The 57,320-nt window shown below is 60.0% G+C and carries 51 protein-coding genes and 3 pseudogenes (2 of these 54 only partly in view); 34 read left to right on the top strand and 20 right to left on the bottom strand.

What is annotated here, in order from left to right:
* Together AB4N92_RS24765 and AB4N92_RS24760 are read left to right on the top strand one after the other, a co-directional pair.
* Positions 1-125: pseudogene (locus AB4N92_RS24765) on the top strand (hypothetical protein); its annotated part reaches 112 nt to the left of the window's first position; the annotation flags it as partial.
* 169 nt (positions 126-294) lie between these two features.
* On the top strand, positions 295-564 hold the full coding sequence (locus tag AB4N92_RS24760) for a DUF2790 domain-containing protein (RefSeq protein WP_010210772.1): 270 nt from the start codon (positions 295-297) through the stop codon (positions 562-564).
* Between the two features lie 107 nt (positions 565-671).
* Here AB4N92_RS24760 and AB4N92_RS24755 read toward each other — a convergent pair whose 3' ends face one another.
* Together AB4N92_RS24755 and ilvA are read right to left on the bottom strand one after the other, a co-directional pair.
* On the bottom strand, positions 672-941 hold the full coding sequence (locus AB4N92_RS24755) for a DUF1652 domain-containing protein (protein WP_010210773.1): 270 nt from the start codon (positions 939-941) through the stop codon (positions 672-674).
* A 234-nt stretch (positions 942-1,175) separates the two neighbouring features.
* Complete coding sequence (gene ilvA / locus AB4N92_RS24750) at positions 1,176-2,198, bottom strand: threonine ammonia-lyase, biosynthetic (protein ID WP_236267216.1); 1,023 nt, start codon at positions 2,196-2,198, stop codon at positions 1,176-1,178.
* A 273-nt stretch (positions 2,199-2,471) separates the two neighbouring features.
* Here ilvA and AB4N92_RS24745 point away from each other — a divergent pair, with 273 nt between their 5' ends.
* Positions 2,472-2,672, top strand: a complete 201-nt coding sequence (locus AB4N92_RS24745; protein WP_010210776.1) for a ParD-like family protein — start codon at positions 2,472-2,474, stop codon at positions 2,670-2,672.
* Positions 2,672-3,421 carry a type I methionyl aminopeptidase gene (gene map / locus AB4N92_RS24740; RefSeq protein ID WP_021491774.1) on the top strand — a complete coding sequence of 250 codons (750 nt, stop codon included), beginning with the start codon at positions 2,672-2,674 and terminating at the stop codon, positions 3,419-3,421. Before AB4N92_RS24745 ends, map begins: the two co-directional genes overlap by 1 nt.
* Before the next feature lie 548 nt (positions 3,422-3,969).
* Here map and AB4N92_RS24735 read toward each other — a convergent pair.
* Together AB4N92_RS24735 and AB4N92_RS24730 are read right to left on the bottom strand one after the other, a co-directional pair.
* Complete coding sequence (locus AB4N92_RS24735; protein WP_010210779.1) at positions 3,970-4,908, bottom strand: magnesium transporter CorA family protein; 939 nt, start codon at positions 4,906-4,908, stop codon at positions 3,970-3,972.
* Positions 4,909-4,915: 7 nt separating this feature from the next.
* Positions 4,916-6,502: a RimK family protein gene (locus AB4N92_RS24730; RefSeq protein WP_042571568.1), complete on the bottom strand. Its 1,587-nt coding sequence runs from the start codon at positions 6,500-6,502 to the stop codon at positions 4,916-4,918.
* Between the two features lie 94 nt (positions 6,503-6,596).
* Between AB4N92_RS24730 and AB4N92_RS24725 the strand changes: the two genes are divergently transcribed.
* Positions 6,597-7,697 carry a GNAT family N-acetyltransferase/peptidase C39 family protein gene (locus tag AB4N92_RS24725; protein ID WP_044287057.1) on the top strand — a complete coding sequence of 367 codons (1,101 nt, stop codon included), beginning with the start codon at positions 6,597-6,599 and terminating at the stop codon, positions 7,695-7,697.
* On the opposite strand, the gene sfnG is transcribed toward AB4N92_RS24725, so the two are convergent.
* A complete protein-coding gene (gene sfnG, locus AB4N92_RS24720) occupies positions 7,681-8,766 on the bottom strand; it encodes a dimethylsulfone monooxygenase SfnG (protein WP_021491776.1) in 1,086 nt (361 codons plus the stop codon). The two genes, AB4N92_RS24725 and sfnG, sit on opposite strands and share 17 nt — an antisense overlap.
* 253 nt (positions 8,767-9,019) lie before the next feature.
* Between sfnG and AB4N92_RS24715 the strand changes: the two genes are divergently transcribed.
* The gene (locus AB4N92_RS24715) at positions 9,020-10,258 is read left to right on the top strand and encodes an acyl-CoA dehydrogenase family protein (protein WP_010210787.1); all 1,239 of its coding nucleotides are present in this window, start codon (positions 9,020-9,022) and stop codon (positions 10,256-10,258) included.
* Between the two features lie 189 nt (positions 10,259-10,447).
* Here AB4N92_RS24715 and AB4N92_RS24710 read toward each other — a convergent pair whose 3' ends face one another.
* Together AB4N92_RS24710 and AB4N92_RS24705 are read right to left on the bottom strand one after the other, a co-directional pair.
* Positions 10,448-11,233, bottom strand: a complete 786-nt coding sequence (locus AB4N92_RS24710; RefSeq protein ID WP_010210788.1) for a sulfite exporter TauE/SafE family protein — start codon at positions 11,231-11,233, stop codon at positions 10,448-10,450.
* 91 nt (positions 11,234-11,324) lie between these two features.
* On the bottom strand, positions 11,325-12,095 hold the full coding sequence (locus AB4N92_RS24705) for a class I SAM-dependent methyltransferase (protein ID WP_044287055.1): 771 nt from the start codon (positions 12,093-12,095) through the stop codon (positions 11,325-11,327).
* A gap of 139 nt (positions 12,096-12,234) precedes the next feature.
* Here AB4N92_RS24705 and AB4N92_RS24700 point away from each other — a divergent pair, with 139 nt between their 5' ends.
* Positions 12,235-12,756, top strand: coding sequence for a DUF3455 domain-containing protein (locus AB4N92_RS24700; RefSeq protein ID WP_010210793.1), 522 nt, complete (start codon positions 12,235-12,237; stop codon positions 12,754-12,756).
* Between the two features lie 40 nt (positions 12,757-12,796).
* Here the strand turns inward: AB4N92_RS24700 and AB4N92_RS24695 are convergent.
* A pseudogene (locus AB4N92_RS24695) lies at positions 12,797-12,883 on the bottom strand (outer membrane lipoprotein carrier protein LolA); the annotation flags it as partial.
* 43 nt (positions 12,884-12,926) lie between these two features.
* On the opposite strand from AB4N92_RS24695, the gene AB4N92_RS24690 reads away from it, so the two are divergent.
* Complete coding sequence (locus AB4N92_RS24690; protein ID WP_010210797.1) at positions 12,927-13,442, top strand: sigma-70 family RNA polymerase sigma factor; 516 nt, start codon at positions 12,927-12,929, stop codon at positions 13,440-13,442.
* Positions 13,439-14,107 (top strand): anti-sigma factor, encoded by a 669-nt coding sequence (locus AB4N92_RS24685; RefSeq protein ID WP_021491780.1) that lies wholly within the window; start codon positions 13,439-13,441, stop codon positions 14,105-14,107. The genes AB4N92_RS24690 and AB4N92_RS24685 overlap by 4 nt, the downstream gene beginning before the upstream one ends.
* Here AB4N92_RS24685 and AB4N92_RS24680 read toward each other — a convergent pair whose 3' ends face one another.
* Complete coding sequence (locus AB4N92_RS24680; protein WP_010210799.1) at positions 14,108-15,409, bottom strand: ATP-binding protein; 1,302 nt, start codon at positions 15,407-15,409, stop codon at positions 14,108-14,110.
* Between the two features lie 3 nt (positions 15,410-15,412).
* Positions 15,413-16,114 (bottom strand): response regulator, encoded by a 702-nt coding sequence (locus AB4N92_RS24675; protein ID WP_010210801.1) that lies wholly within the window; start codon positions 16,112-16,114, stop codon positions 15,413-15,415.
* 287 nt (positions 16,115-16,401) lie between these two features.
* On the opposite strand from AB4N92_RS24675, the gene AB4N92_RS24670 reads away from it, so the two are divergent.
* The 8 genes and pseudogenes from AB4N92_RS24670 to AB4N92_RS24635 all read left to right on the top strand — a co-directional run bounded on the left by AB4N92_RS24670 (position 16,402) and on the right by AB4N92_RS24635 (position 26,894).
* Positions 16,402-17,544 carry an efflux RND transporter periplasmic adaptor subunit gene (locus tag AB4N92_RS24670; RefSeq protein ID WP_010210803.1) on the top strand — a complete coding sequence of 381 codons (1,143 nt, stop codon included), beginning with the start codon at positions 16,402-16,404 and terminating at the stop codon, positions 17,542-17,544.
* Positions 17,545-17,550: 6 nt separating this feature from the next.
* Positions 17,551-20,642 (top strand): annotated as a pseudogene (locus AB4N92_RS24665) (multidrug efflux RND transporter permease subunit).
* Between the two features lie 151 nt (positions 20,643-20,793).
* Positions 20,794-21,435 (top strand): DUF1345 domain-containing protein, encoded by a 642-nt coding sequence (locus tag AB4N92_RS24660; protein ID WP_010210806.1) that lies wholly within the window; start codon positions 20,794-20,796, stop codon positions 21,433-21,435.
* Positions 21,436-21,707: 272 nt separating this feature from the next.
* Entirely contained in the window at positions 21,708-22,739 is a 1,032-nt protein-coding gene (locus tag AB4N92_RS24655; RefSeq protein ID WP_085989256.1) for a LacI family DNA-binding transcriptional regulator, read from the top strand.
* Positions 22,740-22,865: 126 nt separating this feature from the next.
* Entirely contained in the window at positions 22,866-23,648 is a 783-nt protein-coding gene (locus tag AB4N92_RS24650) for a sugar phosphate isomerase/epimerase family protein (RefSeq protein WP_183701688.1), read from the top strand.
* Positions 23,641-24,582: a sugar kinase gene (locus tag AB4N92_RS24645; RefSeq protein WP_106119725.1), complete on the top strand. Its 942-nt coding sequence runs from the start codon at positions 23,641-23,643 to the stop codon at positions 24,580-24,582. Before AB4N92_RS24650 ends, AB4N92_RS24645 begins: the two co-directional genes overlap by 8 nt.
* Before the next feature lie 45 nt (positions 24,583-24,627).
* Complete coding sequence (locus tag AB4N92_RS24640) at positions 24,628-25,920, top strand: MFS transporter (protein ID WP_010210812.1); 1,293 nt, start codon at positions 24,628-24,630, stop codon at positions 25,918-25,920.
* A complete protein-coding gene (locus AB4N92_RS24635; protein ID WP_021491786.1) occupies positions 25,917-26,894 on the top strand; it encodes a 2-hydroxyacid dehydrogenase in 978 nt (325 codons plus the stop codon). Before AB4N92_RS24640 ends, AB4N92_RS24635 begins: the two co-directional genes overlap by 4 nt.
* A gap of 131 nt (positions 26,895-27,025) precedes the next feature.
* Here AB4N92_RS24635 and AB4N92_RS24630 read toward each other — a convergent pair whose 3' ends face one another.
* The gene (locus AB4N92_RS24630; protein ID WP_010210815.1) at positions 27,026-28,651 is read right to left on the bottom strand and encodes a methyl-accepting chemotaxis protein; all 1,626 of its coding nucleotides are present in this window, start codon (positions 28,649-28,651) and stop codon (positions 27,026-27,028) included.
* A 234-nt stretch (positions 28,652-28,885) separates the two neighbouring features.
* On the opposite strand from AB4N92_RS24630, the gene AB4N92_RS24625 reads away from it, so the two are divergent.
* Both AB4N92_RS24625 and AB4N92_RS24620 read left to right on the top strand, forming a co-directional pair.
* Entirely contained in the window at positions 28,886-30,313 is a 1,428-nt protein-coding gene (locus AB4N92_RS24625; RefSeq protein WP_010210816.1) for a nucleobase:cation symporter-2 family protein, read from the top strand.
* Positions 30,314-30,325: 12 nt separating this feature from the next.
* Entirely contained in the window at positions 30,326-30,787 is a 462-nt protein-coding gene (locus tag AB4N92_RS24620) for an LEA/WHy family protein (RefSeq protein WP_021491787.1), read from the top strand.
* A 39-nt stretch (positions 30,788-30,826) separates the two neighbouring features.
* On the opposite strand, the gene AB4N92_RS24615 is transcribed toward AB4N92_RS24620, so the two are convergent.
* A complete protein-coding gene (locus AB4N92_RS24615) occupies positions 30,827-31,753 on the bottom strand; it encodes a carbon-nitrogen hydrolase family protein (RefSeq protein WP_010210818.1) in 927 nt (308 codons plus the stop codon).
* An 81-nt stretch (positions 31,754-31,834) separates the two neighbouring features.
* Here AB4N92_RS24615 and AB4N92_RS24610 point away from each other — a divergent pair, with 81 nt between their 5' ends.
* Positions 31,835-32,749, top strand: coding sequence for a LysR family transcriptional regulator (locus AB4N92_RS24610; protein WP_181195581.1), 915 nt, complete (start codon positions 31,835-31,837; stop codon positions 32,747-32,749).
* Here AB4N92_RS24610 and AB4N92_RS24605 read toward each other — a convergent pair.
* Positions 32,721-32,975, bottom strand: a complete 255-nt coding sequence (locus AB4N92_RS24605; protein ID WP_003190904.1) for a hypothetical protein — start codon at positions 32,973-32,975, stop codon at positions 32,721-32,723. The two genes, AB4N92_RS24610 and AB4N92_RS24605, sit on opposite strands and share 29 nt — an antisense overlap.
* A 163-nt stretch (positions 32,976-33,138) precedes the next feature.
* Between AB4N92_RS24605 and AB4N92_RS24600 the strand changes: the two genes are divergently transcribed.
* A complete protein-coding gene (locus AB4N92_RS24600) occupies positions 33,139-33,459 on the top strand; it encodes an ElaB/YgaM/YqjD family protein (protein WP_003217958.1) in 321 nt (106 codons plus the stop codon).
* Positions 33,460-33,492: 33 nt separating this feature from the next.
* On the opposite strand, the gene AB4N92_RS24595 is transcribed toward AB4N92_RS24600, so the two are convergent.
* Complete coding sequence (locus tag AB4N92_RS24595) at positions 33,493-34,530, bottom strand: Ldh family oxidoreductase (RefSeq protein ID WP_010210831.1); 1,038 nt, start codon at positions 34,528-34,530, stop codon at positions 33,493-33,495.
* 210 nt (positions 34,531-34,740) lie between these two features.
* Between AB4N92_RS24595 and AB4N92_RS24590 the strand changes: the two genes are divergently transcribed.
* The gene (locus tag AB4N92_RS24590; RefSeq protein ID WP_236267200.1) at positions 34,741-39,858 is read left to right on the top strand and encodes a dermonecrotic toxin domain-containing protein; all 5,118 of its coding nucleotides are present in this window, start codon (positions 34,741-34,743) and stop codon (positions 39,856-39,858) included.
* Positions 39,859-39,913: 55 nt separating this feature from the next.
* Here the strand turns inward: AB4N92_RS24590 and AB4N92_RS24585 are convergent, their stop codons facing one another.
* Positions 39,914-40,183 (bottom strand): PepSY domain-containing protein, encoded by a 270-nt coding sequence (locus AB4N92_RS24585; protein ID WP_010210833.1) that lies wholly within the window; start codon positions 40,181-40,183, stop codon positions 39,914-39,916.
* A gap of 142 nt (positions 40,184-40,325) precedes the next feature.
* On the opposite strand from AB4N92_RS24585, the gene AB4N92_RS24580 reads away from it, so the two are divergent.
* From AB4N92_RS24580 to AB4N92_RS24550, 7 genes are all read left to right on the top strand, one after another.
* Positions 40,326-41,321 (top strand): FecR family protein, encoded by a 996-nt coding sequence (locus AB4N92_RS24580; RefSeq protein WP_236267201.1) that lies wholly within the window; start codon positions 40,326-40,328, stop codon positions 41,319-41,321.
* A 329-nt stretch (positions 41,322-41,650) separates the two neighbouring features.
* Complete coding sequence (locus AB4N92_RS24575; protein ID WP_021491793.1) at positions 41,651-42,100, top strand: hypothetical protein; 450 nt, start codon at positions 41,651-41,653, stop codon at positions 42,098-42,100.
* The gene (locus tag AB4N92_RS24570; protein WP_198581605.1) at positions 42,100-42,651 is read left to right on the top strand and encodes an adhesin; all 552 of its coding nucleotides are present in this window, start codon (positions 42,100-42,102) and stop codon (positions 42,649-42,651) included. The genes AB4N92_RS24575 and AB4N92_RS24570 overlap by 1 nt, the downstream gene beginning before the upstream one ends.
* Before the next feature lie 67 nt (positions 42,652-42,718).
* The gene (locus AB4N92_RS24565; protein ID WP_010210840.1) at positions 42,719-43,456 is read left to right on the top strand and encodes a hypothetical protein; all 738 of its coding nucleotides are present in this window, start codon (positions 42,719-42,721) and stop codon (positions 43,454-43,456) included.
* A 61-nt stretch (positions 43,457-43,517) separates the two neighbouring features.
* Positions 43,518-44,198: a C39 family peptidase gene (locus AB4N92_RS24560; RefSeq protein WP_010210841.1), complete on the top strand. Its 681-nt coding sequence runs from the start codon at positions 43,518-43,520 to the stop codon at positions 44,196-44,198.
* A gap of 40 nt (positions 44,199-44,238) precedes the next feature.
* On the top strand, positions 44,239-44,982 hold the full coding sequence (locus AB4N92_RS24555) for a hypothetical protein (RefSeq protein ID WP_021491794.1): 744 nt from the start codon (positions 44,239-44,241) through the stop codon (positions 44,980-44,982).
* A gap of 50 nt (positions 44,983-45,032) precedes the next feature.
* Complete coding sequence (locus AB4N92_RS24550) at positions 45,033-46,334, top strand: transporter (protein WP_021491795.1); 1,302 nt, start codon at positions 45,033-45,035, stop codon at positions 46,332-46,334.
* Between the two features lie 108 nt (positions 46,335-46,442).
* Here the strand turns inward: AB4N92_RS24550 and AB4N92_RS24545 are convergent, their stop codons facing one another.
* Positions 46,443-47,768 carry a sigma-54 dependent transcriptional regulator gene (locus tag AB4N92_RS24545; RefSeq protein WP_010210844.1) on the bottom strand — a complete coding sequence of 442 codons (1,326 nt, stop codon included), beginning with the start codon at positions 47,766-47,768 and terminating at the stop codon, positions 46,443-46,445.
* 342 nt (positions 47,769-48,110) lie between these two features.
* On the opposite strand from AB4N92_RS24545, the gene AB4N92_RS24540 reads away from it, so the two are divergent.
* The gene (locus AB4N92_RS24540; protein ID WP_010210845.1) at positions 48,111-48,371 is read left to right on the top strand and encodes a hypothetical protein; all 261 of its coding nucleotides are present in this window, start codon (positions 48,111-48,113) and stop codon (positions 48,369-48,371) included.
* A gap of 66 nt (positions 48,372-48,437) precedes the next feature.
* Here AB4N92_RS24540 and AB4N92_RS24535 read toward each other — a convergent pair whose 3' ends face one another.
* From AB4N92_RS24535 to gnd, 3 genes are read right to left on the bottom strand one after another with little or no spacing between them, the layout of a single operon-like run.
* A complete protein-coding gene (locus AB4N92_RS24535) occupies positions 48,438-49,262 on the bottom strand; it encodes an HAD family hydrolase (protein WP_183701701.1) in 825 nt (274 codons plus the stop codon).
* A complete protein-coding gene (zwf, locus tag AB4N92_RS24530) occupies positions 49,259-50,782 on the bottom strand; it encodes a glucose-6-phosphate dehydrogenase (RefSeq protein WP_460128487.1) in 1,524 nt (507 codons plus the stop codon). Before zwf ends, AB4N92_RS24535 begins: the two co-directional genes overlap by 4 nt.
* Positions 50,779-51,762 (bottom strand): phosphogluconate dehydrogenase (NAD(+)-dependent, decarboxylating), encoded by a 984-nt coding sequence (gnd, locus tag AB4N92_RS24525; RefSeq protein ID WP_021491799.1) that lies wholly within the window; start codon positions 51,760-51,762, stop codon positions 50,779-50,781. Before gnd ends, zwf begins: the two co-directional genes overlap by 4 nt.
* Positions 51,763-52,047: 285 nt before the next feature.
* Between gnd and AB4N92_RS24520 the strand changes: the two genes are divergently transcribed.
* The 4 genes from AB4N92_RS24520 (at position 52,048) to AB4N92_RS24505 (ending at position 56,832) form a co-directional block, all read left to right on the top strand.
* Complete coding sequence (locus AB4N92_RS24520) at positions 52,048-52,212, top strand: DUF6026 family protein (RefSeq protein ID WP_010210850.1); 165 nt, start codon at positions 52,048-52,050, stop codon at positions 52,210-52,212.
* Between the two features lie 161 nt (positions 52,213-52,373).
* Complete coding sequence (locus tag AB4N92_RS24515; RefSeq protein ID WP_010210852.1) at positions 52,374-54,125, top strand: phosphoethanolamine transferase CptA; 1,752 nt, start codon at positions 52,374-52,376, stop codon at positions 54,123-54,125.
* Between the two features lie 111 nt (positions 54,126-54,236).
* Positions 54,237-56,465, top strand: coding sequence for a TonB-dependent siderophore receptor (locus AB4N92_RS24510; protein ID WP_010210853.1), 2,229 nt, complete (start codon positions 54,237-54,239; stop codon positions 56,463-56,465).
* Positions 56,466-56,610: 145 nt separating this feature from the next.
* Positions 56,611-56,832: a hypothetical protein gene (locus tag AB4N92_RS24505; RefSeq protein ID WP_010210854.1), complete on the top strand. Its 222-nt coding sequence runs from the start codon at positions 56,611-56,613 to the stop codon at positions 56,830-56,832.
* Positions 56,833-56,933: 101 nt separating this feature from the next.
* On the opposite strand, the gene AB4N92_RS24500 is transcribed toward AB4N92_RS24505, so the two are convergent.
* On the bottom strand, positions 56,934-57,320 hold the 3' portion of the coding sequence (locus AB4N92_RS24500; RefSeq protein ID WP_010210855.1) for a GNAT family N-acetyltransferase. 105 nt of this gene lie beyond the right edge of the window; only the last 387 of its 492 coding nucleotides appear in the window; its start codon lies beyond the right edge, outside the window; it ends in the stop codon at positions 56,934-56,936.

Genomic DNA, 57,320 nt, shown 5'->3' with positions numbered 1-57,320 from the left:
CGGGCAACGACACCTTCATCTGCGACAGCGGCAGCAGTGCCGGCCTGACCGATCTCCTGGGCAATAACAGCCTGACGCTGCCTGCAGGTGGCACCGGCACCATCAACGGTAAGCGTCTACTTGGCGGCAGACTACAAAACCCACCTGGACAGCAACGCGATGGAGGGGGTCAGCGGCACCGCCGGCGTGCGCATGAGCTGGTGAAGATGAAGGTTTTGTCAGCCAGGCAAACATTAATCGATGGTTAATCCCGCAAGTCGAGAGTGACGCTGTACCCACTTGCGGAGAACCACCATGAAACTGCGCACATTGATGCTCGGTGCCACCTTTTCACTGGCGGCTGTGTCAGGCCTGGCCCAGGCCGACGATCAAACAGCCGCCGTGAAACCCGTGCCTTACCACTATGGCCTGCCGATGAACATCGACAAGGTCCTGGCCATGAACGAAGCCCAGACCGACGAATGCAAAGTCATCAAGGCCGATATCAAGTTTCTGGACAAGGCAGGCAAGGTGGAAGACGTGAGCTATCGGAAGATGTCCGATGCCTGCGATTTCCAGAATTGAAGCGAACCACCGTAGGACCGAGCTTGCTCACGAAGCACTTAAAACGCCACTGAGTAGTAGGCTACCCGCGTTATCGTTGCCGATTTTCGCGAGCAAGCTCGCTCCGGCTAATAGTAGCCGCGCCCTCCCACTCGTTGCAGGGTAGGTGCGTGGGTGTGCTTGAGGTCTTCGCGCAACCCGGTGATCAGGTTGCAAATGGCTCGACTGCTGTCGAGTTTGTCTGCATCGATTCCTTTGACTTCCAAATCCACCCGGTCGCGGTCACGGTCATCGTAGACCTTGATCGTCAGCGAGGCATCTTCGGCTTTGGTGCATTCGCACCGTCTGGGCAGGAAACTTCCTTCAATAATGCTGCGAAGTTCTAATTCCGAAAGCATGGTCAACCTCTCCTTTTCTGAGACTGCCAACAGATTGTTATGAATCTGGCGGACGCTCGCCCGCCGCGTCTTGCCGGCCCTGGAAGACGCTTGTAACACCCAAGCGTACTCGGCAAAGTCAGCGCTCGTTGTAACTTTTCCTCATAAGCACTGTGCCTGGTTATAGAGGTTGAACAGCGTCAATGGAATCGTCGTCGAACGGCTGCGATTAAACGTTTAACCCTGGACTTAAGGTCAAACGACACTTTGCGCAGCGACCCTTTCGGCAACATGTCGCAAACTATCGAAGTTGATGTTCGCTCCCGAATTGATCGCCACCAGCGTCTGCCCGCGCAGGTTGTGAGCGGCGACGTATTGGCGAATGCCCGCCACCGCCAACGCCCCGGAAGGTTCGGTGATGGAACGCGTGTCGTCGTAGATCAACTTGATTGCGCTGCACAACGCGTCATTGCTGACGGTGATGACTTCATCCACCCAGTCCCGGCAGATCTCGAACCCGTGGGCGCCGACCTGGGCCACCGCCGTACCGTCGGCAAACCCGTCAACGCTGGGCAGCACCACGCGCTCACCGGCACGCAACGCCGCCAACAGGCAACTGGAGCCTTCGGGTTCGACGCCGATGATGCGCACGTCCGGGCGCAGGTATTTGACGTAGGCGGCGACGCCGGCGATCAGGCCACCACCGCCCACCGGCACGAAGATCGCGTCCAGCGGCCCCTGCTGTTGGCGCAGGATCTCCATAGCCACTGTGCCTTGGCCGGCGATCACGTCTGGGTCGTCGAAGGGCGACACGAAGGTGCACCCGGACGACTCGGCCAACTGCAGCGCATAGGCCAGGGCAAAAGGAAAACTCGCGCCGTGCAGCACGGCTTGCGCACCGCGTGAACGTACGCCCAACACCTTGAGTTCCGGGGTACTGGCGGGCATCACGATACGCGCCTTGATCCCCAACTCGCGCGCTGCCAGGGCCACACCCTGGGCATGGTTACCCGCCGACGCGGTGACCACGCCACGGGCCCTTTGCTCAGGCGTGAGCTGCACCAGCTTGTTATAGGCGCCGCGGATCTTGAATGAAAAGGTGGGCTGCAAGTCTTCGCGCTTGAGCAACACCTGGTTGCCCAGCAATGCCGACAAGGCCGGGGCCGCTTGCAAGGGCGTACGCACCGCCAGGTCGTACACCGGGGCAGCAAGAATCTTCTTCACGTAATGCTCGAGCAGTCCCGGGTCGGTGGTGTGAGGCGCGGTGCAGCTACTCATGGATGTCTCCTGGCTTTTTGTCAAAGACCCTGGAGACGGAAAAACAAAACCCGCCTCTAGGGCGGGTCTGGGTACAGCCGTGCGCTATCCCGCCAAATGAGGAATGGCGGTAATAATGCTTGGCTGGCTGCGGAAGGCTTGAAAAGTCATGTGACGAAACTAACCGGCGGCCCGCGATCAAGTCAATGGCCAAGCGCCATTTAGCGGCTGGGGGTTTACGTTCTATATACGAAACGTATACGCTTTGTATATTCCCACTGCACAGTGATGACCATGGGCATCGTCAAGATCACCGACCACCTGCACGAACAATTACGCCTGGCCAGCGCAGCGATGGACCGCTCCATCAACGCCCAGGCCGAGTTCTGGATCAAGATCGGCCTGCTCGCCGAACTCAATCCTCACCTGCCCTACAACGAGCTGATCAACAAACTGCTGCTGGACAAACCTGATCTGATCCGAGGGCGCAGTTGATGATCAAGACTGCCGCACAATTGGTCGTGATGCGTGAAGCCGGGCGCCTGCTGGCCCAGGTCTTCACCATGCTCGACGGTTTTGTCGCCGCCGGCCGCTCTACCCTGGAGCTGGACGCCGCCGTCGAAGCCTTTATCCGCAACGACCTCAAGGCCCGCCCTGCCAGCCTGGGCCAGTACGACTACCCCTTCTGCATCAACACCTCGATCAACGAGGTGGTGTGCCATGGCCTGCCCAGCGCCAAGGCAATCCTCAAGGACGGCGACATCATCAACATCGACATCACCCTGGAAAAAGGTGGCTTCATTGCCGACTCCAGCAAGATGTACATGATCGGCAGCGTTACGCCCAAGGCCCAGCGCCTGGTCGAGAAGACCTTCGAAGCGATGTGGGCCGGTATCCGCCAGGTCAAGCCCGGCGCCCGCCTGGGTGATATCGGCCATGCCATCCAGAGCCATGCGCAGGCCAACGGCTACAGCGTGGTGCGCGAGTATTGCGGCCACGGCATCGGCCGGCAGATGCATGAAGAACCACAGGTCCTGCACTTTGGCCGTCCCGGCACCGGTCTGGAACTGCGTGAAGGCATGGTGTTTACCGTGGAGCCGATGCTCAACCAGGGCAGCTCGAAAGTGCGCAGCCTCAAGGATGGCTGGACGGTGGTCACCAAGGACAACAGCCTGTCGGCGCAGTGGGAGCACACGGTGGCAGTGACCGCGGATGGCTTTGAAGTCCTGACCCTGCAGACTTAGACGGTTGCCCATACGGCGGCTCACTTTCGAACAGCCGGAATGCCGGCCCAGTCAAAAGTAAGAAAAATGCTCTCGCCGCAACCCTCGGCACTTCGCTAGAGCTGACCCGTTTCTTACTCTCGATTTCAGTCAAATGTGAGAGCTGGCTTGCCTGCGATGGCCTCAACTGAATGTGCCTGATGTACCGAGTTATCTGCATCGCTGGCGAGCCAGCTCCCACAGAAAAGCAGGGAGGTGACTGATCTCTCAGCCAAGCGCGGCGGCCTTAGAGCTGACCCGTTTCCTACTCTCTATCTCGGTCGAATGTGGGAGCTGGCTTGCCTGCGATGGCCTCGACTGAATGTGCCTGATGTACCGAGGTGTCTGCATCGCTGGCAAGCCAGCTCCCACAGAAAAGCAGAGGCGACTGATCTCTCAGCCAAGCGCGGCGGCCTTAGAACTGACCCGTTTCCTACTCTCTATCTCGGTCGAATGTGGGAGCTGGCTTGCCTGCGATAGCCTCAACTGGATATGCCTGATGTACAGAGGTGTTTGCATCGCTGGCATGTTCACACGACATTGGCGCCCCCCGCTATCCGCTTCAGCCCCACCACCATCAAGCCCGCCCCAAGCCCCATCGCCAGCAGGAACAACGGGTACGACACCCACCAGGGCGTGCCCGCGGTCATCATGCTGAACTCCGACATGCCGCCAATGCTCGCAATCAGGTTGAGCGGCAGGAACACCACGTTGATCAGGGTGAGCTTGCGCAACAGGTTGTTCATGCTGTTGTTCATCAGGTTGCCGCGCGCATCGATCAGCCCGGAAAACACGTTGGAATAAATCTCCGCCTGTTTGTAGCACTGATGGTTCTCAATGATCAGGTCATCGATCAGCGCCAGGATTTCCGCGTCGAAGTGCTCCTTCTCGGCATGGTTGCGCAGCCGCGACAACACCGCGCCGTTGCTGTGCAGCGCGTTGATGTAATAGATCAGGCTTTCGCTGAGGCTGAACATCTGCATCAGATGATGGTTGCTCATGGACGCGTTGAACTGCTGCTGCAATTCCCGGGCGACCAGCTTGATCACCTTGAGATGGCCCAGATAGTGGTGGATGTTGTTGAGCAAAAGGTCCAGCAACACATCCAGCGGTGTGTGCAGTGGGCGGCGCTTGCCGAGACCGGTCAGCGGGGTTTCGTCGGTGGCAATCACCAGCAGGCGGCTGGGCGAAAACAGCAGGCCGCAGGACGACACCTCGAACACCAGGTTGCCGCCGCCGGAGTAGTTTTCCGGGCGCTTCCAGATCAGGAACAGATTGTCCGGATGAAACTCGATGCGTGAGACTTCGTCGGGGTCCAGCGCCGAAGCCAGGGCGTGCTCGTCGAGCTTATGGTGGTCGCGCAGCCACTCGCGCTCGGCCAGGTCAGGGTTGTTGAACAACAGGATCGGGGCATCGTCACTTTCCCCACCGTACAGCTTGCCGTCGGCCAGTTGAAAACGCTGAATCATCGCCGGGTCACCAAACCTGGCCCTGACGTTTCAACTCCAGACGTCGCACGAACTCCTCCAGCACCAGCCCATACAGGTCGTCCTGCAAGTAGGCATCCTCAATGCCCGCGTCCAGGTTGGGGTTGTCGTTGACTTCGATCACCACCACTTTGTCGCCGGACTGCTTGAGGTCGACGCCGTAGAGGCCATCGCCGATCAGGTTGGCGGTCTTCACCGCCAGTTCCACCACCGCTTTGGGCGCTTCGTGGACCGCCAGGGTACGGCACTCACCGTTGATGTCCTGGCCGATGGCCTTGTGGTTGTAGATCTGCCAATGGCCCTTGGACATAAAGTACTGGCAGGCAAAAATCGGCTTGCGATTGAGTACGCCGATGCGCCAGTCGTACTCGGTGTAGAAGAATTCCTGGGCCAGTAACAGCACCGAATGCTCGAACAACTCGGCGGTGGCCTTGAGCAAGGCGTCCTGGCTTTCTACCTTGATCACGCCTCGCGAGAAGCAGCCGTCGGGGATCTTCAACACCAGCGGGAACCCCAGGCGCTCGCCGACCCGTTCGAAGTCTTCCGGTCGCTCCTTGTACAGAATCTCTGTGGCGGGCATGCCCAGTTGGTGGCTGTTGAGCAAGTCGGTAAGGTAGACCTTGTTGGTGCAGCGCAATATCGACGCCGGGTCGTCCATCACCACCAGGCCTTCGCTTTCGGCTTTCTTGGCGAAGCGGTAGGTGTGGTTGTCGACGCTGGTGGTTTCGCGGATCAGCAAGGCATCGTATTCAGCCAGGCGCGAGTAGTCCTTGCGCTCGATCAACTCGACATCGATGCCCAGGCCCTTGCCCACGCGGATGAAATTATCCAGCGCCTTGGCATTCGACGGCGGCAATTGCTCCTGGGGATCGTGCAGGATCGCCAGGTCATAACGCGCCAGTCTCCGTGAGCGCGGCTGGCGCCAGATCTTGCGGCTGAAGTTGTCCAGGGCGTGGGCAAATTGATCTTCCTGATCATCGCGCAACTTGTGCAACACGCCGGACTTGACCCCTTCTATGTGCCAACCGTTATTCTTTTTGAAATCAACTAACAGAATCGGGCAAGGGAAGGCTTCAAACAATTGACGGGCCAAATCCTGCAATGGCTCTATATTGGTTCGACCAAAATAAAGTGTCAGGGTAAAGCCTTCGGTATTGCTATAGAGGTGATGATTCAGGGCTTTATCAAGGGTCTTGTCCAGGTCGTCCAGGGCCAGGCCGTACAGCGACTTCCTGGTCAGTTCACTGATGGTGCGCACCGAGGGAATTACCTTGTGCCCACGGGCTTCGGCGAGCAGCGAGCAGTAATAACCGTGCCCCAGGTACTTGTAGCCGCGGCACAGGTTGATCACCTGCACACGCTTGCCGGTCTCGCTTTCCCGGGTCTGCTCCAGGTATTCCTGCGCGGTGACGATGTCTTCGCTGGGGAAGTAGGAGGCCCAATCTTCCTTGCGCTCGACAATGATCACTACTTGACGGGTTCCTTTGAGGGGGACGGGAAAATAACCTGTATTAGTTATTGTCGCCGCGACTGTTTGCTCGGATACTTCACGCCAATGACCTTGTACCGCCGACATAATATTTGATCCGCTTTAGAGAACTCGACCTTTTCTATTAAGCACGATCTTTTAGAGAAGTCCCGTTTCGTTACGCAACTTTTACGGCGGTCATATGGCTCTTTGCTTTCGCGTTGCAACCCCCTGCGATGTGCCTGAACTGGTGGCACTGGAACAGCACTGTTTCACCACCGACCGGCTGTCATCGCGCAGTTTCCAGTGGATGGTCAGCCGCGCCCATGGCCAGTTGCTGGTGGCGGACAATGACGGGCAACTGCTCGGCTATGGGCTGGTGTTGTTCCACCGCGGTACCTCGTTGGCGCGCCTGTATTCCATCGCCATTGCCGAGCACGCGCGCGGCCTGGGGTTGGGCAAACAGTTGCTCGCCCGTATCGAAACCATCGCGGTGGAACACGACTGCGCCTACCTGCGCCTGGAGGTGCGCACCGACAACCCCGGCGCCCTCGCCCTGTATGAACGCAATGGCTACCGGCGTTTTGCCCTGATCAACGATTACTACGAAGACCACACCGCTGCCCTGCGCCTGGAGAAACGCATCGTCCAGCATCAGGATGCGCGCCCGCAAAGCGTGCCGTATTACCAGCAGACCACTGACTTCACCTGTGGCGCTGCCTGCCTGCTGATGGCTATGGGCGCGCTGGTGCCGAAACGCGTGGCACAACGCCGCGAAGAGCTGCAGATCTGGCGCGAAGCGACCACCGTGTTCATGACCGCCGGCCACGGCGGATGCAGCCCCCAAGGGTTGGCCCTGGCCGCCTGGCGCCGGGGCTTTGCGGTGCGCATGCAGGTGAATGTGCGCGGGCCGCTGTTTTTGGATGGCGTGCGTGATGCGCATAAAAAGGACGTCATGCGCCTGGTGCATGAGGCTTTCGAAGAGGAATTAGCGAGTAGTGACGTCGAGCAAGTGTTCGGCGGCGCGCTGGACTTGCCCCAGGTATTACGCGACGGCGGCCAGCCGCTGGTGCTGATCAGCAGCTACCGCCTCACCCGATCCAAGTCACCGCACTGGGTAATAGTCACCGACTGCGACGATGACTTCGTCTACCTTCACGACCCGGACGTTGACCACAGCCAGCACCGTCAGCCCCTGGACTGCCAGCACTTGCCGGTCAGCCATGGGGAGTTCGAACGCATGTGCCGGTTCGGCAATAACAAATTGCGCGCGGCGGTGGTGGTCTTCACGCCACGTTCTTGATCGCAGCCTTGGCCTCCAGCTCACGCACCAGCGGCAACACGCGCTTGCCGAAGTACTCGACTTCTTCCTGGAAGTGCAGGAAACCGGCGAGCACCAGGTCCACCCCCACCGCCTTGAGCGCGATGATGCGCTCGGCGACCTGCTGCGGCGTGCCGATCAGGTTGGTCTTGAAGCCATCGTTGTACTGCACCAGGTCTTCGAAGCTGGACTTAGCCCAGTTGCCCTCACCTTCCGGTGAAGCCTTGCCGGCCTGCTTGGCTGCATCACCAAAGGCATTCACGGCCTCCGGATCGGCCTTGTCGATGATCTCCGCCAACACGGCACGGGCTTCTTCCTCGGTGTCGCGGGCAATCACGAACGCGTTGACGCCGACCTTGACCGAATGGTTATTCGCCGCCGCCTTGGCTCGAATGTCGTCGACTTGAGCCTTGATGCCTTCTGGGGTGTTGCCGTTGGTGAAGTACCAGTCCGACACCCGTGCGGCCATGTCCCGCGCCGCCCGCGAGCTGCCGCCCTGGAACACTTCCGGCTGGCCCAGTGGCTTGGGCTTGAGGGTGTACTCGTTGAAACGGTAGAAGTCGCCCTTGAAGGTGAAGTCGTCCTGGGTCCAGATGCCTTTGAGGGCACGGATGAACTCTTCGGAACGACGATAGCGCTCGTCGTGCTCCAGCCAATGTTCGCCGATGGCCTGGAACTCGCCCTTGAACCAGCCGCTGACGATATTCACCGCGATACGGCCGTTGGTGAGCTGGTCGATGGTCGCCAGTTGCTTGGCCGCCAGCGCCGGTTGCCACGGACCGGGCAGGATGGCGGCGATCACCTTGAGCGTGGTGGTCGCCGCCAGCAGCGCATGGCTGAACGCTACGGACTCATGCTGGTTTTCGGCGCCGTAGCCGGCGGTGAAACGGATCTGGGTGAGGCCGTACTCGAAACCGGCGGCTTCTGCAAGCTGCGCCAGTTTGCGGTTGTAATCAATGCCCCAGTGAGTGCGTTGCTCGATCTTGCTGACCACCAGCCCACCGCTGACGTTGGGCACCCAATAGGCAAATTTCACGGCTTGCTGACTCATCGAACGGTACCTCGCACAAAGGGATGTACCCGGGGCTTGAGCAGCAAGCGTGCCAGGCCGGTGAAACGCCCATGCCAGGGGCTCTGGGCCGACTTCGAGGTGTCGGCGACGATGTCGCAGAGTGTGCTGGTTTGTCGATCAGCTGTTGCCAGGGCAACAGTGGCCGAAGGGTCTACCCCGCAAATACGGGCGCTGGCACCCGGCACGGACTGTGCAATCCCCCTGTACCGATCACTGCCCAGGAACCTTGCCCATGACCGAACAACACGTCATCAACCCGCTGTCTACCGGCGTCGACTACCCGACTCTGGCGGCACGCTTCCGCCCGATTTTTCAGCGCATCGCCGAGGGCGCCCTAGAGCGCGAACAGCGCCGCACCCTGCCCCACGAGCCGATCCAGTGGCTGAAAGCCGCCGGCTTTGGCGCGGTGCGCGTGCCGGTGGAGTACGGCGGTGGGGGCGCTTCCCTGCCGCAGTTGTTCGAACTGCTGATCGAACTGGCCGAAGCCGACTCCAACGTGCCCCAGGCCCTGCGCGGGCACTTTGCCTTTGCCGAAGACCGCCTGAATGCACCGCCCAGTGCCGGTCGCGACCTGTGGTTCAAGCGCTTCGTAGAGGGCGATATCGTCGGCTGCGCCTGGACCGAAATCGGCAACGTGGCCATTGGCGATGTGGTCACCCAGGTCAGCCCCGACGGTGACCATTGGAAGCTCAATGGAGAAAAGTTCTACAGCACCGGCAGCATCTTCGCCGACTGGATCGACGTGTATGCCCAACGCAGCGACACCGGCGCCGATGTGATTGCCGCCACCCGCGCCCGCCAGCCTGGGGTGGTGCACAGTGATGATTGGGACGGCTTTGGCCAGCGCACCACGGGCAGCGGCACGTCGCGCTTTACCGATGCGGTGGTGGAGGCGGACAACGTTATCGACTTTGCTACGCGGTTCAAATACCAGACGGCGTTCTATCAGTTGGTGCTGCTCGCCAGCCTGGCGGGTATTGGCCGCGCGGCGCTGCGCGACGTGGCACACCAGGTGCGCAGCCGTAAGCGCATCTACAGCCATGGCAATGCGGCCCATGTCAGCCAGGACGCGCAGGTTCAACAGGTAGTGGGCGAAGTGGCGGCGCTGGTTTATGCCGCCGAGGCAAGCGCGTTGAAAGCCACGTTGCCGGCGCAACGGGCGTACCTGGCGCGGTTTGGGAGGGATGATATTGTTGAGCGTGAAGCCAATGTAGCGGCCGAGATTGAGTCGGCCACGGCGCAGGTGGTGGTGTCGGGGTTGATTCAGCGTGCCACCAGTGAGTTGTTCAATGCTCTGGGGGCGTCGGATGTGCGTCAGGGTAAGGCGCTGGACCGGCATTGGCGGAATGCGCGGACGGTGTCGTCGCATAATCCGGTGATTTATAAGGCGCGGATTGTGGGGGATTGGGTGGTTAATGGGGTTGAGCCGCCGTTTGTCTGGCAGATTGGGAATGGGCCGGGCCGGGGTTGAGTCACTCGGCACATCGCTTAAGCTCGGTGTGCCCGTAATCCAACATTGATTTGGAGGGCTTGCCAGCAATGCAGGCAACTCGGTATGTCAGTTACACCGAGGTGATGCCATCGCAGGCAAGCCAGCTCCCACATGTTGACCGAGTTCGGCGTTGAATACCGGACGGCTTTAAGGCCGTCCCAGCCAACATCAGAACGCGAGCTTGTAACCAATCGCCATCAACATAACCGCCAAACAAGGCCGCAACACCCCATCCGGAAGCTTGCCCGTCATATGGCTGCCGACATAGATTCCCGGCAACGACCCCATCAACAAAAACCCCAACAAATGCCAGTCCATATTCCCCATGCTGGCATGCCCCAACCCCGCCACCAGGGTCAGCGGCACAGCATGCGCGATTTCAGTCCCCACCAATCGCCGCGTAGCCAGGAACGGATACAGAATAAACAACGCCACCGTTCCCAGCGCACCAGCACCGATGGACGTCAGCGCCACCATGGTTCCGAGGACCGCGCCAGTCACCACTGTCAGCGCATTCAGGTTCCGCGGGCTCATGTGATAGCTATCACCCGCATGCCGCTGGGCAAACGCCAACAGACTTTTCTTGAACAGAATCGCCAAGGCCGTCAGCAGCAGCACCACACCGAGCGCCTGCTTGATCACCGCATTCATCACACTGGGGTCGGTATGCAGACTGGCCAGGAACCACAGCGTCAACAACACCGCAGGCACGCTACCCAGGGTCAGCCAGCCGGTGATGGCCCAATCGATATTCTTGTTCTTGCTGTGCACCAACACCCCACCCGACTTGGTGATGGCGGCATACAGCAGGTCAGTGCCCACGGCGGTGGCCGGGTTGATGCCGAACCACAGCAGGATCGGGGTCATCAACGAGCCCCCACCCACACCGGTCATGCCCACGATAAAACCAACGATCAGGCCAGCAATTACAAAACCAAAATTACCCACATCCATCACAGCTACCTGCGGCCTTATAAATTTCTGGCCGCAGGATAGCGATTTTTCTTATAACGACTTATATCAATGTGATCTGACTTTATGCCTTTTAGCTCAGACGGTGACAGACATAAGCCTGGGTCTGATACGGAAAGGCCACCGTGTCGCGCCCCTTCAACGCCGGATGCGTATCAATCAAGGCCTGCAATTGCGCAGTCACTACCGCCTTGGGTGCATCCGGCAGCGCGGCAATAAAGCTCACGGAAAGGAAGCGGTCCATGATCACTTCCTGAGGGCTGCCGACATGACTGTAGGGAAAACAGGTTACTTCGGGGTCGGAAAAATACTCGCCGGTGAAGGCCTCACGCCAACGCCCCGTATGAAAGCGCGGCGTATCACCCTCGTACGGGGTGATAATCTCGGTGATGGCGGCGACCCAATCCACCGACTCATCGCGGACATTCCACACCAGGCCAAGCCGACCGTCAGGTTTGAGTACGCGATGGATTTCTGCGAGCGCGGCTTCAGTGGAAAACCAGTGGAACGCCTGGGCACACACCACTGCGTCGGTGCTGGCAGAAGGCAGTGGGATGGACTCAGCAGTGCCATTGACCAGGCGCACATCCGGCAACAGTTTGGTCAACTGCGCGCCCATGGCCGCGACCGGCTCGACGGCGGTCAATGTCGGTGCCAGGGTGCTGAGCAGGCGGGTGAATTTGCCAGTGCCGGCGCCCAGGTCGATCACGCTCGATTGTGCATCGATGCGCAGAGTGTCGGCGAGCCAGCCCGTGAGTTGCCTGGGGTAGTCCGGCCGGCCTTGGGCGTAGGTGACGGCCTGGGTAGAGAAACCTTGTTGAGCAGACGTGTGTACACCAGTCATTGCCAATCTCTCCTCCGGGTAAAGCGGGGGCACAGTGTGCGCCCTCTCACCTTTATTTTCTAATCGCTGCATCCAATCGTACGCGCCATGGGTAGTCCTTTCAGAAACCCCGCTGTTTTACTGAAATGGAGAAGTACCCATGAACGCTAAAGCACTGTTCTGCCTGACTACACTGCTGGCCGCCGCGCCGGCCGCATTCGCCCAGACTGGCTTGCCTGACAGCATCAAGGTGCCGGACGGCCACAAGGTGGCGCTGGAAACCACCGGCGTCGGCGAAATCACCTACGAGTGCCGCGACAAGGCCAACGCTGCCGGCCAGACCGAGTGGACGTTTGTCGGGCCAAAAGCGGTGTTGAATGACCGCAGCGGCAAGCAAGTCGGCACCTACTTTGGCCCACCGGCCACCTGGCAGGCCAAGGACGGTTCGACAATCACCGGCACCCAATTGGCCGTGGCGCCATCGGGCGCGGGCAACTTGCCGTATCAATTGGTCAAGGCCAACCCCGCTGAAGGCAAAGGCGTGATGAGCGGCGTGAGTTACATCCAGCGCGTGGCCCTCAAGGGCGGCGTGGCACCGAACACAGAGTGCACGGCAGCCAACAAAGGCAAGCAGGAAGTGGTGAAATACCAGGCCGATTACATCTTCTGGGCGGCCAACTGAGCAAACTGAGCTACGCTGCCCCGAAACTGCCTACACACCTTGTAGGAGCGAGCTTGCTCGCGAAGAACCTGAGAGCGCCACGGACAGCCTGAATGCCCACGTTTTCGTTAACGTTTTTCGCGAGCAATCTCGCTCCTACAGGGGTTCAGCAATTGAGGGGACGGTGATACGTGTTTGATTACGAAGCCTGTCTGCAGGCCTGCGCCCGTGGCGATCAACGCGCCTTGCGCCAACTCTACGAGCAGGAAAGCAGCCATCTGCTCGGCGTAGCGATGCGCATCGCCAGGAACAGATCCTTGGCCGAAGATATCGTGCACGATGCGTTTATCAAGATCTGGCGCGGTGCCGGCAGTTTTGACCCCAGTCGCGGCTCGGCCCGTGGCTGGGTGTTCAGTGTGACCCGGCACCTGGCGCTCAACTTCGTACGAAACCAATACCGCGAAGTCCCGTTGAGCGATGAACACGAACAGGTCGCTGCAACCGACACGTTTGAATTCACTGCACGCTCAGGGCAAGTGCACACCTGCCTTGAGCAACTCGACCCGGTCCGTCGCACGTGCATCCTGCATGCCTATGTCGACGGTTATTCCCACAGCGAAATCGCCCAGAAACTCGACACCCCGCTGGGGACCGTCAAGGCCTGGATCAAACGTAGCCTCGCCGCGCTGCGGGAGTGCATGGCATGAGCAACCCACTGGACGAACTGGCCAGCGAATACGTGCTGGGCACCCTACCCGGCGAACAGCGCGCTGAAGTCGAACAACGCCTCAAACACGATGCCGAACTACGCGCTGCCGTGGACGCCTGGGAGCAACGCCTGTTGCCGCTGACGGCCTTGGCGGAGCCCGTGCCGCCCTCCTCTAAGCTGTGGCGGCGTATCGAACGCAATATTGCCAGTGCCGGTACACGCTGGTGGGACCTGCTGGCAGTGTGGCGCGGCCTGGCCGGTGCTGGGCTGTTGACCACGCTGGTGCTGGCCGGGTTGCTGCTGACCCGCCCGCCCACTGCCGCCCCAAGCTTCGTGGTGGTGCTGGTGGCGCCGCAAAGCCAGGCACCGGGCTGGGTGATCCAGGCCAGCAATGATCAGCAGATTCAGTTGATCCCGTTGGGCGTCATGGAAGTGCCGGCCGACAAGGCCCTGCAGTTCTGGACCAAGGGCGACGGCTGGCAGGGACCGGTATCCTTGGGCCTGGTCACGCCGGGGCAGACGCTGTCGGTGCCATTGGACAAGCTGCCACCGCTGACTCAGAACCAATTGTTCGAACTGACCCTGGAAGACCCGCGCGGTTCGCCGACCGGCAAACCCACTGGGCCGATCCAGGCGATCGGCCGCGCGGTCAAAGTGCTCTGATCAGGCGACGGTGGGCAACCACACGCGAAACCGCGCACCGCCCAGCGGTGAAGCCAATGCCGTCAAGGTGCCGCCCTGGGCTTCCAGGGCGCGCCGGCTGATGGCCAGGCCCAGGCCAAACCCGCCGGTAGCGCGGTCGCGGCTGCGGTCGAGCCGGTAGAACGGCTCGAAGATGCGCTCGCGCTGGTCCACGGGGATGCCGATACCGTCGTCGTCCACCCAGATTTCACAGCCCTTGGCACACACCTTCACCCCAACCTGGATGCGCTTGTCGCAGTAACGCGTGGCATTGCGCAGCAGGTTCTGCAAGGCACGAGCAGTGAGGCGCGGATCGAGGCTGAAGCGCTCTACGGCGCAGTCGAGCGCGACGTCGATGACGATCTCGGGGTTTTCCAGTTCGTCATCGACGCTGCCCAGCACGCTGTCGATGAACTCATCGAGCACCACCTCGACCCGCTCCGGCAGCTGCGCCGGGTTTTGCAGGCGGCTGTAGGACAACAACTCCAGTACCAACTCATCCAGTTCGCGGATATGCGCCACCAGGCTTTGCAGGCGTTCGCGGCTGGCCTCGGGCAAGTCCTCGGAAAGCGCCAGGGCGAGGCCGAAATCCAGGCGCGTGAGCGGCGTGCGCAGCTCATGGGAGACCGCGTTGAGCAGGTCGCGCTGCTGGTTGAGCAGGTGCTCGATGTCGTCGGCCATGGTGTCGAACACCGAGGCCAGGCTGCCGATGCTGGAACTGGCCGGAATACCCGTGCGCTCGGCCAGGTTGCCTTGGCCCAATTGCGCGGCGGTGCTTTTCAGGCGTTCCAGATCGCGCCAGTGCGGGCGCAACCACACCAGCAGGCAGGCCAGCAGTGCAGCGACGATCAGCACGTTGATCGCCCAGTACAGCACATTCATGTCCATCGGATCGGGCGGTACAGTCAGCTTGACCACGAACTGCTCATTGATCGGCGAGCTGATTTCCTCCATCCAACCCCATTCCCCCAGCCGGACCACCGACTTGCCGCGTTCCAGCAGCGTCTCTTCGGCCGGGGTGTAGCTGGCGTCCTGGCGCAGCAACAACTGCACTTTCAGCGGCGCGAAATCACGACCGAGTTGCTCGGTGACCTGGGACCAGCGCTCCACCGGCGCCCGCAGGTATTGCTTGACGATCAGCTTCTGCTGGCCGCGGGTCTGCTCGATGTTGTAGTTCATGTAGCGGTGTTCGAACAGCTGGATCACCAGCGACGGGATCAAGTAGATCGCCAGGCTGTAGGTGACGATGGTGATCAGGTAGAGGCGCAGCAATACACGGAACATGGCTCAGCATTCCCACTCGGAACGGCTGAACAGGTAGCCCTTGCCCCACACCGTCTTGATTTTGCGCGCCTCACCGGCGTTGTCGTCGAACTTGCGGCGCAGCTTGGAGATGGCCACGTCCACCGAACGGTCAGTGCCATTGAATTCGATGCCCCGCAGGCGTTGCAGGATCTGGTCGCGGCTCAGCACTTCGCCTGCATGCCGCGCCAGCACCACCAGCAGGTTGTACTCGCCGCTGGACAGCTCCACCGGCTGCTCACGCCAGGTCACCGTGCGCTCCGACAGGTCGATGCACAGGTTGCCCATGATGATCTGATCGTTGGCCACCTGGGGCTCGGACAAACTGCTGCGCCGTAATAACGTGCGCACCCGCGCCAGCAATACCCGTGGCTCGCAAGGCTTGGTCACGTAGTCGTCGGCGCCCATTTCCAGGCCCAACACCTGGTCGTGGCTGTCGTCGCGGGCGGTGAGCATCAGGATCGGCAGGCCCGCCGAGTCAGCGCGCAACAGGCGGCAGACTTGCAGGCCGTCGAGGCCGGGCAGCATCAGGTCGAGGATCACCAGGTCCGGCGGGTTGAGGCGCGCGCGTTCGCGGACGTGGTCGCCACGGCTGAGCACGCTGACGTGGTAGCCATTGCGTTCCAGATAGCTGGCAATCAGCTCGGAGAGTGCGGCGTCGTCTTCCACCAGGAGGATGTTGGGCATGGTGTTTCCAAATAATGCGGTTCGTCGGCTGTGCACAGACCCTTGTGGGAGCGGGCTTGCTCGCGAAAGCAGTGGTTCAGTGAGCAGATTTTTTGGCTGATATACCGCTTTCACGGGCAAGCCCGCCCCCCACATTGATCGTTGCTGTTTGCAGGATTGTGCAAGGATATACGCCCTCTGCCGACTATGGGTCGCACCTTACATTTCTTCACAGACGAGCTACACAGCTTCACAGCACCAAGGCGCAGGTGACTTTAGGATGCGCCAGTCAATATTGGGATAAAAGCATGTCGAAGAATCTGTTTGCGCCATTTTGCCTGCTGGCCCTCACCCTGGCCCTGAGCGCATGTGGCGACTCCGCCGCCGAGGCGCCGGAAATGCCCCTGGCCAAAGTGCGCGTCGAAACCCTTGAAGCCAAGCCCCTGGCCATCACCAGCGAACTCAGCGGGCGCATTGCCGCGCCGCGTATCGCCGAAGTGCGCGCACGGGTCGCAGGCGTGGTGATGCAACGGGTGTTCAAGGAAGGCCATGATGTCAAACAGGGCGACGTGCTGTTTCGCATTGACCCCGCACCGTTCAAGGCCGACCTCGACAGCGCCCAGGCCAACCTGAGCAAGGCCGAGGCCGATGCCTTCAAGGCGCGCCTGCAGGAACAGCGCTACAGCCAGTTGGTGGAAGGCAATGCCATCAGCGGCCAGGACTACGACAACGCCCGCGCCGCCGTGCGCCAGACCAACGCCGAGGTCGCCGCCAACAAAGCCGCCGTCGAACGCGCGCGCTTGAACCTGGGCTACGCCACCGTGACCGCCCCGATTTCCGGGCGCATTGGCCGGGCGCTGGTCACCGAAGGCGCGCTGGTCGGCCAGAACGAGGCCACACCGCTGGCGCTCATCCAGCAACTGGATCCGATCCACGCCGACCTCACCCAGTCCACCCGCGAACTGAACGACCTGCGCCGCGCCTTCCGCGCCGGCAGCTTGAAGCAGGTCGGCCAGGACCAGGCCAAGGCTACGCTGATCGAGGACGACGGCAGCCTCTACCCATTGCCGGGCAAGTTGCTGTTTGCCGAGATCAGTGTCGACCCTGGCACCGGGCAAATCATCCTGCGCAGCGAGTTCCCCAACCCCGACCTCGACCTGCTGCCCGGCAGCTTTGTGCGGGTGCGCCTGGAACAAGCGGTCGATAAACAAGGCATCAGCGTGCCGCAACGCGCCATCACCCGTGACAGCGCCGGTATCCCGATGGTGTTGCTGCTGGACGCCGGGCAGACCGTGAGCCAACAGCCGGTCGAGCTGGGGGCGGTGATCAACGATCGCTGGATCGTCAGCAGCGGCCTCAAGCCCGGTGACCGCATCATCGTCGAAGGCCTGCAACACGCGCGCCCCGGTGAAAAAGTTGAAGTGGACGACAGCCCGCTCGTAAAGGAATAACCCGTCATGCCGCAGTTCTTTATTGACCGCCCGATCTTCGCCTGGGTGGTCGCCCTGTTTATCCTGCTGGCCGGTTTGCTGGCGATCCCGCAACTGCCGGTGGCGCAGTACCCCAACGTCGCGCCGCCGAAAGTGGAGATCTACGCGGTGTACCCCGGTGCATCGGCGCAGACCCTGGATGAAAGCGTGGTGAGCCTGATCGAGCAGGAGCTCAACGGCGCCGATCACCTGCTGTATTTCGAGTCCCAGAGCAGCCTCGGTTCGGCCACCATCACCGCCACCTTCCAGCCGGGCACCAACCCGGAAATGGCTCAGGTGGACGTGCAGAACCGCCTCAAAGCGGTCGAGCCGCGCCTGCCGCAGGCGGTGACCCAGCAAGGCTTGCAGGTGGAGAAAGTCTCCGCCGGCTTCCTGCTGCTGGTAACGCTCACCTCCAACGACGGCAAGCTCGATGACGTGGCGCTGAGTGATTACCTGGCGCGCAACGTGATGAACGAACTCAAGCGCCTCGACGGTGTGGGCAAGGCCCAGCTGTATGGTGCCGAGCGCGCTATGCGCGTCTGGATCGACCCGCAGAAATTGATCGGCTTCAACCTGACGCCGGCCGACGTGAACGCTGCGATCAGCGCGCAGAACGCCCAGGTCTCGGCCGGCAGCATCGGGGATTTGCCCGGCACCAACACCCAGGAAATCACCGCTGCAATCCTGGTCAAGGGCCAGCTTTCGACGCCCGCCGAGTTTGCCGATATCGTGCTAAAAGCCAACCCGGACGGTTCGACCGTGCGCATCGGCGATGTGGCGCGGGTTGAAGTGGGCAGCCAGGAATACCAGTTCTCCACACGCCTGAACGGCAAGCCGTCCACCGCCGTCAGCGTACAGCTGTCGCCGGGCGCCAACGCCCTGAACACCGCGACGTTGGTGCGGGCGAAAATGGACGAGCTGTCGCGCTACTTCCCGGCCAATGTGGAGTACAAAATCCCGTACGACACCTCGCCATTCGTCAAGGTCTCGATCACCAAGGTGGTCTATACCCTGCTCGAAGCGATGGCGCTGGTGTTTGCGGTGATGTTCCTGTTCCTGCAGAACGTGCGCTATACCTTGATCCCGACGCTGGTGGTGCCGATAGCCCTGATGGGCACCTTTGCCACCATGCTGTTGCTGGGCTTCTCGATCAACGTACTGACCATGTTCGGCATGGTATTGGCCATCGGTATCCTGGTGGACGACGCCATTGTGGTGGTGGAGAACGTCGAGCGCATCATGGCCACCGAGGGCCTGTCGCCCAAGGAAGCGACGAAAAAGGCCATGGGCCAGATCACCGGGGCCATCATCGGCATCACCCTGGTGCTGGTGGCGGTGTTCCTGCCGATGGCGTTCATGGCCGGTTCAGTGGGGGTTATCTACCAGCAGTTCTCGTTGTCGATGGCCACCTCAATCCTGTTCTCGGCGTTCCTCGCCCTGACCTTGACCCCGGCGCTGTGCGCCACATTGCTCAAGCCGATCGCCAAGGGCGAGCACCATGCCAAGGGCGGTTTCTTCGGCTGGTTCAACACGCGCTTTGAACAGCTCACCGACCGCTATGAAGGCTGGGTAGCCTATGCCCTCAAGCGTAGCGGCCGTTACCTGCTGATCTACCTGGTGCTGCTGGTAGGCCTGGGCTGGATGTTCAGCCGCCTGCCTTCCTCCTTCCTACCGGTGGAAGACCAGGGTTACACCATCACCGACATCCAGCTACCGCCGGGCGCGAGCAAGAACCGCACGGTGCAGGTGGCCGAGCAGATCGAAGCGCACAACGCCGAGGAACCTGGGGTGGGCGACACCACCATGATCATGGGCTTCAGCTTCTCCGGTTCGGGGCAGAACGCGGCGCTGGCGTTTACCACGCTCAAGGATTGGTCTGAGCGCAGCAGCGATGATTCGGCTTCGTCGATTGCCGACCGCGCCAACATGGCCTTCAGCGAGCTCAAGGATGCGATTGCCTACGCGGTCCTGCCGCCGCCGGTGGACGGCCTGGGCACGTCCAGTGGTTTCGAGTTCCGCCTGCAGGACCGGGGGGCGTCGGCCATGCCGCGTTGATGGCGGCGCGTACCGAATTGCTGGCTGCCGCTGAGAAAAGCCCGATCCTGGCCAACGTCCGCGAAAGCGCCCTGGCCGAAGCCCCGCAAGTGCAGTTGGAGGTGGACCGCAAGCAGGCCAACGCGCTGGGCGTGTCCTTCGCCGACGTGGGCAATGTGCTGTCCTCGGCCATCGGCTCGGCCTACATCAACGACTTTCCCAACCAGGGCCGCATGCAGCGGGTGGTGGTACAGGCCGAAGGCGACCAGCGCAGCCAGGTGGCGGATTTGATGAAAATCAACGTGCGCAACAACGCTGGCAAGATGGTGCCGCTGTCGGCCTTTGTCGAAGCCAAATGGACCCAGGGCCCGACGCAGCTGACCCGCTACAACGGCTACCCGGCCATCGCGATTTCCGGCGAAGCGGCACCGGGCCACAGTACCGGTGAAGCGATGGACGAGATCCAGCGCCTGGTCAGCCAGTTGCCGGCAGGCCTGGGCCAGGAATGGACCGGTTTGTCGTTGCAGGAACGTCTGTCCGGCGCTCAAGCGCCCTTGCTGTTGGGCTTGTCGCTGTTGATCGTGTTCCTGTGCCTGGCGGCGCTGTATGAAAGCTGGTCGATCCCCACCTCGGTATTGCTGGTGGTGCCGCTCGGTGTTCTCGGTGCCGTCATCGCGGTGGGCTTGCGCGGCATGCCCAACGATGTGTTTTTCAAGGTCGGCCTGATCACCATCATCGGCCTGTCGGCGAAGAACGCGATCCTGATCATCGAGTTCGCCAAGGACCTGTATGACCAGGGTGAAGACCTGGTCACCGCTACCTTGAAAGCTGCGCGCTTGCGCCTGCGGCCGATCATCATGACATCCCTGGCGTTCATCCTCGGCGTGGTGCCGCTGGCGATTGCAACCGGCGCCAGCTCGGCCAGTCAGCAAGCGATTGGTACGGGGGTGATTGGCGGGATGATCACGGCGACGCTGGCAGTGGTGTTTGTGCCAGTGTTCTTTGTGGTGGTGATGAAGTTGGTGAAGAAAAAAAGCCGCTAGCACAATTTTCCCTTTCCCCTGTGGGAGCTGGCTTGCCTGCGATGGCATCAACTCGGTATGCCTGATGTACCGAGGTGGCTGCATCGCAGGCAAGCCAGCTCCCATAAGGATCGGGTACAGTCTGCTCACATACCGTGATTTGTGAGCCCTCATGCCCTTCCTCGCCCGCACCCACCCTCGCCTCTCCGCCGCCGCCGTGTTCGGGATTGCCGTGGGCATCCTGGTGCCGGCCGACACGCTGGTCAGCAAAGTCCTCATCGGCTGGAACGCCGGCGTCTGGACCTACCTGGTGCTGATGCTGTGGCTGACCCGCCGCGCCAAGGCCGAGGACGTAAAGCGCATCGCCGAGATCGAAGATGAAAATGCCGGCCTGGTGCTGTTCACGGTGTGCATCGCCGCCATTGCCAGCCTGGCGACCATCACGTTCGAGCTGGTGGGCAGCAAGGATCTGGCCAATGCCGAGCGCCTGCTGCACTACGGGTTCACCGGGTTGACGGTGATCGGATCGTGGTTGCTGATCGGGGTGATTTTCAGCGTGCACTACGCCCGCCTTTACTACACCTGGGACGGCAAGGAACCGGCGTTGCGCTTTGCCGAGGGCCTGACTACGCCCAATTACTGGGACTTCCTGTACTTTTCCTTCACCATCGGTGTAGCGGTGCAGACCTCCGATGTGGGCGTCGCCACCCGGGCCATGCGCAAAGTGGTGCTGGGCCAATCGTTGATCGGTTTTTTGTTCAACACGGCGATCCTGGGGTTTTCGATCAATATTGCCGCCGGACTGTTCGGCTGACACGGCACACACCTGCTAGACGCCCCACACACGCTGGGCGCTAATCGCTTCACTTAGTCCGTCTCGGTGCCTTATGGGCACGCACAACTGAATCGACTTATCCGAGGAAGCCAACACCGGCCCTGTTGCTGCTGATAGCGACCTGGCTGCATGTGGCAGTTTGACGCACCGGTCATCTGACTTTGTCCTACAACAGCTTGACGACTTTCCTCATTTGATGGTTTCCTGAAACCGGTTTCAGTCATTCCAATAAAAACAGAAGGTCGATGACCGTGAACAATTTCTCTGCCGCCCAGCGCAGCCGTGTGACCATGCTTGATGTGGCCGAGCGCGCCGGTGTGTCCAAGGCCAGCGTGTCACGCTTTATCGGCGACGACCGCGCCCTGCTCTCCGATGCCATTGCACTGCGCATCGAGCAAGCCATCGAACACCTCGGCTACCGCCCCAACCAGATGGCCCGTGGTCTCAAACGTGGCCGCACCCGCCTGATCGGCATGCTGGTGGCCGATATCCGCAACCCCTATTCCATTGCCGTGATGCACGGTGTCGAAACCGCTTGCCGCCAGCACGGTTATAGCCTGGTGGTGTGCAACACCGACCGCGATGACGCACAAGAGCGCCAGCACCTGGCGGCCCTGCGTTCTTACAACATCGAAGGGCTGATCGTGAACACCCTCGGCCATCACCTCGACCAGTTGCTGGAACTGCAACGGGAAATGCCCCTGGTGCTGGTGGACCGTAAGGTCGAGCCGCTGCACAGCGACCTGGTTGGTCTGGACAACCCGGCGGCAGTGCGTATGGCGGTAGAACACCTGGAGCAGCAGGGTTATCGCGATGTGCTGATGGTGAGCGAACCCACCGATGGCACCAGTTCACGCTTGGAACGCCTGGAGAGTTTCAAGGCTGAGATTGCCAGCCGCCCGGCATTGACCGGCGCCGTGCTAGAACTGGATGACGCGCTGCAACAACACCTGCAGACCTTTCTCGCAAAACCTGGCCCCAAGGCGCTGTTCTGTGCCAACGGCGTCGCAGCACTGGCCTGCACCCGCGCCCTGAAGAACCTGGGTTGCAACCTGTTCGACGACATCGGCCTGATCGCCCTGGATGACCTCGACTGGTATCCGCTGGTAGGCACCGGTATTACCGCCCTCGCCCAGCCGACCGAAGCGATTGGTGCCAGCGCCTTCGACTGTTTGCTCAAACGTCTGCGCGGTGACACAACGCCGACCCGCACCCTGGACTTCATGCCCCAACTGATCATCCGAGGCTCCACAACCCCTTGCAGGAGCGAGCTTGCTCGCTAAAAACACCAACGATAGCGCAGCGATCCTGGTTTAACGCGGCGCTCTCAGGTTTTTCGCGAGCAAGCTCGCGCCTACGGAAAGTATTTTTTTCAGAAAAAATGAAACCGGTTTCAGAGGTAACCAACAATGCATAAATACCCCGTTTCAATCAGCCTCTCCAGCTACGGCGCCGACCTCGTCCGCCAGCAGGGCCAGTTGAGTTTTGTCGAGCTGCTGAGGGCCGCCGGCGCCCAACGTATCGAATGGCGTGAAGAATTGCTGACCGTCGAGCAACCCAAAGCCTTGGCCCAGGCCACTGCCGAGCATGGCCTGGAATCGGTGTTTTCATCGCCGCTGGAACTGTGGGTCGCCGGCCGCGCCCAACCGAATGCAGAACTCGCGGCCACCCTCGATCGAGCGCAGGCGTTCGGCTCACGCTGGTTGAAAGTATCCCTTGGCTACTTCACCGACACCAACGACCTGGAAAGCCTGCACGCCCTGCTCAACCGCCACCCGGTTCAACTGTTGGTAGAGAACGACCAGACCTTGCACGGCGGCCGCATCGAACCCATGCAGCGCTTTTTCACCGAGGTGGAACGCCTGGGCCTGCCGGTGAAGATGACCTTCGATATCGGCAACTGGCAGTGGCAGGACCAATCCGCCCTCACCGCTGCACGCCTGCTGGGTCGGCATGTGGATTACCTGCACTGCAAGGCCGTGGCCCGCCGCGCCGACGGCAAGCTGGTGGCCATGCCGCCTGGCGCCACCGACCTGCATCTGTGGGAACAACTGCTCAAGCACATGACTCCAGGTATTAGCCGGGCCGTGGAATTCCCGCTGCAAGGCGATGACCTGGTCGCGGTCACCGCGCAGCAGGTCGCCACCCTCACCCTGCTGGGCCAACCTCGTGCGGAGCGTGCTTATGTCTGAGATCGATATCCTGTCGTTTGGTGAAACCATGGCGATGTTTGTCGCCGAGCAAACCGGCGATCTGGCCCACGTGGCTCAATTTCATAAACGGATCGCGGGTGCCGACAGCAACGTCGCCATCGGCCTGTCACGCCTGGGTTTCAAGGTGGCCTGGCTGAGCCGGGTCGGTAACGATTCGCTCGGGCGCTTTGTGGTCGACACCTTGACCCAGGAAGGCCTGGATTGCCGCCACGTGGCGGTCGATCCGGCACACCCCACCGGTTTTCAACTCAAATCCCGTGAAGAAACCGGCGATGATCCTCAGGTGGAGTACTTCCGCAAGGGCTCGGCGGCCAGCCATTTGTCGATCGCAGCCATCAGTCCTGCCTTGCTGCAAGCCCGCCATCTGCATGCCACCGGCATTCCGCCCGCACTGTCTGAGGCGACACGTGAGTTGTCCGTGGAGCTGATGACGCAGATGCGCAAAGCCGGACGCAGCGTGTCGTTCGACCCCAACCTGCGCCCGTCCTTGTGGGCCAACCAACAGACGATGATCCGTGAAATCAACGCCCTCGCCGGCCTGGCCGATTGGGTCTTGCCGGGCCTGGGTGAAGGCCGCCTGCTCACCGGTTTCGATGACCCGGCCGACATCGCCGCGTTCTACCTCGACCAAGGCGCCGAAGCCGTGGCCATCAAGCTTGGCCCGGACGGTGCCTACTACCGCACTCATATGGACCAGGGCTTTGTCGCCGCCGTGCGCGTGGACAAGGTCGTGGACACGGTCGGCGCCGGCGACGGTTTTGCCGTGGGCATGATCAGCGCCCTGCTGGAAAACCTCAGCTTCCCCGAGGCGGTACAGCGCGGCAACTGGATCGGCAGCCGCGCCGTGCAAAGCCGTGGCGATATGGAAGGCCTGCCAGCCCGTTCAGAGTTACCGATTCGATCCGTTGCCTAACCCACTACCTGTTGCCACAACTACAACAAGCTCAGGAGCAACCCCATGGAAACCGTGAAACTCGCCACCCGCCGCTGGTGGTACATCATGCCCATCGTTTTTATCACCTACAGCCTGGCGTACCTGGACCGCGCCAACTACGGCTTCGCCGCCGCCTCCGGCATGGCCGAAGACCTGATGATCACCCCCGGCATGTCGTCACTGCTGGGCGCGCTGTTTTTCCTCGGCTACTTTTTCTTCCAGGTGCCAGGAGCGATCTACGCGCAGAAGCGCAGCGTCAAGAAGCTGATCTTCGTCAGCCTGATCCTGTGGGGCGGCCTCGCCACCCTGACCGGCGTGGTGTCCAACGCCTACATGCTGATCGTGATCCGCTTCATGCTCGGCGTGGTCGAAGCCGCGGTGATGCCGGCGATGCTGGTGTACCTGTGCCATTGGTTCACCCGGGCAGAACGCTCACGCGCCAACACGTTCCTGATCCTCGGCAACCCGGTGACCATGCTGTGGATGTCGGTGGTATCAGGCTACCTGGTGCAGCATTTCAGCTGGCGCTGGATGTTTATCATCGAAGGCCTGCCGGCCGTGCTGTGGGCGTTTATCTGGTGGAAGCTGGCCGATGAGCGTCCAAAGGATGCCAAGTGGCTGAGCGACTCTGAGAAACAGGACCTGGAAACCGCGCTGGCCGCCGAGCAAGTCGGGATCAAGGCGGTGAAGAACTACGCCGAAGCCTTCCGCTCGCCCAAGGTGATCATCCTGGCCCTGCAATTCTTCTGCTGGAGCATTGGTGTGTACGGCTTCGTGTTGTGGCTGCCGTCGATCCTCAAGCAAGGCTTGCAGATGGACATGGTCGAGGCCGGCTGGCTGTCGGCGCTGCCCTACCTGGCGGCCGTGATTGGCATGCTGGCGGTGTCGTGGGGCTCGGACAAGCTGCAAAAGCGCAAGCGTTTCGTATGGCCACCGTTGCTGATTGCCTCCATTGCTTTCTACGCGTCCTACGTGCTCGGTGCCGAACACTTCTGGTGGTCCTACACCTTGCTGGTGATTGCCGGCGCCTGCATGTACGCGCCCTACGGTCCTTTTTTTGCGATTGTCCCGGAAATCCTGCCGGCCAACGTCGCCGGGGGCGCCATGGCGCTGATCAACAGCATGGGCGCCCTGGGCTCCTTTGGCGGCTCGTACCTGGTGGGCTACCTCAATAGCAGCACCGGTTCGCCCGGTACTTCGTACCTGCTGATGAGCGGCGCCTTGCTGCTGTCGGTGGTACTGACGATTTTTCTCAAGCCCGGCGCCAGTGATCGCACGCCGGCGCCCAACCTGGAATTAAAGGTAAAGACCGCATGAAAAAGTCTGTCGTGTTGTACAAGAAACTCTCTGCGCCACTGATGGCCCGCCTGCATGAGCAGACCGATGTCACGCTGATCGAAGCACTGGACGACACCGGCCTGGCCAAATTGCGCGATGCCCTGCCCGGCGCCCACGGTCTGCTAGGTGCCAGCCTACGGCTGGATGCCAAGTTGCTCGACCTGGCGCCACAGCTGGAGGCCGTGGCCAGCGTATCGGTCGGCGTCGACAACTACGATATCGACTACCTCACCGCGCGCGGCATCTTGCTCAGCAACACACCCGACGTGCTCACCGAAACCACCGCCGACACCGGTTTTGCATTGATCCTGGCCACCGCCCGGCGCGTGGTCGAACTGGCCGACATGGTCCGCGCCGGCCAATGGAACAAAAACATCGGCCCAGCGCATTTCGGCAGCGATGTGCATGGCAAGACCCTGGGCATCATCGGCATGGGCCGCATCGGCGAAGCGCTGGCCCAGCGTGGGCATTTTGGTTTTGGCATGCCGGTGATCTACCACAGCCATTCGCCCAAGCCGGCGGTGGAGGCGCGTTTCGGTGCGCAGTACCGCAGCTTGAACGACTTGCTGCAACAGGCCGACTTTGTCTGCCTGACGTTGCCGCTCACCGCCGAAACCGAGAAATTGATAGGCGCAGAACAGTTTGCGCGGATGGGCCCGGAGACGATCTTCATCAATATTTCGCGGGGCAAGGTGGTCGACGAGGCCGCGCTGGTGGAGGCGTTGCAACAGCGCACCATTCGGGCAGCGGGGCTGGATGTGTTTGAGAAGGAACCGCTGGATCACAGCTCGCCGTTGTTGCGCTTGAACAACGTGGTGGCCACGCCGCATATCGGCTCGGCCACCCATGAGACGCGGGAGGCCATGGCCAAATGTGCGGTGGATAATTTGCTGCAGGCGTTGGCCGGTGAGAAGCCGAAGAACCTGGTCAACGCCAACGCCTGGAACCGCTGATTTCTGACACCACAAACCCCATGTGGGAGCGGGCTTGCTCGCGAATGCGGTGTGTCAGTCGAGAGACGTCTTGACTGATCCACTGCATTCGCGAGCACGCCCCCGCTCCCCCATTTTGAGCGCATTTCAGGTCAGATAACGAAACGCGCCACCATTCCATTCAAATCCACCGCCAGGCGCGACAGTTCGTGGCTGGCTGCGCTGGTCTGATTGGCACCGGCCGCCGACTGGGTCGCCAGGTCACGGATGTTCACCAGGTTGCGGTCCACTTCGCGGGACACCTGGGCCTGTTCTTCCGAGGCGCTGGCGATCACCAGGTTGCGTTCGTTGATCAGGCTGATGGATTGGGTGATCTGCTCCAGGGCCACGCCGGCGGCGCGGGCCATTTCCAGGGTGGTCTGGGTGCGCTGGTTGCTCTGCTGCATCGATTGCACGGCCTCACCGGTGCCGTTCTGGATGCCGGCGACCATTTTCTCGATTTCCTGGGTCGACTGCGCGGTGCGATGGGCCAACGCTCGCACTTCGTCGGCCACCACCGCAAAGCCACGCCCGGCCTCACCGGCGCGAGCCGCTTCAATGGCGGCGTTGAGCGCCAGCAGGTTGGTCTGCTCAGCAATCGCACGGATCACGTCCAGTACCTTACCGATGTCGCGGCCCTGGGTGGCCAGGCCTTCAATCATCGCCGCAGTGTTTTGTACGTCCTGGGTCATGGTCTGGATGGCGCCGACGGTTTCCACCACACGGTCGCGGCCTTCACGGGCGGCCTGGTTGGACTGGCTGGACGCCTCGGAGGTGGACACCGCATTGCGCGCCACTTCTTCTACCGCCGCCGTCATCTCGTTGACTGCCGTGGCGGCCTGGTCGATTTCGTTGTTCTGTTGCTGCAAACCTTTGGAGGCTTCTTCGGTGACTGCGCTCAACTCTTCCGCTGCCGAGGCAAGCTGGGTGGCCGAGCCGGCGATGTGCTGGATGGTCTGGCGCAGGTTGGCCTGCATGGTGGCCAGGGCGCCGAGCAAGCGCGCCGGTTCGTCCTTGCCGTCGTCTTCGATCGCTTTGCTCAGGTTGCCGCCTGCGATGGTTTCAGCGACTTCTACGGCTTTGCGCAGTGGCGTGACAATGCTGCGGGTCAACAACCAGGCCAACAGCACGGTGAGCAATGCGGCAGCGACGGAAACCGCAATCACGCCGGTGATCGCGCCGTCGTAACTCTGCCCGGCATCAGTGTCGGCGGTCTTGGCATCGGCCACGTTGATGGCGATGAGCTTATTCAATTGCTCGCCCATCTGGTCGGTGCCGTCCTTGATGCGGCTGTTGATCAGCGCACGCATTTCATCCACTTTGCCCTGCTTGGACAACGCGAGCATGTCGGCCTGGGCCTTGAGGTAGTTGTCCAGCGTGACCATAAACGTTTTGTACAGCGCGGCTTCTTCCGGGCCGGCGGGCAGCGCAGCGTAACTGGCCTGGGCGGTCTTGACCTTGTCAACGAGCACACCTATGCGCGTTTCGGCCTCTTGCAGGCTGGCAGGCTCGCGGTTGACCAGCACGCGGAACGACAGGATGCGCAGGCGCAGCACGTTTTCCGTGATCACCCCCAGCGACGTCACGCTGGGCAGTTGGGTCGCGGTCATTTCCACTGAGGATTGCCGAATCTGTGCCATGCGGTTGACCGCAAACACCCCCAGTAAAATCACTAACAACGCAATGAAGGCGAAACCGAGAAACGCTCGAGGGGCAATGTTCAATTGGCGAAGGGACATAGGGGGGCTCTCAGAAGTAGTGTTTGCGAGCGTCCCTGCTGCGAAACGATCAGTCGGCGTCAACGCGCCGTTCCGACCTGTGGTCACCACTGTTGTCGTTGGTATGTGGGCCTATCCTCGATATCGGCAGGGCCTGGGGTTTCCCGCAGGTCATTCATAAATATTTTTTTACACTTCTGACGACCGGCGCTTTCTGGCATCCTGCGCCTCCATTTTCTGACCCGAGCCCGTATTTTGTCTGACGCTCAAGCCCCCCGCCCGCGCTATAAATCCGACCTGATCTACGGCCTGGAAGACCGCCCGCACTTCACCGCGGCGATTTTTGCCGCGTTGCAGCACGTGCTGGCGAGTTTCGTCGGAATCATCACCCCCACGCTGATCGTCGGTGGCGTGCTGGGCCTGGAAAGCGAAGTGCCGTACCTGGTGAGCATGGCGCTGTTTGTGTCGGGGCTCGGCACCTTTGTGCAGGCGCGCACGTTCGGCCCGATCGGCTCGGGGCTGTTGTGCCTGCAGGGCACCAGTTTTTCCTTCATCAGCGTAATTCTCAGCGCGGGCTTCATGGTCAAGGCCCGGGGCGGCGGCACCGATGAGATCCTCTCGACGATCTTTGGCATCTGCTTCTTCGCCGCGTTTATCGAGGTGGTGCTGAGCCAGTTCATCGGCAAGCTGCGCAAGCTGATCACCCCGGTGGTCACCGGCACCATCATTACCTTGATGGGCTTGTCGCTGATCAAAGTCGCAGTCACTGACATGGCTGGCGGTTTCGGCGCCAGCGACCTCGGCGCGGCCAGTAATATGGGCCTGGCTGCGCTGGTACTGCTGACTATCGTGGTGCTCAACCGTTTCAACAACCCGTTCCTGCGCCTGGGCTCCATCGTGATCGGCCTGACCCTGGGCTTTGTGGTGGCCTGGCTGATGGGGCGTGTGGACATGGCGGCACTGCCCCAGGTGCCGTTGATCAGTGTGCCGGTGCCGTTCAAATACGGTTTCTCGTTCGACTGGGTGGCGTTTATCCCGGTGGCGGTGATCTTCCTGATATCGCCCTTGGAAGCGGCCGGTGACCTGACCGCCAATTCGATGATTTCCCAGCAGCCGGTCAAGGGCCCGCTGTATATCAAGCGCATCAAGTCCGGCCTGCTGGCCGACGGCCTCAACTCGGCGATGGCGGCCACCTTCAACAGCCTGCCGATGGTGACCTTCGCCCAGAACAACGGGGTGATTCAGTTGACCGGCGTGGCCAGCCGCTACGTGGCGTACTTCATCGCCGGGCTGCTGGTGCTGCTGGGGCTGTTCCCGATGATCGGCGCGGTGCTGCAATTGATGCCCAAGCCGGTGTTGGGCGGCGCCACGCTGATCATGTTCGGCACCGTGGCCGTGGCCGGCATCAAGATCCTCGCCGAAGCCGGGCTGCACCGGCGCAATGTGCTGATCGTGGCGATTTCCCTGGGCATGGGCCTGGGCGTGGCCGCCGTGCCGGAAGTGCTGCGTGACTTGCCCAAGGCGCTGCACAACATCTTCGAATCGCCGATCACCGTGGGGGCTTTCTGTGCAATCCTGCTGAACATTTTCCTGCCGGAAGAGTTCATAGAGCTGGAAGAAGATGAATTTGATCCGGAGTCTTCGACCCTTAAAGTGATGCAGGACCCGGACGTCACGAAATAGGAGCACTTATCAATGCGCAAGCTCATGGTTCTATCGCTGTTGCTACTGACCCTGAGCGCCTGCGCGCTGTTCCCCAACCGCGACCCGGTGAACATCAACGTGGTGGGTCTCGAGCCCCTGCAAAGCCAGGACCTGGAAGTGCGATTCGCCGTGAAAATGCGGGTGCAGAACCCTAATGACACGGCGATCGACTACAACGGCGTGGCCCTGGACCTGGAGGTCAATGGCCGGCCGCTGGCGTCAGGGGTGAGTGATCAAAGCGGATCCATCCCACGCTTTTCCGAGACGGTTCTGACGGTGCCGGTCAGTGTTTCGGCGTTTTCTGTCTTGCGCCAGACCCTGGGCCTGAGCCAGACCCAGAGTTTGAACAACCTGCCCTACGTGTTGCGCGGCAAACTGGCGGGTGGACTGTTCGGCACGATGCGCTTTGTCGACCGTGGTACGTTGGACATGCCCAACACGGCCACCTGGTGACCGCCATGCAACCGACGCTGCACACCGAACGATTGCGTTTTAGTCGGTGATGTAGCGCACGCCTGGCTTGGCCCGCTCATCCACCACAAGTTCGAAAACATCCGGCCGGGCGTAGTGCCCCACCACGTCATAGTCATACCGCGCACGCACCAAGTCATCCGTGTTGATTTGCGCCGTCAGCAGCCCGGCTTCTCCAAGCAACGGCCCTGCCAGAATGTCCCCCATGGGCCCGACAATCACACTGCCACCTGCAATCAACGCACGCTCGGCCGGCCAGTTCGCCACCTGAACCCCCAGTGCCTCGGGCGACGCCTGCACCTGGCACGCACTCACCACAAAGCAACGTCCCTCATGGGCCACATGGCGCATGCTCACCTGCCACATCTCGCGCTCGTCCACCGTCGGCGCGCACCAGACCTCCACACCCTTGGCGTACATCGCCGTACGCAGCAGCGGCATCATGTTTTCCCAGCACACCGCGCCGCCGACACGTCCCACTGCCGTATCGATCACCGGCAGGGTCGAGCCATCGCCCTTGCCCCAGATAAGCCGCTCGGTGCCGGTAGGCATCAACTTGCGGTGCTTGGCCACCAGACCGCCCGCCGGTTCGAAATACAGCACCGTGCAATACAGCGTGCTACCGCTGCGCTCGATCACACCGAGAACGAGGCTGGCGCCAGTGCGCGCCGACAGGCCTGCCAGCGCCTGCGTTTCAGGGCCTGGCACATCGATCGCATTATCAAAATAACGCGCGAAGGCTTCGCGACCTTCCGGCAGCCGATAACCCAGCTGCGTGCCGAATGCCTCACCTTTGGGATAGCCACCCAGCAGCGCCTCGGGCATTACCACCAATTGCGCACCGCTGCGCAGGATCTCGTCCTCATAACTGAGGATCTGCGCCAGGGTTTCGCCCTTGCCGCCAGGCAGGGATCCGATTTGCAGGGCCGCCACAGTAGAAACAGGCATCGCATTCACTCCAGATAAAGGGGTTGCCCATTCTCCCGTCAGCCTCGATCATGAATATAGCCCACTTCAGTGCTGAATGATATGAGCCAAATCAATATCGCCCAGGTCGATCTGAACCTACTGAAAACCTTCGAAGCCCTGCATGACGAGTCCAGCGCCAGCCGCGCCGCCTTGCGCCTGGGCGTGACGCAATCGGCCGTCAGCGCAGGCTTGCGGCGCTTGCGCGAGGTGTATGGTGATCAATTGTTCGTGCGCACCGGGCGTGGCCTGGCGCCGACCTTGCGGGCCAATCAACTGAAACCGGTAATCAGTGAAGCACTGGAACGCTGCCGGCAGAGCCTGGCCATGGTTGATCCGGACAATCAGCACTATCAGGGTCGGTCAGTGGTGTTGGGTTTATCCGATGATTTCGAAATTGCGTACGGCCGCCGGCTGATCGAGGCCATCGCACAACGGGCGCCCAGGCTGCGGGTGATTTTCCGTCAGACCCATAGCCAGATCGTCGCGGGCGCCCTCCTCGACCGCACCCTGGATCTTGCTATCACAGCCGGTGGCTTTGCTCAGGGCCGGCTGAGTCGCCAAGTACTGGGAGAAGGCGATTACCGCTGTCTGGTGGATTCGGACCAAGCCAGCATCAGCCTGGAGGAATTCGTCACACGCGAGCATGTGCTGGTGTCATCCGGCGGGTTTATCGGGATTACTGACGAGGGCTTGGCGGCGCTGGGGCTGAGCCGCCAGGTATGTGCGTCCACCAGCCACTTCGCCGCGCTGCCCTTTCTGCTCAAGGGCAGTCAGGCGGTGGCGACCATTCCTGGGCATGCGGCACAGGCCATCGCGCAGATGACCGGCCTGCGCGTGCTGCCCTGCCCGCTGGCCTTGCCGCGCTACCCGGTGGAACTGGGCTGGCGTACCCAGGCGCAGCTTGATCCGCTGTTGCTGAAAGTGCGTGAAGCGATTGTGGCGAGCTTTACTTGGCCGCGGCCATCAGCTTGTTGACTTCGCTGCGCACCATGTTCGAAAACTCCGGCGGCGACATGCCGTCGAGTTCGGCGCGCACCCACTCGGCCCACTTGCCCTTACGCTTGGCGCGCTCGCCGAACAACCGCGCGGCCTCGCCCTTGGCCTTGCCCAGATTGGTTTGCCACAGGTCGTAGAGACGCGACTTTTCATCTTCCAGCTCGGCGCGTTCGGCGAGGGTCTTGTTGGCGAGATTGAAGCTCATGTTGAATTACCTGCTGCATAAATAGGCGACATCTTACACTGTAGGTCGAATATTCCAGATTCGGATTTTGCTCAAGGCCGGGCCTTAGCAAAAAAACTGCAACTTTTGCCATCGCCCGGCACTCCATTGATCACTGTCCCATTCACCCGCAAGGAGTCACACAATGGCCCGCAAATCCGCTGCCCAAGCTGTCGAAGACCAAATCAAGGATCAAGCCTTCAGCGAACTGACCGCGTTGATCGAAGAATCGGACAAACTGCTCAAAAGCAGCGCCTCCCTGGTAGGCGAAGAAGGTGAAACCCTGCGTGAGCAGGTCGCCATCAAGCTCAAACAAGCCCTGGACTCGGTGTCCAATGTGCGCGAGCGCAGCAAGCCGGTGGTCGATGCCACCGAGACCTACATCGGTGGCCACCCATGGCAGACCGTGGCGATCAGCGCCGGTTTCGGCCTGGTGGTGGGCCTGCTGCTCGGTCGCCGTAACTGAGCAACGGGGGCTGCGCTGCTGGCGCAGCCCCCGTCAATCTTCGGCCAATTCCTGCAACTGCTTTAAATCCTGCGCGTTAATCTCTATACCGATTTCCTGCGACTTCGCCCGCGAGCGATGACGCCGGTCCCCCGGCAAGCGCCGCAACCCCGCCGCATGCATCTGCCGCACCAGCTCCTGGCTGCGCTCGGCAAAGTTTTGCCCGGTGGTTTTACTCGGGTCGATCAAAATCACCAGCTGGCCCGTCCATGGCGTGCGCGCACCTGGATGATCCGACCAATTGAACTCGAACGAGAAGTTACCGCCCGTCAACGCGGCGGCCAGCAACTCGACCATCATCGACAGCGCCGAGCCCTTGTGCCCGCCAAACGGCAACAGCGCACCGCCTTCAAGAATGGCCTTGGGGTCCTGGGTCGGCTGACCCAGGCTGTCGACGCCCATGCCCGGCGGCAGGCGCTCACCTTTGCGCGCGGCAATTTGCACGTCGCCGTGGGCGATGGCGCTGGTGGCCAGGTCAAACACAATGGGAGGGCCGTCCGCCCGTGGTGCAGCGAACGCAATCGGGTTGGTGCCGAACAACGGCCGGTCGGCGCCATGGGGCACCACACAGGTCATGCTGTTGACCACACTCAGCGCCACCAGGCCTTCTTCGGCAAAGGGTTCGACGTCGGGCCACAACGCCGCAAAGTGATGGGAATTGTGAATGGCCAGCAGCGCAATGCCGGCACTGCGGGCCTTGTCCACCAACAGTGAGCGGGCAGCTGCCAGCGCCGGCTGGGCAAAACCATTCACCGCATCCACCCGCACAAAGCCGCTGGCAACGTCTTCAACGATGGGCACTGCCTTGCCGTCGACCCAGCCGCTGTTCAACGTCGAGACGTAGCCGGGCACGCGAAACACCCCGTGGCTATGGGCCCCGTCGCGTTCGGCACTGGCGCAGTTTTCGGCCAGTACCTGAGCCACCGATTCAGACGTGCCCTGCCGGATAAAGATGCGCTGCAACAGCAGCGTCAAGGCCTCATAGCTCAGGTGCGTGGTTGAAGGGGCGTGATCCAAAGGCGATGCAGACATCGGTAGCTCCCGTTTAATTATTGGAAGGGGCAGTGCGTACGAACAATCGGCAGTCACGATTAAACAGTGTTTCGCGCGTGACTGTCGACCACGACAAGCAGCCCGGCGCATCAGACATATCTACTGCCGAACCCGCGTACCACGACTCTAGGCTCACGACGTCCCGGACGGGCTATTCGCACCGCCTCCGCACCTTTGAGGGTCCACCCTATGAGTCAGGTACAACCGCCTTACTTTTTTCCTGAAGTCCTGCGTTCGGTCTGGAAGGAACGCGATCGCGAACGACACTTTGGCATTGATGCCAACGACAGGGGGTTCTTGCGCAATCTGCCTTTGAGCAGCCATGAGGTACGGGGCAAGCAGGTGCCCCCCATGATCGCCCAGACGCTTTGGCTGAACAAAAACAGCCCGACCGAGCAGGAACTGGTGGGCAGTTTCATGATGAGTTCAACAGGCACCTACACCCGCGCCTTTCTCTACACGCCCTATGGCGGGCTGGAAAAATTCGACAGTCGGACTCTGTTGCTAAGTGAGTTGACTGAACGCCTCAAGACGCCGGCCAAAGCCGATGAGCTCTTGCAGTTCATTGCGCTGGGCACGCGTTCGGGATTGAAGCTGTCATCCCCTCTGGTGCTGACACCAGTGGATATTGAGGGCGATGTATTTGACCAGCAGAGAAAAGCCGTGGAGCAGCAGCAAACGCTCAACCTGCAAGCCGTGCTCGCCGAGCTGGTGAAATTGCCCAGCCTCGACATGATGCTCCAGTCGCTGCTCAGGTCGGTCTTCCACCCACTCTTCCCCGGGCTTGAGCCCAGCCAAACCCGAATCAACTTGTTCAAATTGCTATCCACCGAAGGGAAGCCACGGCAGTGGGTCAATTCGCTGTCGATCAGCGAGGCGCTCCTGATGCTTTACCGTCAGCAAGCCTGGCCGGCGGGGCAGACCCGCGAGTACTCCCATCCCTACGCCATCACCGCCGCCAACAACGCAACCCGCTGGGAAGATGGCCTGAAGCAGGCATCAGAACAATTGTCGTCGTTCTTGCAGAATACCCTTGAGACGTTTTGGAACACAGAGTCGCCAAACGGCACCTCACGCCGTGAATTCCTGGCACACACCATGGCGCACAAGGCTCGGATCGACCTACTGTTCAAACGCCAGAGTGAAATCATTACGCCTGAACACGCCGATAAACTGGCCGCGCTTTACCTTCCGGACGGCGCGCCGCGCTCCCACGCCAGTGACGGATTACGTGTCGAGACGGTGAGGTTCTGGGAGCGCGCGTCTCACTTCGTCGAACTGACCAATTCGGTGATGATCAGCGATGTGCAGACCTGGTTTTACTCGCCGCCCAAGGGGCTGCAGGTACTGGCCGATCACGACGACCTGATTCATACCCTGAAGGCAATGGTTAAGGCCCCGGCCTATGAAGATGATGTCTACAACGCTCTGTCCCTGGAGGAGCGCCTGTGGTTTATCGGTTTCAACCAACCGTCGGTCAGCGGCAACCTCATCGTCGGCAACGTGTTTGAACACCTGATGGAGGGCATCATCGACAAACAGAAACAGAACCTGATCTACGTGCTCGGCCAATTCCGACGCGAACGCGGCGATATCAACCTCTCGGCGTTGCTGGATCATGCCATGGACGTGCGCTTCATGATCGATGACAAGCTCTTGACGCTGGACACTGCGCACCGCTGGACCACCCACTCAGTGTTGGCCGACCCGCTTCGGCCCATTTCGGTCGCCGCTAAACGAGCGGAGCAGGCGCATAAACAGTTGATTGATATCCCCGACGCGCTGGAGAACCTGGTCAAACCACTGCCGTCGATCACCGCCCCGCTGGCCGAAGCCTTGTCGAGCCGCGAGCGGCAGGCAGTCGACCCTGAACGGGTGTACATCAATCGCTACACCGACGATGCGCCCCCCTACCCCCTTGTGCTGCCACTGGACAGCCATAGCCTGGCGGATCATTTCGCCGCACGTCTGGCCGAAGGGGCTGGCCCGGTCCCTGAAACCCGCCATTACGGCGTTTACAAGCCAGACCACACCGCTTATGGGCAGCAACTGACTCATGTGGACGTGAGGTCGCTCAATCGGATCGTCAATCAGGTGTTGGCCCACTACAAAGAGCAGGGCATCCACGACGCCCCCCGTAAACATCTTCAGGACCTGCTACCGCAGATGGGGGTCATGATGTCCAACGCGATACGCCACCAGGCCTATCTGCGACGTCTTAACAAGACCCTGGACGCCAGGGATGAGGCCATCATTCAAGCCGTGTTTGACCCGTTCAACCCTGACCGTCGTCGACGGGAAGACCTGGAAGGGTTTATCCCCGATGCCTATCGCATCACCGTCCAACGCGATGAAGAAGCACTGCGGCACAGCCTGGCCAATTGCCTGATGATCACCGAGCGCGGTGGACTTGATCACCAGCATTCGGGTCGCGCCATTCTCTGGACACCGGCCTGGGGCCTGGAAAGTTTCGTTTCTCCCTCCGTGGCAAAACAACAGCTTGAGGAGCGCCTGAGCGACCCCTGCGCGTGCTTGGCACTGTTGGAAAACCTGGACCCGCGCCAACGCCAGCCGCATGCCAACTACAGCTTGGGGGCATTCTGGCTGATCACCGAACCGATCAGCGAAAATCGCCAGCAGTCTTGGATCGACCACTACATCGCACAAAGGGCCCATTGGTTGGCACAGAAGCCAAATGGCAAAGCACTGTTAAATCTTATGGCGGTACTGCCTACCCCTGTCCTTGGGGGGGCTGCACAGCTCGCCCATCATTTTATGGCACAACGCTCACTACCCGCTTGGCTCGGCATGGCGAGCCCTGCTGAACAGCAGCACCATGCTGAGTTACTTGAGCAATATCGGCTCAACACCCTGGATCAAAAAGACTATCTGTATGAGTGTTCCTCGCTACGCCAGCGGGTTCACGACACGCTGAACGAGATGCTGGTGGACTATTCTGTTGACCCGGAAGACGTGTTTATCACGCCACGGCTTGCCATGGGTGGTCAACGACAGAACCTCACCGATTACGCCTTGGCCCACATCAATGAGCAGGCGAGTGCCTTCACTGTGGAGTCGGCGGTAACCCAACTGACCGAATCAACGATCCGGCCACTCCTGCTTAAATTGAACATCGCCCAGGCCACTCAGGACTACCTGAAAGAGAAACTAGCCTCAGGGCAACCAGGTGCACTGGAGCGTGAGCTGCGTTTTATCCGGCAATTACCCTGGCAACTGTTGCAACAGGCCCATGCGCTGAAACTGCAGGAGCGGTTATCGGAGGCTGGCTACAACCTGATTCGTCAGGTCTTCGACATGCCGGACGCCGTCGCCCGAGCCACGATTTCGGGCGCCACTGCAAGTATTCGGCCCCTTGAGATGATTGCGACACCTGGCGCCAGAATCGTCAAGGCACTGGGTCTTTACGTGATGGGTGCCGGTGCTACTGGGCCGTTGATTCTCTATGCGCCTTACTACCCAGGGCAGTGCTTCATGGAGTTCGAGCACCAGGCGCAGTTTCTCCTCCACCTGAATGCCCCAGGCATGCTGCAGGACTGGATCATCGCCCACCTGGAAGGCGCAGATAAGACGACGTATAAAAATTTGCTGATCAGCACAGCAGGTGCCACCTCCGACATCACCTTGGCCAATCACCCAATAAGAGGTCACGCCATCAAGCAGCTCTATCAGGACAACCAAGTGGTGATGGGGCGGATGCTGAAACACCAGCAGGACCCCGATGGCGCGGGTTTATGGGGCACCGTCAAAAGCCTCTTGAGCGGCGGCGTGCGGATCGTCGCGCAATTCTTGCCAGGAACGCTGCAGATACCGGTGGTGATCTGGCAGAGCTATAAACTGTTCAAAGACTCTGCCGAGGCACTGCAACAGCATCATTGGCAGGATGCACTGCGCTCATTCATTCTTGGTGTTGCAACAATGGCAAGGCTGGAGCGGCTGATGCGCACGCCAGCTCCCAAAGCAGCTCCCCCTGTCTACAAAGAAGTGAACGAACGCGATTTGAGCCCCTCCGACACAGTCGTCGCGCCGACCGTCAAGGACATCGACGTGATCGACCCCAGGCGCACACGCCTGCAAACCTACGAAACCAGCCAAGTGGCGTTGATAGATTTGAAAAAACAGGCGGAAACCGGCCTCTACGCTGCTGCCGACGGCAGGTCGCTCTACGGTGCCGTGGAGGGCAAGGTTTACCCGATCAAAAATAGCCCACAACTGAGGATCGCCGGCCTGTCCACCAACAGTGACGGCCCGCTGCTATCCCGTACCCCTCGGCAGCAACAGGTGCTGGCCCCGCATTATCACCCGCTGCAATACGGCCAAGCGATCACGCGGCTGGGTAATCATTATGTGACGCGTTTGAACGCCTCGCTTGACATGAATATCGAAGCGACTGGCATGGATGAAATTCGCCGAATCTACCCGATCAAGGCCCAGCAGATTATCGAGGCCCTGGACATCGCACGCCTCTACGCATTGCGCGCGATGCATAACCTGGTTCAACTCCGACGCCTGACGCCCGGCACACGCCTTGATGACTTCCTGAAGCGGCTGTTTGACGTCAAAAACGTTGATGCTGGCCTCCTGAAGAAAGTGCATGATGCCATCACCCCGCTGTGCAAAGCCTTGGTAGACCCGGACCTCGACGGGTGGGACACCTCACGTTTTGTGGTCGGGGCGAACAGAAATCCCTCGCAAAGGGTGATCGCGTTCACTGTCTCCGGCGACAGAAAAAACCAAGTGTTCTTTACCGAGCTGTTTTTTGATCAACAACTCCGGCACAAGTACATCACTCTGTTGACCGAACCCTTCAACATTGACGGCCATGCGCGAGCGGCCACACTGATTCACGAGTTCGCCCATCTCTACGCGCGCGCCGAAGATATCACCTACATAGAGGCGCGTCGGCCCTTCGCGGACCTGATTGACACCACGAATCAAAGAGGCAGGTTCGAACACACACTGTTGCAAGCCTTTCAGCACAACGTTCTGTCGCTGCGCACGCCGTTTAATCAGCTGTTCTCGCGTTGGTACCCTAGGTCCGGGAGCTCTGGCACCTCCGGCAACTCCGGTAATTGGGTCACCATGGACGCTTCCAACTCGGAAGATCTAGCCGCCAAGGCAATCCTGGAAACCACAGCCAGCACGAGCATTGATGAGGCACGTAGAGCATTTTTAGATACCGCATCAGCCGACAAACGCATTGACACGATTCTGCGCAACGCCGACTCCGTTGCCAGGCTTATTTGTGAAATGGGGCGCGCACTCGACCCTGAACAGGGTACGCGTTAAATGTTCCGGCGCCCCATTGGAGCTGGGAGCCCGAACGGGCTCCCGGCGGGCAGCGTCAGTCTTTCTGATCGCGCAGAACATTGCCCGACGCGCCATCAATACGCGCTTCATAGACTGTGCCGTCGGACTTGCGCCCTTTGACTTCCCAATAGCCATTGTCATCGGCTTCGGCCGCGTAAACCTCGACATAACCGGCCTTGGTCTTGGCGACTTCAATAGCCTTTTCAATGGTAATCCAGCCCGCCCCCGGTTTATCCGCCAGGGCTGCGCCAGCACTGAGCAGTGCAGTGGTTGCGCACACAGCGACTAAGGTTTTCTTCAGCATATTCGTTCTCCATTGTGGGAATGTCCTGAATTTTTTAGGCGCTCTCAAACAAGAATAAGTTCCAATTGATGTGCAATCGCCATGACGGCTGTTCTCGCCACCGGCCTGCGGAGGTTAGAATGTGGGAAATCAGGATGAGTCAATGACCGAAAAGTCCCTTTCAGAAGCCGAATACGACGCCATCACCGACGCTGCCGCGCATTGGTGCATGCGCCTGCACGCGGTTGATTGCACCGCGAGTGAACGTCGGGCTTTTGAACAATGGCACGATGCCCACCCGCTGCATGCTTTCGAGTACGCGGCCATGCTGGAAATCTGGGACGTCGCCGACCACCTGCCACGCAATGAACCCACGACAACGGTGGTGCCCTTCAAGCCCCGTCGTCGCCTGCGCACCTATGCGGTAGCGGCCGCGATCTGTCTGGTCGCCCTGCCCCTGGCGGCCTTTACCGGCTGGGAAGCGGGATGGCTGCCCAGTTCCTATGAACGCTTTGATGCCACCCATGGCCTGCGCCAGGTGACGCTCGGGGATGGCAGCCAGGTGGAACTCAACCTGGGCACCCAATTGGTCTATAGCAATTACAAAGACCAGCGCCGCGTAACGCTGAAGAAAGGCGAAGCGTTCTTCAAGGTCAGTCATGACACTGCGCATCCGTTTATCGTGCACGCCGGCGAAGGCCAGGTGCGGGTCACGGGCACTCAGTTCAACGTGTGGAAGTATGAAGACCAGGTGCGCGTGACGCTGCTCGAAGGCTCGGTGCAGATCTCCAGCGACAAAGTGCATGGCAGCGTGCCACTGACCCCTGGCATGCAGGCCAACTTCCAACACGGCGATGCCACGCCGCGCGTAAGGACGATGAGTCCCAACGACACGGCGCTGGCCTGGCGCCAGGGCAAGCTGATCCTCGACAACCTGGCCCTGGCCGACGCGCTACCGCTGATCAACCGCTACCTGAGCAAACCGGTGATGCTCGCCGACGCCAACACCGGCACGATCCGCATCGGCGGCATCTACAACATCAACGAGGTCAACAACCTCGTTCCCTCCCTGCCCAAGGTTCTGCCGGTCTACCTGACCCAGAACCAGGACGGCAACCCCGTACTCAATTCCATCCCGCGTAAAGCACCGAAAGGCTGAGCCATTGCCTACAGGCACAGGGTTCTGTGCGCGTGGAGTGTACGTTTTTTTAACACACTGTCGGCCTGAATCGCCCGTGCGGAGCGGATTCATGGTTTTGTCATGGACAGTGTTTCAACACTGATACAGCGGGATGAAACGTTTGTGCGATGACAGAAGTGCAAGGGTTCCACTTGGCGCTGTCTCACGGATGAAACAGCCGTGACATCACTTTGCCCCACAAAAAACCTAACCCCATGAATAATCAAGACAAATAGAAAGCGGCACGGCTTCTGCTCTATCCCTTACAGCGCTGTTTAGGGTCAGCGCGAAGCATAAGGAAGACCGCCGTGATCACACTCAATCAAGCGTCGCTGAACGTATTGCTGATCAGCTGTTTACTCAGTGCCGGCATCAGTGTTCCGAGCTTTGCGGGTGACGGCGTTATTGTGACGGGCCGCGACGTACAAGGGCACATGTACGGTCGACCTTCATTCGGCAAAGACCCCTACCCAACCACGGCTAACGCAAATCCAAGCCGGGACATCATCAGCGCCACCGGCGAACTCAGTGATTCGGCGATTGGCGGCATCAGCAGCGGCTCAAGCATTGCCCGCTCGATTCAGTCCACCAGCAACCTGAACCACTTGACCGCCACCCAAAACGGCATGTCGACCCTGGGTGCCGGCTCGGCAGCCGGTCATGGTGCGGGCAGCAGCATGGGCGGGCAGATCAGCGACTCGATCCAGCGTGGCATGGCGCCCCTGAACAACATCGGCAGCATGATGGGGGGCAAATAATGAACCGTTCGTTGCTCATTCTGGCCCTGCTGGGCAGCGCCGCGGCCATGGCCGACAACACTGCGGTGATCAACAACAGCGGCAAAGACTATGTCGGCAACGTGATGATCAATCAGGCGGCGGGCAACCAACAGCAATCGGCCAACAATCGCGCCGTAGCGCTCGGGGGCCAGGCCTCCACCCGCACTGTCCAGAATATGGATGGCAAGGTCGACCCCGCCCTGAGCGCCAAGGCGACGATCGAGGGCACTTCTTTTACCAATGGCAACGGCATGCTGGGCATCAACCAGTCGGTCGGGGCCAATAACCAATCAATCAATGCCGTGCGGATCAGCCTCAACCCTGGCCCGCAAAGCATCGACGACAGCGTCCTGTTGCAACAGAACACGACGACGCTGGCAACCGACTCAGGGCTCACCCCCACCACTGGCAGCCGCCAGGTCGTGACAAGCGACCAGGCCTTCACCGGCAGCCGAGGAGTGATTCAGGTGAACCAGAGTGCCGGGGTGGGGAACCGAGTGGCTAACACCTTGGGCATCACTATCAAGTAACAGCTTGGTAGCACACGTTAGACCGTACCAACACTTAACCAACTAATTAGAAGCAAGGAGAAACACCATGAAACCTCAAATGGCTCTGAAACCACTGGTTTTCGCTCTCGCCGCACTCATGGCTGCTGCTGCTCAAGCAAATGGCTGGCACCCTGCGCCTCAACCAACCGGTGTTGTTGCCTCTGTCGTGACAGACGTACAAAACAGCGCAGGCAACCGCTTCGACGACACCAACACCGAAAACAACGCCTCTGCCGATGATTCGGTTAATAGCAACAGCGGTAACACCGGTGTGAACGCTCAGGCTGGCAGTGGCAACCAGGCAGACAACTCTGGCGCCATCTCCAGTGCCAAAGGTGACTATGCAAGCGTGTTCGCCGTGGTCGATGTGAATCAAAACAGCGGTCTGAACAACTTCGTTAACAAAGGCACGCAAAACAATGCCTCCCTGGACAACTCGGTTAACGGCAACTCCGGTAACGTCGGTTACAACGGCCAAGCCGGTCAAGGCAACCAAGGTAAAAACAACCTGGCAATCACCACCGCTGATGGCAAAAACATCGCAGCGGCCGCCAACACCGAGCAAAACTCGCTCGCCAACAGCTACCTCAACACCGCTACTTCCGGGTATGGCCATTATGGCAAACCTCAGTACGTATCGAACAACTCCAGCCTCAACAACTCGGTTAACCGCAACTCCGGCAACACAGGTGTAAACCTGCAATCCGGCGCCGGCAACCAAGGCAGCAACAGCCTGTCGATCGGTCAAGGTTGCACCGTTTGCACCAGCGGCGTGCGCTTCTGATCCAATCGGGCCTTGGCAACAAGGCCCTTTTTTATTCCAGTGTCCAACAGGTCACACGATCATGCGCCTCGCGACCCTTACCCTCCTGATGTTGCTCACCGGCCCAACCTGGGCAGGCACCATGGCGATCTCCGCCATGCCTGGCGGTGCAGTCATCTACAAGAAGGTCGAGAGTATCCGTGAACGCCGGTTCGCCAACCTGGTGGAACAGAAAACCGATTTCAGCTGCGGTGCTGCGGCACTCGCCACCATCCTGCGCCAGGGCTATTGGCTGGACGTAGACGAAGACCACGTCATCAAAGGCATGCTGGTCAATGCAGACCAAGACCTGGTACGTACCCAGGGTTTTTCCATGCTGGACATGAAGCGCTACCTCGAAAGCATCGGCATGCGTGCCCGGGGTTACAAGATCGGGCCAGAGACCCTGGTGACCGTGAAAATCCCTGTGGTGGTGCTGCTGGAGATTCGTGGCTACAAGCACTTCGTGGTGTTACAGCGCGCGGACAAGGACTGGGTCTATATCGGCGACCCGGTGCTGGGCCATAAACGCTATTCACACGACGACTTCGTCAAAGGCTGGAATGGCATTGTCTTCGCCATCCTGGGTGAAGGTTACGACAAGGCCAACGCCTTGCTCGACCCACCCACACCGCTGACCGCCAAAAACCAGATGAATGAGTTCAGGCCCGTAGGCGATGCAGAGCTGATGGATTTCGGTTTCATCCAGAGCGACTTCTTTTAACAGAAGCGCAATAAGGGGCAGGACGCTCCAGGAGCAGCAGATGAACACTTCCCGTTGGCTGACGGTCTTGTGTCTGGCAGCCTCAATGCCCGCTTATGCTTCATCGGGGTTTAAACCGATCGAACTCAAGGATTCGGAAATGGCCGAGTTGCGCGGTCGATATGTGATGCCGGGGCGGATTATCAGCTTCGGCATCGTCATGAGCAGCACGTTTCAAAACGCTGCCGGAGACATCATCAAGGGCACGGCAAGCATGCAGGTCGACGCGTCCACCATCACACCGCAATTCTATGTACAAACCACCGGCTCATCAGGTTCAGGCACGAACCAGGGGCCGGGCACCGGCACCGTGACCGGCGGAGCAGGCCTGGGCAGTGGCCAAGGCGTCACTCAGAGCGTACGTACAGCCGGTGACGGTAATACGGGCTACAACAATGTAGGTATCAACGTGACTGAAAATGGCTTGGCCCCCACGAATGTCGTGCAATCCGGGCAGGTACTGCTGGCAGGTGGAATAGTCAACGGCACCAGCGCTGCGGGCGATATTGCTGTTTCGGCGAGAAACGGCGGCCTGCAGATGGCGATCCAGTCCAAGAATAATCAAGGCAACAGCCTCCAACAAATCGGTGGCGGTAATCTGGGCCAGGCCATCGTCCTGACCGGTAATGCCAACTTCGTCACCAATATGACCCAACTCAATGTGGTGATGAATAACGGCCTGAACAACCCGGCGTTGAACTGCAACCTGGATCAACTCAAAGGCCTACGCACTCTCGGTTATTGAACTACGCTGACCCTCGGCACTTTCGCATTCAGAACAGGACGGCTTATTTCATGCATCGATCGTTATCGCTACGTGCGGTGGTCTGTTTAAGTACGCTGTTGCCCGCATCCGTGTTGTATGCCGCGCCAGACGCCGATATCGAGACCCTCAAACAGGAACTTCTGGAACTCAAGCAGCGGTACGATGTACAGCAAAAAGCCCTGGCGGTGTTAGAGCAACGGGTGCGCCAGGTGGAGGACCAACCCGCGGCACCCGCGCCCAAGCGCCTGGCCAAGTCCCCGGCAGACTTCAAGAAAGGTGGCACGACCGTGGCAGGTACGGGCGCAGCAGCAGCCTCTGGTGGTGCAGGTGGTGGCGGCAGTTCTTACGGTCAGTCACTCAAGGACGACTCAGCCCCTGCACAAAGCGTGAGCAACCTCTATAACGAGGCCAGCGGCTTTTTCGGCAACGGCAAGTTCAGCGTTGAAACCGGTATCACCTACGCGCGTTACGATGCCCGCCAGCTCACCCTCAACGGCTTCCTGGCGTTGGACTCTATCTTCCTCGGCAATATCAACCTGGACCGGATCAAAGCCGATAGCTGGACCCTGGACCTGACCGGTCGCTACAACGTCGATAACCGTTGGCAGTTCGACGTCAACGTGCCGGTGGTGTACCGCGAATCGACCTACCAATCGAGCGGCGCCGGCAATGATGCCACTGCCACCTCTGAAGCAGACGTCAGCCGCGATCCAACCATCGGTGACGTGAACTTCGGCGTGGCGTACAAATTCCTCGATGAAACCCCTACCTTGCCGGACGCGGTGGTTTCGGTACGCGTCAAGGCGCCGACCGGTAAAGAACCCTTCGGCATCAAGCTGGTCAGGCAAACTACCAACGACAACCTCTATGTACCGGAAAGCCTGCCGACCGGTAACGGTGTCTGGTCGATCACACCGGGCATCTCGCTGGTCAAGACCTTCGACCCGGCCGTGCTGTTTGGCTCGCTTTCGTACACCCATAACTTCGAAGATTCGTTTGACGACATCAGCAGTGACGTCAATCAGAAGGTCGGCGGCAAAGTCAGGCTGGGCGACAGCTTCCAGCTCGGCGTCGGTGTAGCCTTCGCCCTGAACGAAAAGATGAGTATGTCGTTCTCGGTCTCCGACCTGATACAGCGCAAGAGCAAGCTCAAGCCTGACGGTGGGGACTGGCAGTCGGTGGTGTCCAGCGATGCCAACGCAGGCTACTTCAACGTGGGCATGACCATTGCGGCGTCGGATAACCTGACGATTGTGCCGAACCTGGCGATCGGGATGACGGATGATGCGCCGGACTTTACGTTCAGCCTGAAATTCCCTTATTACTTCTAACTGAAACGACGGTATTCGCCAACAAGCTCGCGCCTACTACGGGTAGTCGAAACAAGGAAAAGCCCCGCAACGATAAGGGTCGTTGCGGGGCTTTTCGGTTTACCCGCCCTAGCGGATCTGGTGTTTGTGCAGCAACCGGTAGAACGTGGGTCGGGAAACCCCCAGTACACGGGCCGCCACACTCAAGTTGTCACTGTGCCGGTTGAGCACGTCGCACAGCGCCTGACGTTCGGCGCGGTGCTTGTAGTCTTCCAGTGTAGCCATCGGCGGCGAAATTGCCTGTTGACCCTGCAATCCCAGATCAACGGCTTCTATCTGCCGTCCTTCGGCCAAGACCAGCCCACGGCGTACGCGATTGGCCAGCTCACGGACGTTGCCTGGCCAGGCGTGCTCACCCATTGCGACCAACGCATCGTCACTGAAACTGCGTGGGCGGCGGCCGGTTTCCTGGCTGTAGAAACGTGAAAAGTGGTTGGCCAACATCGCTATGTCGCCATGCCGTTCACGCAGAGGCGCGGTGACCACTTGCAGGACATTGAGCCGGTAGTACAAGTCTTCGCGGAAAGTGCCCTTCTCTACGGCGGCTTCAAGGTCGACGTGAGTCGCCGCCAATACCCGCACGTCCACCGGAATCGGCTGGCTGCCCCCCACTCGCTCGATCTGTTTTTCCTGAAGAAAGCGCAGCAGGTTGGCCTGTAGCTCCATCGGCAGATCGCCGATTTCATCGAGAAACAGGGTGCCGCCGTTGGCCGCTTCAATCCGCCCGATCTTGCGCTGGTGTGCACCGGTAAACGCGCCCTTCTCATGCCCGAACAATTCGGATTGGATCAAGTGTTCAGGGATCGCCCCGCAATTGATCGCCACAAATGGTTTGGCGTGACGTTGGGATTGGCGGTGCAGGGTCTTGGCGACCAGTTCTTTACCGGTGCCGCTGTCGCCACGGATCAATACCGGGGATTCGGTGGGCGCCAGTTTGGAGAGCAATTTGCGCAGTTCGCGGATCGGTCGACTGTCTCCCAGCAGCTCATGCTCGGGTTCATCCACCGCTGTGTAGCCCTTGCCACGCAGGCGTGCCATGCCAAACGCGCGGCCCAGGGTGACCTGTACGCGAGCCACATCGAAGGGCAAGGTATGGAAATCGAAGAACCACTCGCAGACGAAGTCACCGACGTTCTGCAGGCGTAGCACGTCTTGGCTGAGCACCGCGATCCACTCAGTGCCGCTGCGGCTGATCAGTTCTTTGACCGCTTCAGGACGTTCCAGGTGATAGGGCTGCAGGCGCAACAGGCCGACATCGCAAGACCGGTCACCGACCCCTTCCAAGGTGCAGCTGTCGACTTCCCACCCCGCCGCACGCAAACCGGGCAGCAGCCCGTGGCAGTCGTCACAGGGATCAACCACTAGCAATCGACGTTGAACGGGGGGTCCACCCATGACTGTTCCTTGGCGTCAACATTGTTAAAGTTATTTAGAAACAATAGTTTGTGACGTCTGCCGCTTACCCTAGCAAGGTTTTGACGCTGGCCTTGTATCGTTTCGCTATAAGTCGGGGCAAAAAGCCATCAGCCGGTGTTCAGACTGAAAAAGTTAGGCGTCGACGAGACTTCCATTCAGCTTTCAAAACAGCCGCTTACATGACGTTAATCACTAAATATCGAAAATAGTTGCTTTAACATGTGACCCGTACCCCGCCATCGTGCATCAGTACAAGTAACCCGCCGCACGGTCAGCCCAACCGCCGGCACTCACTTGAATGGGCAATGAGAGAGAACCCACATGAACGCCCCGCTCCGCATCAACGAAGCTCTTTTGATCGCAGACCGTGCCTTCCAGCCCTTTCAGTGCGTGGCCTGGCATGACGGCAATGGCGCCCTCAGCCTGAGCGTCATCGACCGAACCAATACCCGTATTGGTAGCAAACAACTGTCGTCGAGTGCTTATACCGACCCGGCACAACTTGAAGACTTGCTGTTGCAGGCCCGTGCCGAACTCGATAAAAGTGGCTACCAGTTGCAATCGTGGGCAATGCCTAAGTAATCCGCCACTGCAACTTGCGCTTATCGGTTTAGATCAGCGCAAGTTCAGTGTTAAAACGCGCGACGCTTATTGAGCAGCCAGAATAAACCGCTCGATGGCCTCTGCGGCACCGTCCTCGACATTACTACCGGTTACCACGCTGGCCTGACGCTTGACGGTTTCTTCAGCCTGGCCCATGGCAATCGACAACCCGGCCACCTGAAACATGGCAGGGTCATTGCCGCCATCCCCTATAGCCACGGTCTGCTCCATGGCGATGCCGAGGTGCGCCGCCAAGGTTTTCAAGGCCTCGCCCTTGTTGGCCAACATTGCAGTCACGTCCAGGTACACCGGCTGTGAACGCGACACCTGGGCCAACCCCTGCACCTTGGGCTGCAACTGCGCCTCTAGCTCCACCAGCAACTGCGTGTTGTTGCTGGCCGCGACAATCTTGTCCACACGGTCCAGGTAGGGTTCAAAGCTCTCCACCACGACCGGCCCGTAGCCCAGTCCCTCAGCCTCGCGCGGCTCCATCGGCCCTGCCGGGTCGCGGCGCAACCAGTCGCCGTCAGCAAACACCCAGACCTCCACCTCCGGCTCAGCCGAGAACAACGCCAACGTCACCAGCGCCGCCTCCGCCGGCAGATGATGGGCAACCAGAATGCTGCCATCGGGATGGATCAGCGTACCGCCGTTAAAACCAGCGACGGGCACGTCGATGCCGAAGGTTTCGATCAAGTGCAGCATGGCCTTGGGTGGACGCCCGCTGGCCAGGCTGAAAAACACCCCGCTGTCACGCAAGGCACGCACCGCGTCGGCGGTGCGTTGGCTGAGGCTGTGATCCGGATGCAGCAACGTGCCGTCCACATCACTGAGGATAAAACGGATGGGATGGATCGCGGCATCACTCATCCGAGGCTATGCCAGGTGCGGCCGTCACGGGCCAGCAAGGCGTCGGCGGCAGCCGGACCATCTTCACCGGCCTTGTAGGTCTGGATCCCATCGTCTTCCTTCCATGCATCAAGGAATGGCTGCACTGCACGCCAGCCGTTCTCGATGTTGTCTGCGCGCTGGAACAAGGTCTGGTCGCCGGTCATGCAGTCATAGATCAGGGTTTCATACCCCGTCGACGGCTGCATTTCGAAGAAGTCCTTGTAGGCAAAACCCAGCTGGATGTTGGCCATGTCCAGGGTCGGCCCGGGCTTTTTCGCCAACAGGTCAAACCACATGCCTTCATTGGGCTGGATCTGGATCTTCAAATAGGTGGGCTTGAGCTCATCCACCTCAGTATCGCGAAATTGCGCGTAGGGCGCATGCTTGAAGCAGATGACGATTTCGGTGTCGCGCACACTCATGCGCTTGCCGGTGCGCAGGTAGAACGGCACGCCGACCCAGCGCCAGTTGTCGATCATCACCTTGAGGGCGACGAAAGTTTCGGTGCTGCTGTCCGGGGCGACATTCGCCTCTTCGCGATAGCCCGGCAGCGACTTGCCGCCGATTTCACCGGCGGTGTACTGCCCGCGCACCGAATTGGCCCGTGCATCTTCAAGCGACCAAGGGCGCACCGCGCCAATCACCTTGGCCTTTTCACCCCGTACGGCATCGGCGCCGAAGGCAGCGGGAGGCTCCATGGCCACCATCGCCAGCAACTGGAACAGGTGGTTGGGCACCATGTCGCGCAGAGTGCCGGTCTTCTCGAAGAAATTGCCACGGGTTTCAACGCCGACGGTTTCAGCGGCGGTGATTTGCACATGGTCAATGTAATGGTTGTTCCAGAACGCTTCGAACAGCACGTTGGAGAAACGGCTGATGAGGATGTTCTGCACCGTTTCCTTGCCCAGGTAATGGTCGATGCGATAGATCTGCTTCTCGCTCATCACCTTGAGCAGGCTGGCGTTCAGCGCCTCAGCGGTGGCCAGGTCGGAGCCAAAGGGCTTCTCGATGACCACGCGGCGAAAGCCGTCTTCGGTTTCCGTGAGCAGGCCGGCGCTGCCCAGGCGCTGCACCACGTCGCTGAAGAAGCGCGGAGCAGTGGCCAGGTAGAACACCGCGTTGCCGGTCCCGCTGTCAGCGATCTTCTTGCCGATGTCGGCATAGGTGCTGTCATCGAGGAAATCCCCCTCGACGTAGCTGATGCCCTTGGCCAATTGCGCCCACCGCTCAGGGTCCAGGGCGTTTTCACCACTTCCCTTGACCTTGCTCGCTGCTTCGGTGCGAATGAAGTCTTCGAGTTTCTTGGCGAAATCGGCGTCGCTGATGGCGTTGTGGTCAACGCCGACAATACGCAGGCCGTCGCCCAGCAGGCCATCACGACTGAGGTTGTACAGCGCCGGCATGAGCAGGCGCTTAACGAGGTCACCATGGGCACCAAACAGAAACAGCGTGGTGGGTGGAGCGGGTTCGGCCTTGGGTTTCTTGCCGTTGGCGGTCATTTTTTGGAAGTCTCCACATGACCACCAAAGCCGAAGCGCATGGCAGAAAGCATTTTGTCACCGTAGGTGCTCTGCTGACGCGAACGGAAGCGTGCGAACAGCGAGGTGGACAGCACCGGCACCGGCACGGCTTGCTCCATGGCCGCTTCGATGGTCCAGCGGCCTTCGCCACTGTCGGCAACCGAGCCGGAATAGCCGTCGAGTTTCGGGTCGGTGGCCAAGGCGTCAGCGGTCAGGTCCAGCAGCCAGGAAGACACCACGCTGCCACGGCGCCAGACTTCAGCGATATCGGCCACATTCAGGTCGAAGCGCTGGTCTTCGGGCAGGTTTTCCGAGTTCTTGGTCTTGAGAATGTCAAAGCCTTCGGCGAACGCCTGCATCATGCCGTACTCGATGCCGTTGTGGATCATCTTGACGAAGTGCCCGGAACCCGCAGGGCCTGCGTGGATATAGCCTTGCTCGGCGCGCGGGTCAGCGCTGTCTGAGCGATCCTTGGTGCGCGGGATGTTGCCCAGGCCAGGGGCCAGACTCTTGAAGATAGGATCGAGGCGCTGCACGGTCTCGGCGTCGCCACCGATCATCATGCAGTAACCACGCTCCAGGCCCCAGACGCCGCCGGACGTGCCGACGTCGACATAGTGCAAGCCTTTTTCCGCCAGCGCCTTGGCCCGACGGACGTCGTCCTTATAGTTGGTGTTGCCGCCGTCGATGATTGCATCACCGTCTTCCAGCAGCGTACTCAATTCGTTGATGGTGTCTTCGGTCGGTGCGCCGGCTGGCAGCATCACCCACACGGTGCGCGGCTTCTGCAGCCCGGCAACCAGGGCCTTGAGATCGGCAACGCCGGTAGCGCCCTCTTCGCTCAGGCCTTTTACAAATGCTTCGTTACGGTCGTAAACAACGGTGGTATGCCCATTGAGCATCAGGCGCCGTGCAATATTCCCGCCCATGCGGCCTAGTCCGATAATCCCCAGTTGCATGTGCTGATGCTCCTAACTACTAAAAAATGTGTGACATAGTTTATAGCGCAATGAGGCTAATGAGGGTTAGTCCAGCGCGGATACCTGTAGTTTCATGGAAAAAAGTTGCCATCGTTTCACCATCACGGCACAAAAAGTCACAGGACCATCAAAAATAAAAAAGTTCCATTGCCCGCAAAAAGAATTCAGAATTAGCCTCGACTGCTGCCGAGAACCTCGACTCAAGCGTTCTGGCACACCGCGACATACCGGCTATTTGCGAGGTAAGCAATGAGCACTGCACAGATGAATCGTCCGCCACAGACCCTCTATGTCACCATTCGACGTGATGAGTTGCGCCAGTTGAAAGACGAACGCGAACAGCTGCAGCAGGAAGTCATGCGCCTGCGTTCGCACATCATCCAAGCCCAGTTGGACCAGCCCGCCGGCGTCCAGCCCGCACTCTGCTGAGTCTTGCGATCACTTTGTAAGATAACAGCTACAAAAATCTCACAAAGTTTTCACATACCTCTCCCGATACTCCCGCCCGAAGGGCCGCCCCATGCAAGGGTGGCCTCTGTTGCGCGCGCCCCTGCGCGTCAACTGAAAAAATTATCGGGTTGGAGCGCTGGATGGCGATGTTCAAACGCAGCACTACGTCTGCGAAAGGCTTTGATTGGGCCGGTCTTGGTTGGCTGTTTCTGTTCTTCTGGTACTTCTCGGGTATTACCCAACTGCTGATCCAACTGACCGGAACCTCCGGTTTCAGTGGCTTTCGCCAAGCCTTCTTCATGAGCGCGCTGTGGCTGGCGCCCATGTTGCTGTTCCCCCGCCGTACGCGCCTGCTCGCCGCGTTGATCGGCGTCGTGCTGTGGGCTTGCTCCATGGCCAGCCTGGGTTATTTCTTCATCTACCAGCAGGAATTTTCCCAAAGCGTCATCTTCATCATGTTCGAGTCGAACATTTCGGAAGCCGGTGAATACGCCACCCAGTATTTTGCCTGGTGGATCGTGCTGGCGTTCATCGCTCATACCGCCTTCGCCGTGTTCCTCTGGACCCGTTTGCGCCCGGTCTATCTGCCTCGCGGTCAGTCGATGCTCGCCGCGGCCGCCATTGTGCTGGCTGTGGTGGGTTATCCGCTGGTCAAGCAGATCGCCACCAGCGATAACATGGAACAGGCTATTGATCGCTTCGAAACCCGCATCGAGCCTGCCGTGCCATGGCAGATGATTGTTGCCTATCGCCGCTACACCGAACAGCTGGACAACATGCAAGGCATGCTGACCAGCGCCAGCCAGATCCCGCCCCTGAAAAACCTCAAGGACAGCATGGCTGGCCAGCCGTCAACGTTGGTATTGGTGATCGGCGAATCCACCAACCGCCAGCGCATGAGCCTCTACGGCTACCCACGCAACACCACGCCCGAACTGGACAAGCTGCGTGATCAACTGGCAGTGTTCGATAACGTCATCACACCGCGCCCCTACACCATCGAAGCACTGCAACAGGTGCTGACCTTTGCCGACGAAGAAAATCCGGACCTGTACCTCAAGACACCGTCGATTGTCAGCGTGATGAAGCAGGCCGGCTACAAGACCTACTGGATCACCAACCAGCAAACCATGACCAAACGCAACACCATGCTCACAACCTTTTCCGAACAGGCCGACGAGCAGGTGTACCTGAACAACAACCGCAACCAGAACGCTCGCCAGTACGACGGTGACGTGCTTGCCCCCTTCTCCAAGGCGCTGGCCGACCCCGCCGAACGCAAGTTCATCGTGGTGCACCTCTTGGGCACCCACATGAGCTACCAGTACCGCTATCCGCCGACCTTCGACAAATTCACCGATCGCCAAGGCGTACCGGAGGGCGTCAGCGATGCGCAGTTGCCGACCTATAACAGCTACGACAATGCCGTGCTGTACAACGACTTTGTGGTGTCGAGCCTGATCAAGGACTACGCCAAGACCGACCCCAATGGCTTCCTGTTGTACCTGTCGGACCATGGCGAAGACGTTTTCGACTCCGCCGGCCACACCACCTTGGGGCGCAACGAAGGCAAGCCGACGGCGCCGATGTACACCATCCCGTTCATGGCCTACGCCTCCCCCAAATGGCGCGAAAGCCACGACTGGAGTTTCGCCGGCGACCTGCAACGCCCGTACAGCAGCTCCCAACTGATCCACACCTGGGCGGACCTGGCGGGCCTGAGTTTCGATGAATGGGACCGCAGCAAGAGCCTGGTCAGCGACAGCTTCACGCCTCGCCCCTTGATGATCGGCAACCCCTACGAGCGTCAGCAGAAAGGCCTGATCGACTTCAGCCTGATCAAGCCGAAAAAGCGCACCACCGACGTGGTGCTACAAGAGCCCTTGCAATAGAAAGATAACAATCATTCTCGTTTAACCCTAAAGTTCCGCGCCTCCTTTCGTCTTTGAGCCAAGGCCTTCTTTTACTGAGAAGGCTGCAAAGACGACAAGGAGTCTTCCGCGATGTTCGCGCCCTTTACGCGTTCCATGACCTTCACCCTCGGCCTGTTCACTGTGGTAGCAAGCCCGGATCTGCTGGCTGAAACCGACCCCGAAAACAACGCCCTCGAACTCGGTGCCACCAGTATCACCGCCGAAGGCCTGGGTGCCACCACCGAGCACACCGGGGCCTACACCACCGGTTCCATGAGCACCGCCACCCGCCTGAACCTGTCGGTCAAAGACACCCCGCAATCCATCTCGGTGATCACTCGCCAGCAGATGGATGATTTCAATCTCAATACATTGACCGATGCGCTGCGCCAGACCACCGGGGTGACCGTCCAACACCTGGATTCGGACCGCGCCGGCTACTCATCGCGCGGTTACTCCATCAACAATTTCCAGGTGGATGGCATGCTCAATACATTCGGGCGCATGAAGTCAGACGCCGACACCATCATCTACGACCGTATCGAAGTGGTACGCGGTGCGACCGGCCTGACTACCGGTGCAGGCGATCCCTCGGCCACGGTCAACATGATCCGCAAACGCCCGACTTCACAGTGGCAAGCCAAGGCCGGCGTCAGCGGCGCCAGCCATGACAACTACTACAGTTACCTGGATGTGGGCGGCCCGCTGGCATTTGACGGGCGCCTGCGCGGACGTACCGTGATGGCTTACCGCGACAGCCAATCCTTTCGCGACAACTACGCTCTGCAAAGGGAAGTCGGCTACGGCATTCTCGAGGCCGACCTGACAGACGATACCGTGGTAGCCGTAGGCTTCGATTATCAGAACAAGCATGTTCAGGGCACCTCATGGGGCACACTGCCCTACTGGAACAGCGATGGCGGCAAGGCCCGCCTGTCACGCTCCGCCAATATGGCCACCGACTGGAGCTCCTGGCCGCTGAAGGACAAGACCACCTTTGCCTCCCTTGACCACAAACTGTCCGAGGACTGGCGCCTGAAAGCCGCCTACACCCACCGACAGAGCGATACCGACGGCAAGGTCTATTACGGCGGCGCGGGCTTCCCGAATCCGGACGGCAGCGGCATGACCGCCTGGACCAACCAGATGGTGGGCACGTCGAAAATGGATGCCGTGGACTTCAACCTCGCCGGCACCTACACACTGCTGGGGCGCGAGCATGAATTGATGGTGGGGTATGGGGAGTCGGAGCAGCGGGATTCCTCGCCCTACCAGCGTTACAGCACACCCGAAGGCTACGAAACCATCCCTGATTGGCAAGATATGGGCGGTATCGTCAAGTTCCCCGACCGTACCACTGGGCTCAAGGGCCCTCACTCAAGCAAACAACAAAAAGCCGGGTATCTGGCCACTCGACTGAGCCTGACCGACAGACTTCACGCGGTACTGGGCAGCCGGTATGGCAGCTGGGAAATCGAAAGCACTCCTGTTGACTATGACGCCAATAACCAGCGTATCCCCGAACCCAAAACCCGCCAGACCCACAACGACATGTGGACGCCCTACGCCGGGCTACTCTACGACCTGACACCGCAATACACGGTGTATGCCAGCTACACCGATATCTTCAACCCGCAGGACGAACGCGACGCCAGCAAGAAATACCTGGAACCGGTGGTGGGCAGCAACTACGAAATCGGCCTCAAGGGCAGCCTGCTGAACGAGCGGTTGAACCTGGCCACCGCGTACTTCTGGAGCACCCAGGATAACGTGGCCGAACTCGACAACGCCGCGCCACCCGACCCGGTGACCCGCGAGCAGTTCTATAAATCCGGTGGTAAAGGCAACAAGGTGCAGGGCTTTGAAGTCGAGGTGTCAGGCGAAGTGATGCCCGACTGGAATCTCACCGCAGGCTACACGTACACCCACTCGGTCAACGGCGATAAGCAACGCAACAACACCGATCAGCCGATGAACCTGCTGAAGATGTCGACAGCCTATCGCCTGCCGGGTGAATGGCGAGGGTTGACGGTAGGTGGCGCGGTCAATTGGCAGAGCGAGTTCTACAAATTTGCCGGGCGTCCAACGGGTGGCCGGAACCAGGACGGCGACCTCATCACGACTCCGACCAAGATCACCCAGCAGGCCTACACCGTGGTCAACCTGATGTCGCGCTACCAGTTTGACGAACATGTTTCGGCATCCATTAACGTCAACAATCTATTTGATAAAAAATATTACGAACGTGTCGGTTTTTACAATGGCGTGTATTGGGGTGACCCTCGTTCGATCACTCTGGCATTGGACTGGAAGCTGTAAGATCTTTTAACCCGAAGTTAACGAAATTGTTAACTTCGCGGTTTTTTCCGAGTTAATTCCTACTTAATAAACTCACCTCAAACTCGCCCCATGAATCTGATCAAGGACAGAGCGGATACCGATCACTCTTAATGGGAATACTGCCATGAAACTCTCGACCCTGGTGCTTGCCAGCCTGATGACCCTGACCTCCGCCGCCGCCTTCGCCGAAGGTGGTTCCGAGCGCTCGAAGGAGTTCTACAACAACTTCACGTTCATGCAGCAAAAGACTCACGGCACTGCAGAACAAACCGCGCAGGCTGATGGGAAGAACGTGAAGAAAGAGGCAGCCGGTCAATCTACCGCCGAGGAACTACCGAACACTTGATTCAACTGCGTTAACCGCACGGCCCTTTACCATCCTGCTCCTATGGCTAAGGTGAACTTGGCGCCATTTAATTAATGGCGCCTTTTTTTGCCTGTGATTGATTAAAGCGGTTTGCTCCAGAACAACATGCGCCCGTGGGCTGGATCAAATATCGAGTCATCAAAACCGAACTTGCGATAGGCCGACTGAGCCACCGCATTGCCCTCCAGCACCTCCAGGGTGATTTTGCAGCAGCCCCGCTGACGGGCGATTTCCTCGACCTTCAACAGCATTTTCTGGCTCAACCCCAGCCCCCGAAACGCATCCATCACAACCACGTCATGGACATTGACCAGCGGACGGCAGGCAAATGTGGAAAACCCTTCAAAACAATTCACCAGACCTGCCGGCTCCCCTCCCACAAACGCCAGCACGCTGAAGGCATGAGGTCGCTTGGCCAGCTCGCCCGGCAACTGCTCCAGAAGATCGGCAGGCAGGCTGTGGCCACC

The sequence above is a fragment of the Pseudomonas sp. S3_A09 genome (assembly GCF_054668065.1).
This window is presented reverse-complemented; position numbering and strand designations above follow the sequence as displayed.

Bases quoted from the DNA above. Each gene is read 5' to 3' on its own strand.
- AB4N92_RS24760 (WP_010210772.1), top strand. From the start codon at position 295: ATGAAACTGCGCACATTGATGCTCGGTGCCACCTTTTCACTGGCGGCT.
- AB4N92_RS24755 (WP_010210773.1), bottom strand. From the start codon at position 941: ATGCTTTCGGAATTAGAACTTCGCAGCATTATTGAAGGAAGTTTCCTG.
- ilvA (WP_236267216.1), bottom strand. From the start codon at position 2,198: ATGAGTAGCTGCACCGCGCCTCACACCACCGACCCGGGACTGCTCGAG.
- AB4N92_RS24745 (WP_010210776.1), top strand. From the start codon at position 2,472: ATGGGCATCGTCAAGATCACCGACCACCTGCACGAACAATTACGCCTG.
- map (WP_021491774.1), top strand. From the start codon at position 2,672: ATGATCAAGACTGCCGCACAATTGGTCGTGATGCGTGAAGCCGGGCGC.
- AB4N92_RS24735 (WP_010210779.1), bottom strand. From the start codon at position 4,908: ATGATTCAGCGTTTTCAACTGGCCGACGGCAAGCTGTACGGTGGGGAA.
- AB4N92_RS24730 (WP_042571568.1), bottom strand. From the start codon at position 6,502: ATGTCGGCGGTACAAGGTCATTGGCGTGAAGTATCCGAGCAAACAGTC.
- AB4N92_RS24725 (WP_044287057.1), top strand. From the start codon at position 6,597: ATGGCTCTTTGCTTTCGCGTTGCAACCCCCTGCGATGTGCCTGAACTG.
- sfnG (WP_021491776.1), bottom strand. From the start codon at position 8,766: ATGAGTCAGCAAGCCGTGAAATTTGCCTATTGGGTGCCCAACGTCAGC.
- AB4N92_RS24715 (WP_010210787.1), top strand. From the start codon at position 9,020: ATGACCGAACAACACGTCATCAACCCGCTGTCTACCGGCGTCGACTAC.
- AB4N92_RS24710 (WP_010210788.1), bottom strand. From the start codon at position 11,233: ATGGATGTGGGTAATTTTGGTTTTGTAATTGCTGGCCTGATCGTTGGT.
- AB4N92_RS24705 (WP_044287055.1), bottom strand. From the start codon at position 12,095: ATGACTGGTGTACACACGTCTGCTCAACAAGGTTTCTCTACCCAGGCC.
- AB4N92_RS24700 (WP_010210793.1), top strand. From the start codon at position 12,235: ATGAACGCTAAAGCACTGTTCTGCCTGACTACACTGCTGGCCGCCGCG.
- AB4N92_RS24685 (WP_021491780.1), top strand. From the start codon at position 13,439: ATGAGCAACCCACTGGACGAACTGGCCAGCGAATACGTGCTGGGCACC.
- AB4N92_RS24680 (WP_010210799.1), bottom strand. From the start codon at position 15,409: ATGTTCCGTGTATTGCTGCGCCTCTACCTGATCACCATCGTCACCTAC.
- AB4N92_RS24675 (WP_010210801.1), bottom strand. From the start codon at position 16,114: ATGCCCAACATCCTCCTGGTGGAAGACGACGCCGCACTCTCCGAGCTG.
- AB4N92_RS24670 (WP_010210803.1), top strand. From the start codon at position 16,402: ATGTCGAAGAATCTGTTTGCGCCATTTTGCCTGCTGGCCCTCACCCTG.
- AB4N92_RS24660 (WP_010210806.1), top strand. From the start codon at position 20,794: ATGCCCTTCCTCGCCCGCACCCACCCTCGCCTCTCCGCCGCCGCCGTG.
- AB4N92_RS24650 (WP_183701688.1), top strand. From the start codon at position 22,866: ATGCATAAATACCCCGTTTCAATCAGCCTCTCCAGCTACGGCGCCGAC.
- AB4N92_RS24645 (WP_106119725.1), top strand. From the start codon at position 23,641: ATGTCTGAGATCGATATCCTGTCGTTTGGTGAAACCATGGCGATGTTT.
- AB4N92_RS24640 (WP_010210812.1), top strand. From the start codon at position 24,628: ATGGAAACCGTGAAACTCGCCACCCGCCGCTGGTGGTACATCATGCCC.
- AB4N92_RS24635 (WP_021491786.1), top strand. From the start codon at position 25,917: ATGAAAAAGTCTGTCGTGTTGTACAAGAAACTCTCTGCGCCACTGATG.
- AB4N92_RS24630 (WP_010210815.1), bottom strand. From the start codon at position 28,651: ATGTCCCTTCGCCAATTGAACATTGCCCCTCGAGCGTTTCTCGGTTTC.
- AB4N92_RS24620 (WP_021491787.1), top strand. From the start codon at position 30,326: ATGCGCAAGCTCATGGTTCTATCGCTGTTGCTACTGACCCTGAGCGCC.
- AB4N92_RS24615 (WP_010210818.1), bottom strand. From the start codon at position 31,753: ATGCCTGTTTCTACTGTGGCGGCCCTGCAAATCGGATCCCTGCCTGGC.
- AB4N92_RS24610 (WP_181195581.1), top strand. From the start codon at position 31,835: ATGAGCCAAATCAATATCGCCCAGGTCGATCTGAACCTACTGAAAACC.
- AB4N92_RS24605 (WP_003190904.1), bottom strand. From the start codon at position 32,975: ATGAGCTTCAATCTCGCCAACAAGACCCTCGCCGAACGCGCCGAGCTG.
- AB4N92_RS24600 (WP_003217958.1), top strand. From the start codon at position 33,139: ATGGCCCGCAAATCCGCTGCCCAAGCTGTCGAAGACCAAATCAAGGAT.
- AB4N92_RS24595 (WP_010210831.1), bottom strand. From the start codon at position 34,530: ATGTCTGCATCGCCTTTGGATCACGCCCCTTCAACCACGCACCTGAGC.
- AB4N92_RS24590 (WP_236267200.1), top strand. From the start codon at position 34,741: ATGAGTCAGGTACAACCGCCTTACTTTTTTCCTGAAGTCCTGCGTTCG.
- AB4N92_RS24585 (WP_010210833.1), bottom strand. From the start codon at position 40,183: ATGCTGAAGAAAACCTTAGTCGCTGTGTGCGCAACCACTGCACTGCTC.
- AB4N92_RS24580 (WP_236267201.1), top strand. From the start codon at position 40,326: ATGACCGAAAAGTCCCTTTCAGAAGCCGAATACGACGCCATCACCGAC.
- AB4N92_RS24570 (WP_198581605.1), top strand. From the start codon at position 42,100: ATGAACCGTTCGTTGCTCATTCTGGCCCTGCTGGGCAGCGCCGCGGCC.
- AB4N92_RS24565 (WP_010210840.1), top strand. From the start codon at position 42,719: ATGAAACCTCAAATGGCTCTGAAACCACTGGTTTTCGCTCTCGCCGCA.
- AB4N92_RS24560 (WP_010210841.1), top strand. From the start codon at position 43,518: ATGCGCCTCGCGACCCTTACCCTCCTGATGTTGCTCACCGGCCCAACC.
- AB4N92_RS24555 (WP_021491794.1), top strand. From the start codon at position 44,239: ATGAACACTTCCCGTTGGCTGACGGTCTTGTGTCTGGCAGCCTCAATG.
- AB4N92_RS24550 (WP_021491795.1), top strand. From the start codon at position 45,033: ATGCATCGATCGTTATCGCTACGTGCGGTGGTCTGTTTAAGTACGCTG.
- AB4N92_RS24545 (WP_010210844.1), bottom strand. From the start codon at position 47,768: ATGGGTGGACCCCCCGTTCAACGTCGATTGCTAGTGGTTGATCCCTGT.
- AB4N92_RS24540 (WP_010210845.1), top strand. From the start codon at position 48,111: ATGAACGCCCCGCTCCGCATCAACGAAGCTCTTTTGATCGCAGACCGT.
- AB4N92_RS24535 (WP_183701701.1), bottom strand. From the start codon at position 49,262: ATGAGTGATGCCGCGATCCATCCCATCCGTTTTATCCTCAGTGATGTG.
- zwf (WP_460128487.1), bottom strand. From the start codon at position 50,782: ATGACCGCCAACGGCAAGAAACCCAAGGCCGAACCCGCTCCACCCACC.
- gnd (WP_021491799.1), bottom strand. From the start codon at position 51,762: ATGCAACTGGGGATTATCGGACTAGGCCGCATGGGCGGGAATATTGCA.
- AB4N92_RS24520 (WP_010210850.1), top strand. From the start codon at position 52,048: ATGAATCGTCCGCCACAGACCCTCTATGTCACCATTCGACGTGATGAG.
- AB4N92_RS24515 (WP_010210852.1), top strand. From the start codon at position 52,374: ATGGCGATGTTCAAACGCAGCACTACGTCTGCGAAAGGCTTTGATTGG.
- AB4N92_RS24510 (WP_010210853.1), top strand. From the start codon at position 54,237: ATGTTCGCGCCCTTTACGCGTTCCATGACCTTCACCCTCGGCCTGTTC.
- AB4N92_RS24505 (WP_010210854.1), top strand. From the start codon at position 56,611: ATGAAACTCTCGACCCTGGTGCTTGCCAGCCTGATGACCCTGACCTCC.